The 57,179-nt window shown below is 60.3% G+C and carries 55 protein-coding genes and 1 pseudogene; 43 read left to right on the top strand and 13 right to left on the bottom strand.

Annotated elements, in window-relative coordinates; translation table 11 throughout:
• Positions 1 to 952: 952 nt before the first annotated feature.
• Positions 953 to 2,161, top strand: a complete 1,209-nt coding sequence (locus FSO04_RS27640) for a ParA family protein (RefSeq protein ID WP_154564496.1) — start codon at positions 953 to 955, stop codon at positions 2,159 to 2,161.
• The gene (locus tag FSO04_RS27635) at positions 2,158 to 3,135 is read left to right on the top strand and encodes a ParB/RepB/Spo0J family partition protein (RefSeq protein ID WP_233465000.1); all 978 of its coding nucleotides are present in this window, start codon (positions 2,158 to 2,160) and stop codon (positions 3,133 to 3,135) included. Before FSO04_RS27640 ends, FSO04_RS27635 begins: the two co-directional genes overlap by 4 nt.
• Before the next feature lie 665 nt (positions 3,136 to 3,800).
• Here FSO04_RS27635 and FSO04_RS27630 read toward each other — a convergent pair.
• Both FSO04_RS27630 and FSO04_RS27625 read right to left on the bottom strand, forming a co-directional pair.
• Positions 3,801 to 5,729 (bottom strand): phage integrase family protein, encoded by a 1,929-nt coding sequence (locus FSO04_RS27630; protein ID WP_154564494.1) that lies wholly within the window; start codon positions 5,727 to 5,729, stop codon positions 3,801 to 3,803.
• Positions 5,726 to 6,496, bottom strand: a complete 771-nt coding sequence (locus FSO04_RS27625; protein ID WP_154564492.1) for a hypothetical protein — start codon at positions 6,494 to 6,496, stop codon at positions 5,726 to 5,728. Before FSO04_RS27625 ends, FSO04_RS27630 begins: the two co-directional genes overlap by 4 nt.
• A gap of 1,061 nt (positions 6,497 to 7,557) precedes the next feature.
• On the opposite strand from FSO04_RS27625, the gene FSO04_RS27620 reads away from it, so the two are divergent.
• From FSO04_RS27620 to FSO04_RS48795, 4 genes and pseudogenes are all read left to right on the top strand, one after another.
• Positions 7,558 to 8,184 (top strand): deoxynucleoside kinase, encoded by a 627-nt coding sequence (locus FSO04_RS27620; RefSeq protein WP_154564490.1) that lies wholly within the window; start codon positions 7,558 to 7,560, stop codon positions 8,182 to 8,184.
• Positions 8,174 to 10,390: an NAD(P)-binding protein gene (locus FSO04_RS27615; RefSeq protein ID WP_166618260.1), complete on the top strand. Its 2,217-nt coding sequence runs from the start codon at positions 8,174 to 8,176 to the stop codon at positions 10,388 to 10,390. Before FSO04_RS27620 ends, FSO04_RS27615 begins: the two co-directional genes overlap by 11 nt.
• Positions 10,390 to 10,692, top strand: a complete 303-nt coding sequence (locus FSO04_RS48800) for a DUF3850 domain-containing protein (RefSeq protein ID WP_154564486.1) — start codon at positions 10,390 to 10,392, stop codon at positions 10,690 to 10,692. The genes FSO04_RS27615 and FSO04_RS48800 overlap by 1 nt, the downstream gene beginning before the upstream one ends.
• 91 nt (positions 10,693 to 10,783) lie before the next feature.
• Positions 10,784 to 10,900: pseudogene (locus FSO04_RS48795) on the top strand (type I restriction enzyme endonuclease domain-containing protein); the annotation flags it as partial.
• A gap of 53 nt (positions 10,901 to 10,953) precedes the next feature.
• Here FSO04_RS48795 and FSO04_RS27600 read toward each other — a convergent pair.
• From FSO04_RS27600 to FSO04_RS27585, 4 genes are all read right to left on the bottom strand, one after another.
• Positions 10,954 to 11,268, bottom strand: a complete 315-nt coding sequence (locus FSO04_RS27600; RefSeq protein WP_233464998.1) for a DUF3892 domain-containing protein — start codon at positions 11,266 to 11,268, stop codon at positions 10,954 to 10,956.
• Positions 11,269 to 11,512: 244 nt separating this feature from the next.
• Positions 11,513 to 11,974, bottom strand: coding sequence for a ubiquitination-like system serine protease family protein (locus tag FSO04_RS27595; RefSeq protein WP_154564484.1), 462 nt, complete (start codon positions 11,972 to 11,974; stop codon positions 11,513 to 11,515).
• Positions 11,964 to 13,166 (bottom strand): ThiF family adenylyltransferase, encoded by a 1,203-nt coding sequence (locus FSO04_RS27590; protein WP_154564482.1) that lies wholly within the window; start codon positions 13,164 to 13,166, stop codon positions 11,964 to 11,966. The genes FSO04_RS27595 and FSO04_RS27590 overlap by 11 nt, the downstream gene beginning before the upstream one ends.
• Positions 13,141 to 13,398 carry a multiubiquitin domain-containing protein gene (locus tag FSO04_RS27585; RefSeq protein WP_154564480.1) on the bottom strand — a complete coding sequence of 86 codons (258 nt, stop codon included), beginning with the start codon at positions 13,396 to 13,398 and terminating at the stop codon, positions 13,141 to 13,143. Before FSO04_RS27585 ends, FSO04_RS27590 begins: the two co-directional genes overlap by 26 nt.
• Between FSO04_RS27585 and FSO04_RS27580 the strand changes: the two genes are divergently transcribed.
• The 3 genes from FSO04_RS27580 to FSO04_RS27570 are packed head-to-tail and all read left to right on the top strand — an operon-like array spanning position 13,397 to position 15,737.
• A complete protein-coding gene (locus FSO04_RS27580) occupies positions 13,397 to 14,365 on the top strand; it encodes a TIGR04255 family protein (protein WP_166618259.1) in 969 nt (322 codons plus the stop codon). The two genes, FSO04_RS27585 and FSO04_RS27580, sit on opposite strands and share 2 nt — an antisense overlap.
• Entirely contained in the window at positions 14,362 to 15,045 is a 684-nt protein-coding gene (locus FSO04_RS46925) for a helix-turn-helix transcriptional regulator (protein WP_174825316.1), read from the top strand. The genes FSO04_RS27580 and FSO04_RS46925 overlap by 4 nt, the downstream gene beginning before the upstream one ends.
• Positions 15,042 to 15,737: an ATPase gene (locus FSO04_RS27570; RefSeq protein ID WP_233464997.1), complete on the top strand. Its 696-nt coding sequence runs from the start codon at positions 15,042 to 15,044 to the stop codon at positions 15,735 to 15,737. Before FSO04_RS46925 ends, FSO04_RS27570 begins: the two co-directional genes overlap by 4 nt.
• Before the next feature lie 111 nt (positions 15,738 to 15,848).
• Here the strand turns inward: FSO04_RS27570 and FSO04_RS27565 are convergent, their stop codons facing one another.
• The 6 genes from FSO04_RS27565 to imuA all read right to left on the bottom strand — a co-directional run bounded on the left by FSO04_RS27565 (position 15,849) and on the right by imuA (position 25,573).
• Entirely contained in the window at positions 15,849 to 17,492 is a 1,644-nt protein-coding gene (locus FSO04_RS27565; RefSeq protein WP_154564476.1) for a hypothetical protein, read from the bottom strand.
• Between the two features lie 273 nt (positions 17,493 to 17,765).
• Positions 17,766 to 18,809, bottom strand: coding sequence for a Swt1 family HEPN domain-containing protein (locus FSO04_RS27560; RefSeq protein WP_166618258.1), 1,044 nt, complete (start codon positions 18,807 to 18,809; stop codon positions 17,766 to 17,768).
• Positions 18,810 to 19,310: 501 nt separating this feature from the next.
• Entirely contained in the window at positions 19,311 to 20,270 is a 960-nt protein-coding gene (locus FSO04_RS27555; protein ID WP_154564516.1) for an SOS response-associated peptidase family protein, read from the bottom strand.
• 46 nt (positions 20,271 to 20,316) lie between these two features.
• Entirely contained in the window at positions 20,317 to 23,460 is a 3,144-nt protein-coding gene (locus FSO04_RS27550; RefSeq protein ID WP_154564474.1) for an error-prone DNA polymerase, read from the bottom strand.
• A 6-nt stretch (positions 23,461 to 23,466) separates the two neighbouring features.
• Positions 23,467 to 24,936, bottom strand: a complete 1,470-nt coding sequence (locus FSO04_RS27545) for a Y-family DNA polymerase (RefSeq protein WP_154564472.1) — start codon at positions 24,934 to 24,936, stop codon at positions 23,467 to 23,469.
• Positions 24,857 to 25,573, bottom strand: coding sequence for a translesion DNA synthesis-associated protein ImuA (gene imuA, locus FSO04_RS27540; RefSeq protein ID WP_154564470.1), 717 nt, complete (start codon positions 25,571 to 25,573; stop codon positions 24,857 to 24,859). Before imuA ends, FSO04_RS27545 begins: the two co-directional genes overlap by 80 nt.
• Before the next feature lie 87 nt (positions 25,574 to 25,660).
• On the opposite strand from imuA, the gene FSO04_RS27535 reads away from it, so the two are divergent.
• From FSO04_RS27535 to FSO04_RS27520, 4 genes are all read left to right on the top strand, one after another.
• Entirely contained in the window at positions 25,661 to 25,945 is a 285-nt protein-coding gene (locus FSO04_RS27535; RefSeq protein ID WP_154564468.1) for a hypothetical protein, read from the top strand.
• 26 nt (positions 25,946 to 25,971) lie between these two features.
• A complete protein-coding gene (locus FSO04_RS27530; protein ID WP_154564466.1) occupies positions 25,972 to 26,319 on the top strand; it encodes a hypothetical protein in 348 nt (115 codons plus the stop codon).
• Positions 26,320 to 27,043: 724 nt separating this feature from the next.
• Entirely contained in the window at positions 27,044 to 29,011 is a 1,968-nt protein-coding gene (locus FSO04_RS27525) for a diguanylate cyclase domain-containing protein (RefSeq protein WP_154564464.1), read from the top strand.
• A gap of 12 nt (positions 29,012 to 29,023) precedes the next feature.
• A complete protein-coding gene (locus tag FSO04_RS27520; protein ID WP_154564462.1) occupies positions 29,024 to 30,046 on the top strand; it encodes a helix-turn-helix transcriptional regulator in 1,023 nt (340 codons plus the stop codon).
• A gap of 166 nt (positions 30,047 to 30,212) precedes the next feature.
• On the opposite strand, the gene FSO04_RS27515 is transcribed toward FSO04_RS27520, so the two are convergent.
• On the bottom strand, positions 30,213 to 30,611 hold the full coding sequence (locus tag FSO04_RS27515) for a helix-turn-helix domain-containing protein (RefSeq protein WP_007731404.1): 399 nt from the start codon (positions 30,609 to 30,611) through the stop codon (positions 30,213 to 30,215).
• Positions 30,612 to 30,699: 88 nt separating this feature from the next.
• On the opposite strand from FSO04_RS27515, the gene FSO04_RS27510 reads away from it, so the two are divergent.
• The 30 genes from FSO04_RS27510 to FSO04_RS27365 form a co-directional block, all read left to right on the top strand.
• A complete protein-coding gene (locus FSO04_RS27510; RefSeq protein ID WP_154564460.1) occupies positions 30,700 to 30,960 on the top strand; it encodes a helix-turn-helix domain-containing protein in 261 nt (86 codons plus the stop codon).
• A complete protein-coding gene (locus tag FSO04_RS27505; RefSeq protein ID WP_325063537.1) occupies positions 30,918 to 31,754 on the top strand; it encodes a lytic transglycosylase domain-containing protein in 837 nt (278 codons plus the stop codon). Before FSO04_RS27510 ends, FSO04_RS27505 begins: the two co-directional genes overlap by 43 nt.
• A gap of 50 nt (positions 31,755 to 31,804) precedes the next feature.
• Positions 31,805 to 32,170, top strand: a complete 366-nt coding sequence (locus FSO04_RS27500) for a hypothetical protein (RefSeq protein WP_154564456.1) — start codon at positions 31,805 to 31,807, stop codon at positions 32,168 to 32,170.
• Between the two features lie 7 nt (positions 32,171 to 32,177).
• A complete protein-coding gene (locus tag FSO04_RS27495; protein ID WP_154564454.1) occupies positions 32,178 to 32,615 on the top strand; it encodes a VirB3 family type IV secretion system protein in 438 nt (145 codons plus the stop codon).
• A complete protein-coding gene (locus tag FSO04_RS27490; RefSeq protein ID WP_154564452.1) occupies positions 32,615 to 35,185 on the top strand; it encodes a VirB4 family type IV secretion system protein in 2,571 nt (856 codons plus the stop codon). Before FSO04_RS27495 ends, FSO04_RS27490 begins: the two co-directional genes overlap by 1 nt.
• Positions 35,186 to 35,210: 25 nt before the next feature.
• A complete protein-coding gene (locus FSO04_RS27485) occupies positions 35,211 to 35,984 on the top strand; it encodes a TrbJ/VirB5 family protein (RefSeq protein WP_154564450.1) in 774 nt (257 codons plus the stop codon).
• Entirely contained in the window at positions 35,974 to 36,219 is a 246-nt protein-coding gene (locus FSO04_RS27480) for a hypothetical protein (RefSeq protein WP_097397545.1), read from the top strand. The genes FSO04_RS27485 and FSO04_RS27480 overlap by 11 nt, the downstream gene beginning before the upstream one ends.
• A gap of 69 nt (positions 36,220 to 36,288) precedes the next feature.
• Positions 36,289 to 37,161: a TrbL/VirB6 family protein gene (locus tag FSO04_RS27475; RefSeq protein WP_154564514.1), complete on the top strand. Its 873-nt coding sequence runs from the start codon at positions 36,289 to 36,291 to the stop codon at positions 37,159 to 37,161.
• 301 nt (positions 37,162 to 37,462) lie between these two features.
• Positions 37,463 to 38,305, top strand: coding sequence for a VirB8 family type IV secretion system protein (locus FSO04_RS27470; protein ID WP_154564448.1), 843 nt, complete (start codon positions 37,463 to 37,465; stop codon positions 38,303 to 38,305).
• A gap of 17 nt (positions 38,306 to 38,322) precedes the next feature.
• Positions 38,323 to 39,213: a TrbG/VirB9 family P-type conjugative transfer protein gene (locus tag FSO04_RS27465; RefSeq protein WP_325063538.1), complete on the top strand. Its 891-nt coding sequence runs from the start codon at positions 38,323 to 38,325 to the stop codon at positions 39,211 to 39,213.
• A gap of 18 nt (positions 39,214 to 39,231) precedes the next feature.
• The gene (locus tag FSO04_RS27460) at positions 39,232 to 40,584 is read left to right on the top strand and encodes a TrbI/VirB10 family protein (protein ID WP_154564444.1); all 1,353 of its coding nucleotides are present in this window, start codon (positions 39,232 to 39,234) and stop codon (positions 40,582 to 40,584) included.
• Positions 40,585 to 40,595: 11 nt separating this feature from the next.
• Entirely contained in the window at positions 40,596 to 41,255 is a 660-nt protein-coding gene (locus FSO04_RS27455) for a hypothetical protein (RefSeq protein WP_154564442.1), read from the top strand.
• Between the two features lie 54 nt (positions 41,256 to 41,309).
• On the top strand, positions 41,310 to 42,347 hold the full coding sequence (gene virB11, locus FSO04_RS27450; RefSeq protein ID WP_154564440.1) for a P-type DNA transfer ATPase VirB11: 1,038 nt from the start codon (positions 41,310 to 41,312) through the stop codon (positions 42,345 to 42,347).
• Positions 42,344 to 42,607, top strand: coding sequence for a hypothetical protein (locus FSO04_RS27445; protein WP_154564438.1), 264 nt, complete (start codon positions 42,344 to 42,346; stop codon positions 42,605 to 42,607). Before virB11 ends, FSO04_RS27445 begins: the two co-directional genes overlap by 4 nt.
• The gene (locus FSO04_RS27440) at positions 42,604 to 42,831 is read left to right on the top strand and encodes a DUF3717 domain-containing protein (RefSeq protein ID WP_154564436.1); all 228 of its coding nucleotides are present in this window, start codon (positions 42,604 to 42,606) and stop codon (positions 42,829 to 42,831) included. The genes FSO04_RS27445 and FSO04_RS27440 overlap by 4 nt, the downstream gene beginning before the upstream one ends.
• A complete protein-coding gene (locus FSO04_RS27435) occupies positions 42,828 to 43,118 on the top strand; it encodes a hypothetical protein (protein ID WP_154564434.1) in 291 nt (96 codons plus the stop codon). The genes FSO04_RS27440 and FSO04_RS27435 overlap by 4 nt, the downstream gene beginning before the upstream one ends.
• Positions 43,115 to 43,675: a hypothetical protein gene (locus tag FSO04_RS27430; RefSeq protein WP_154564432.1), complete on the top strand. Its 561-nt coding sequence runs from the start codon at positions 43,115 to 43,117 to the stop codon at positions 43,673 to 43,675. The genes FSO04_RS27435 and FSO04_RS27430 overlap by 4 nt, the downstream gene beginning before the upstream one ends.
• 9 nt (positions 43,676 to 43,684) lie before the next feature.
• Positions 43,685 to 44,041 carry a hypothetical protein gene (locus tag FSO04_RS27425; RefSeq protein ID WP_154564430.1) on the top strand — a complete coding sequence of 119 codons (357 nt, stop codon included), beginning with the start codon at positions 43,685 to 43,687 and terminating at the stop codon, positions 44,039 to 44,041.
• A 2-nt stretch (positions 44,042 to 44,043) separates the two neighbouring features.
• The gene (locus FSO04_RS27420) at positions 44,044 to 45,825 is read left to right on the top strand and encodes a type IV secretory system conjugative DNA transfer family protein (protein ID WP_154564428.1); all 1,782 of its coding nucleotides are present in this window, start codon (positions 44,044 to 44,046) and stop codon (positions 45,823 to 45,825) included.
• Positions 45,822 to 47,495, top strand: a complete 1,674-nt coding sequence (locus FSO04_RS27415) for an LPD7 domain-containing protein (RefSeq protein WP_154564426.1) — start codon at positions 45,822 to 45,824, stop codon at positions 47,493 to 47,495. The genes FSO04_RS27420 and FSO04_RS27415 overlap by 4 nt, the downstream gene beginning before the upstream one ends.
• 76 nt (positions 47,496 to 47,571) lie before the next feature.
• Complete coding sequence (stbB, locus tag FSO04_RS27410; RefSeq protein WP_154564424.1) at positions 47,572 to 48,285, top strand: StbB family protein; 714 nt, start codon at positions 47,572 to 47,574, stop codon at positions 48,283 to 48,285.
• Entirely contained in the window at positions 48,285 to 48,737 is a 453-nt protein-coding gene (locus FSO04_RS27405) for a hypothetical protein (RefSeq protein WP_154564422.1), read from the top strand. Before stbB ends, FSO04_RS27405 begins: the two co-directional genes overlap by 1 nt.
• An 11-nt stretch (positions 48,738 to 48,748) precedes the next feature.
• A complete protein-coding gene (locus tag FSO04_RS27400; RefSeq protein WP_154564420.1) occupies positions 48,749 to 49,063 on the top strand; it encodes a TrbM/KikA/MpfK family conjugal transfer protein in 315 nt (104 codons plus the stop codon).
• 782 nt (positions 49,064 to 49,845) lie between these two features.
• Complete coding sequence (locus tag FSO04_RS27395) at positions 49,846 to 51,141, top strand: flavin-containing monooxygenase (RefSeq protein ID WP_154564418.1); 1,296 nt, start codon at positions 49,846 to 49,848, stop codon at positions 51,139 to 51,141.
• A 281-nt stretch (positions 51,142 to 51,422) separates the two neighbouring features.
• Positions 51,423 to 52,775, top strand: a complete 1,353-nt coding sequence (locus tag FSO04_RS27390; RefSeq protein WP_154564416.1) for an MFS transporter — start codon at positions 51,423 to 51,425, stop codon at positions 52,773 to 52,775.
• Between the two features lie 113 nt (positions 52,776 to 52,888).
• Positions 52,889 to 53,683 carry an aspartate/glutamate racemase family protein gene (locus tag FSO04_RS27385; RefSeq protein WP_154564414.1) on the top strand — a complete coding sequence of 265 codons (795 nt, stop codon included), beginning with the start codon at positions 52,889 to 52,891 and terminating at the stop codon, positions 53,681 to 53,683.
• A 461-nt stretch (positions 53,684 to 54,144) separates the two neighbouring features.
• A complete protein-coding gene (locus FSO04_RS27380; RefSeq protein ID WP_154564412.1) occupies positions 54,145 to 55,440 on the top strand; it encodes a flavin-containing monooxygenase in 1,296 nt (431 codons plus the stop codon).
• Positions 55,441 to 55,459: 19 nt separating this feature from the next.
• Positions 55,460 to 56,185: an SDR family NAD(P)-dependent oxidoreductase gene (locus tag FSO04_RS27375; protein ID WP_154564410.1), complete on the top strand. Its 726-nt coding sequence runs from the start codon at positions 55,460 to 55,462 to the stop codon at positions 56,183 to 56,185.
• A gap of 139 nt (positions 56,186 to 56,324) precedes the next feature.
• Positions 56,325 to 56,717: a Rid family hydrolase gene (locus FSO04_RS27370; RefSeq protein WP_154564408.1), complete on the top strand. Its 393-nt coding sequence runs from the start codon at positions 56,325 to 56,327 to the stop codon at positions 56,715 to 56,717.
• Positions 56,718 to 56,864: 147 nt separating this feature from the next.
• Positions 56,865 to 57,179: porin (locus FSO04_RS27365; RefSeq protein ID WP_414693471.1), on the top strand; the 315-nt coding region annotated here is incomplete at its 3' end.

Genomic DNA, 57,179 nt, shown 5'->3' with positions numbered 1-57,179 from the left:
TCGAGTTGTTTGTTTTGTGTTTTTTAAAGTCTTAGAAAAAACAAACTTACCAACTTACAGGGCCTATCAAACTCGAACAAATACAACGAATTAGCCCTACAAAGGTGAGTGATTTTGTTTAAAAGGTGAGGCCTTTTGTAGGCAAAGGTGGATGAAATTCCTCTATGAAAGTGAAGTGTTTACCCGTTCAGGGTGAGATCTTCTCCTGCGGGCGGGACGATGGTGAGATGAATTGTTGAAGATCGTCTGATCTGCCGACAAAGCCTGATGTTGCGGGGGCTCCTGCGACCTAACCCGCGACGGTGGTGAGGCTTTTTGTTGGCGACGGTGAACAAATTTGTATTGGCCAGCGCTATCTACGGCGAAACGAGGAGAAGGAAAAAAGCGTTATGGCCTCGCTAGTTAGGGAGTATCCAGGCAGAACCCGACTTTGCCGGCGCGATGGTGAGGAGAATTGTGGCGGGTGCCGAGTTGCACTCCCGTGATCGCATGGTGAGAAGTTTTGTTGGATCGCTGTCGACGCTGCTCACTCATGGTGAGCGGGCTTGGGAGGGCGGACCGACAAAGCGAGCGATGATGGTGAGGAATATTGTGGGGCGCCCGGTTTTGCGCAGTGATTCTCTGCAAGACGGATCGCGCCCGTTTCAAATTGAACCCGCTCGCCTCTTCTCGGTATGTATTCAACAAAACTTCTCACCCACCTTCGTGACCGAGCCGTCACTAATCCAACAATTTCCCTCACCATGACCTTTCAAAATTCATTCGGAAAAACATGTGTAGAACGCCTAACGGGGCCGGCGTTATTCCATATTATGAAATTAGCACGCGTTTTTGGTTGCGGAATAGCCACTTAACGTCGGTTTCTAGGAAACGGGGCTAAGTCACGGGCACATTTTTGTATTTTTCTAGTATTCTACGCTTCGTATCGATTTCGGGCTAAACCTTAAAAACCATGTCCAAAGCAGAATTCCCGGCAATTACGCGAAGAGTGACCTTGGGTGAACTTGCGGGTTTCGCGGAGACGCTCAACACGCTCACGGAAGACTTGCGTAATAGTATCCTCACGCCGAAACCGCGAAAATCGGCTCCGTCATTTACTACGGCGGAAGTCGCCGAACTTTGCGGAATGGACCGTACGAAGATTCATTACCAGGCCACAAGGGAAGGAAGCACGCTGCCTGCGGGTGAGGCATCGGGTACTGGTCGTAGCCGCCATTTCACACTGGCCGAGGCGCGGACGTATGTGCAGCAGCTATCCGAAATATATCAGTCGCCGCTAGTCACCGGGTCGCGCGGTGCGGACGGGAAGGTCATCCTCGTCGCCAACTTCAAAGGCGGTTCGACCAAAACGACGACATCAATGTGTCTCGCGCAAGGATTGTCGCTCCGCGGTCGGCGAGTGCTCGCCATCGACTTGGACCCGCAGGCATCACTTTCCGAGCTTTGCGGCCTGTATGCAGAGAAGGAGGTTGATGAAGATTCAACTGTTTTGCCGTTCATCTATGACCAGACGATCGAAGGCGGACTGTCATCATTCATCAAGCAGACCTACTGGGACGGTCTGGACGTCATCGCAGCCCACCCCTCCTTGTTCAGCGCGGAGTTCTACATCCCGTCGATGCTCAAGGCTAAGCCCAGTTTTCAATTCTGGGCAATCCTCCGGGAAGGTCTCGCGTCGCTACGCAGCCAGTACGACTACATCATCCTCGATACGGCGCCTTCATTGTCCTACCTGACGCTCAATGCGTTGATGGCTGCGGATTCGATGGTCATGCCGCTGGTTCCGGAAAGTCTCGACTTCATCAGTTCTGTGTCGTTCTGGGGGCTGTTCTCCGACATCGCGAGTAACTTCATGGAGAGGGAGGCCAACAAGGCGTACGACTTCATTTCGATCATCCTTTCAAAGGTCGATAACAGCCCTACTTCGTCGGCTTCTGTGGTTCGTCCATGGACACAACGGGCCTATGGCGACTGGCTTACGACAACCGAAATTCCGGCAAGCTCGGCAATGAGTAGCGGCGCGCTTGCATTGTCGACGGTGTTTGACCTGAGCAAGAAGGACGCGAGTTCGAAAACTGTCGAGCGGGTTCGTCAGCCGCTCAGGGAATACTGCAAGTGGATTGACGATATGTATGTCGAACAGTGGAGACTCGGCAAATGAATATCCGTGCTCGAATGGCCGAGCAGACTGCCAATCTGCGCGCTGCTTCAGATATCCCGAAAGACGAAGTTACAGCCTCTAGACAAACGAACGATAAGCCGAAGACCGGGCCGGGGATGGCTGCTGCCCTGGCTGCGGCCAATATCAAAATTCAGGAACTGGAAACGCGCGGCGCGCAATCAGTGCTGCCCGTGTCAGAGATAGTGCCGAACCCTTGGCAGCCCCGGAGGGTCTTCAACGAGGCGAAGTTAGCTGAACTCGCGGAGTCGATTCGCGAGGTTGGGCTGTTACAACCGATCGTCGTTCGTCGAGCGGAGTCTGCCTATCAGATCGTTGCTGGCGAGCGGCGTTGGCGCGCACACAAACTGGTCGGATCTGAGGAGATCAAAGTCCTCGTCGTTGATTGTACGGACCAGGATATGGCGGTGCTGGCGCTGGTGGAAAACATCGGCCGGGATGACCTGGCCGACTATGAGATTTCCATCTCCATTCGCCGCACCGAAAAGGAATTTCCAAATCGCACGCGTTTGGCCGAAGCTGTCGGCATGAGTCGGCGCGGGCTGTATAGATACCTTGCATTCGACAGCCTACCCGCGTTCATCACCAGCGACCTCGATATCAATCCGACGCTTATTGGTGGCAATGCCGCCGATGCGATTGCGAACGTGATCAAGAAGCATGGTGAGAAAGCGGTGGCCGCTGCCCTCGAACTTTGGCCGGACGTCGTATCGGGAAACCTAGACCAAGGTAAGTACGCGCCGGCGATTGCTGCCCTGGTCGGTCGTCGCGCATCTAGCAAGACGGCTCGCGAGCGCTCAATTGAAAAATTTTTTGCGGGGAAAAATCACGCAGGCAGCATTACCAAGGACGTGAACAGCTTCACCGTAAAAATCAAAACGGGTGTCCTGTCAGATGCACAGGAGACCCGGATCCGCCAGGTCATAAGCGAGTTGTTTAACGGCGACCCCTCTTGAGTGGAGGCATTGCCATTAGGTGTGGAGCCCGCCTCCGGTGCGGGCTTTTTTTCGGCTGCAAGATTCAGGGTGCTTATACAACTGCCGGCGCACGCGATGCCGATGTGCGCTCACCCGCGTGGTTCCTCGGTGGCAGGCGCGGTTCGCCGTCCACCGGAGGCGCAGGGTGACGAACGGAAGTGTGCTACTAGGCACACTTTTTGGACGAGCCCCGCTTCCGAGGCGACTCACCCGAGTCGAATGAATAGCCGTGAAATCCTTGGGGCCGTACGGCTGGAGTTAGCCCACCCCCGACGGCGCCTCCTTAGCGGCGGGGCGTAGGAAGAGTGTGCTACTAGGCACACTCGCCGGAGGAGGCCCTGCTTGCGAGGGGCCCCGAGTCATGTACCGCGGCGAAAATGCTCCGCGGCCGCATGCCATGGGTGGAGTGTCGCGATCCGAACGCTATTCGGAACGGATTATGGCTGCTACCGCGAGTGCCGATTGGACGTGGCAGCACAGGCCACTTGGGGCCGCATATGGGGCCGAGATGTGCCGACAACTGCCCCAGAAGTGTCCACGGATCCGCTGGTCAGCTACGCCCCGCCTCGGACCTTACGACAGCGCACGCGGCCAGTCATGTAGATTTCTCAAAGTTCGAGCCTGCTGGCCAGAATTCGGCCGGATCAGACTGGCGACGCGGCGGCAGCATCCTCCAGCGCCGCATCAAAAAACCGTTCCACCGCGCGGTACTGCCGGGCCGCGTCGCCTTTGGTGTAAAGGGTCGTCGTGCCGAGACTGGCGTGGCCCAGGCCCGTCTGCACGTCCCGCAGGTCACTGCCGGCGTCGAGCGCGTGATTCGCATGCGTGTGGCGCAGCCAGTGTGTGCTGGCCCGTTTCAGATCCGCCGCGGCACCGGGGTATGTGGACGCGAGTGCGTCCGCGGCCCGCTTGAAGATGGCTTTGTACAGCCGGGCCAGCGCATCGGGCGACAGGGGCTTGCCGGTTTTCAGGTGAGCGATCAGCGGCGTGCCGGCGGGCGCGGTCTCGAACGTGCAGGCCGTCGGCCGCAGCAGCAGCGACGCCGCGAGCGCCTCCATCAGCCGGTGCGGCATCGGCACCTGCCGCTCCCGCCGGCCCTTGCCCATAACCCGCAGGGTCCAGGCGTCCTCGAGGGCCGCATCCAGTGCCTTGCGCGATAGCGCGCCGGTGGTGGCGGTGGCCAGCTCGGCCCGGCGCAGGCCCGTCGCATACGCCAGCAGCAGCGCGAAATAGTCGCGCTGGTCGGCGGGCGAGCCGCCGGGCAGGTTCAGCGGCCGGCTGACGGTCTGCAGCACAAACCGCCACTGGGCGTGCGTGAGCGTGCGCCCGGTCACGTCGACCAGCGGCTTCGCACTGTCCACCTTCTGCAGCCCGTGAAACGGGTTGACCAGCAGGTACTGTTCCTCAACCAGCCAGCTGCACAGGGCCGACAGGATCTTGCGGGCAGTCTCCCGGCTTGCCGGCGGCAGTTTCTTCGCGAACGGCCGCCAGGCCGGGTCGAACCGCTCGGCCTTGCCGTTGCCGATCCACCGCTCGGCCGGCTGCGGGTCGGCCAGAAAGCCGTTGATGTACTCGCGGCAGTCCAGCGTGTTGAGCGACGACAGCGGTTTGCGCCGCACGATGATCGCCCACAGCAGCAGCCGCTCGGCTTCGCGCCGGTAGGCGCGGGCGGTGTGCGCGCTGCGCTCGCCGCGGATCGCGATCCACGCGTTGACGGCGTCCAGGTCGGTGGCGAGTTCCGCCTGGTGGGCGGGCACGGGCGCCCGGTTCAGGCCCTGCGATCCATCCAGTTCGGGCGGCACGCGCAGCGACTCCAGTGGCGCCACGTCAGCGCTGACGGCCGGTCGCGTGAGCACCGGATGGCCCACCGCGAACTGCCTGCGCGGCGTGGTCGCAAGCGGGGAGAGGATGCAGTGCAGCGAACGCGCGTGCAGATCCAGCCAGTCGGTGATGCGCTGCGCGCCCTTCGGACCGAGCCGGGGCACGGCGGTGTACCAGCGCTGCCGGCGGCGCTGGATCAGCGCGAGCAGGTCGGCGAGGGTGGTCAGCCCCGCAGCGGCGAGGCGCGCCGCGACCGCCGGCTCGAACCAGCCGTCGAGCGGGTGCTCTGGCGCAGGGTCTTGAACCAGCGCGCGTTCCATGCGCTCGAGCGCTGCGGCCTGGCGGGCGCGCAGCCGCGCATTGCGGGCGATTTTCCGGTCAAGGGTGGGCGAAGGCGGCGGCGGAAAATCCCCCCGGTAGAGCTCGATGAGCTCCGCTTCGCCGTAGACCCCGTCCGGATCGACCTGCGCGCGGTAGTCCTCGAGCGTCGGCACGTCGTCGCGGCCGTGCAGTTCAACGAGGGGGATGCTGCCGGGCTTCAGGCGCAGCAGGTGGGCCGCCTCGATGTCGCGCGCGCGACGGGCCGCCACGGCCAGCGCGTCTCGCATCGTGGTGATGAGCCGGCGCGTGAGGCGCACGTCACTGCCCGCCTCACCGTAGGCCGAGTGCAGCCCCTCGATCGCGGCGCCTTCCAACCAGCCGCGATACAGCGCGAAGTGCTGACGCGTGAGCCGGCGCGCAGCGGGCTTCATGCCGGCTCCGCTGGCTGTGCCGCCGCGAGCGGGCGACCGGCCGGCCGCGGCATCGTGGCAAGCAGGCGGTCCATGAACGGCGGCAGCACGCGACACAGGCCGATCCGCTCATTCATCTCGACGCGATATGCGTCCAGTTTCGCGGGATCGAAGTGGCCGCCGACGTAGACCATCCCGGGCACGTCGAGCGCGACCCGGCTCGCGATCGTCAGCGTGCCGCAGTGGCTGAACGTGTTGTAGTGATTCCTGGCGTGACGCAGACGTGCGACCCCGTCGCCGTTCAGCTTCAGTGTGGCGGCGTTCCAGTCCAGCTGCGTGACTGCGAGGTGTCCCTGTGTCCGGCTGTCGCCGCTCCAGACCTTCTCCCAATAGCGCGCCCGGACGGGCGTTTGTTTCTTCTTCATTTCGACCACCAGCAGTTCGTCCGTCGAGCAGAGCATGGACATGGCGATGCCTTCGACCGCTTGACGCATGACATTGCCTGCGGCAGGCGCCTTGCCGGACAGCATGAGTTTGGTAGAGATCACGAGGTCGTCCAGCACGCCGAACGCGAAGCCGGCGACGAGCGCACTGCGTTGCGTCTGAAGCCGGTTGGCCGCCTCGTTGATCGCGGGCAGCAGGCGAAAGCAGGCGGCCAGGACCTCGGCAAGCTCGTTCAGCTCGCCGTCGAGGTGCCGCGCGAATTCGTCTTTGACGGCACGGTCGTCGTCGAGCAGTTCGCGCCTGACGGCGTCGGGCTGCGTCAGGTCGATTTCGGGCTGCGTCATCGGGCGGTCTCCGGGTTAAGTCGCTGTCCAGAAAAAACAGGTTCCGGCAAAGCCTTGCCGGGCGGGCCTTCCAGCGAAGTATGGCGGAGCACGCAAAATCTGCCAAGCAAATTCGCCACTCGTGATAACTCCAGTTATCAGATGTAGCGATTTTGCTGCATAGCGCGTTCCGGTCGTCGCCGGCGACCCGGGATCTTGCAGGCAAGAGCAGGCAGGGCGCTGGCGTCGGCCAGCGCGGGGTTCGCCTCGGGTTTGTCTGTGAGCCGTGCGATGCGGTTGCGGACCAGCGACCGCCTCAGCCTGCTGACCAGTTGTTTCGACGACTGTGACCCATCAGAGAATCTGGGGCGTGAACAGGGTGACTGGTTCGGCAGGCGCCACCGCCGGCTTGATGGATCCGAATCCAGAAGAAATTGCGCTGCTTATATGGGCCAAGGCAAGAATGTTAGATTGGTAGCGCAGCGTCATCAGCAGTCGTCGCCCGGCTGCTGTCGTCGTCAACTCAGCTCTCTAACACTTTCTTGACGCGATGGCGAGCGTAGTCGACCGGACAACTTCGGACGCTTGAAGGTTAGGGCTGTCGACGCTGGTGCTGAACGGCTCCCGCTTGTATTTCGCTTCACTGAGGGCCGTTCATCGAAGCGGAATTAACACACCATATCCGGACTATCCCCGAGGCATCCTACGTCCGCGCCGCGGCGGACGGCCTCATCGCCAGACAAACCAATCGTTCGGCGCCGCCGCGCAACGAAGTCGCGGCCTACATCCACAGAGTCAACCGTTTGCTCGAGCAACCGACAGTCAAACTATGGGCTCGCGGCCTCTCGACGGTAAAACATCAGGCGGCCCATTGAAAACGCGCGGTTTGAGCTGGGTGCCATTGGAAAACCCGCCGGATCATCTCGGCACCGCCTTGGGGTTGGTGATCTATTTGGTACCATGGCACATAGCGTCAGTCAGCCACTAAGGCGGCCTTCAACAGCGGGCTGATTGTCGCGACGGCGTCAACTTAAACGCACCCGCAACTTACTGCGCATGCAGCCTAGAAGGTTCGATCTCAAATGGTGACACTGCTGCGACATCCGCAGAGGCAAGCAATGCTGTGCTCGCGAATCGAAATTCTCGGCGTGTTCGGTTCGGGAAAGACGACCCTCGCACAGCACTTATCTAATGGCCGCGAGCCGCTGATGCTAGAGCGGCACGAGCATAACGTCTACTGGAATACTCCTGGGGCAAACGCTGCCACGGGCTTTTTGGCGTACGACTTGTCGTTCTTGCTACAGCACCACTATTTGGCAGCATCGTGCCCTTCGGCTTCGCACAATGGCGTCGCCTTATGCGATTGGTCATTTGCGTCTGATGACCTCTGGGCATCTATGCGTCTAAATGACGATGACCTTGACGCTTATCGAACGGTGCACAGCGCGTTGTTGAAGTCGGTCGGGCCTCCGCTTGGATACATCCATTTGCGGCCGCCAGAGCGCACGATCGCGGAGCGACTCCGACTGCGCAATCGAGCGGGCGAAAATATTTCAACAGCTGAAATAAGCGATGCAGCCGATCGCTTGGACGAGCTTGTACAGCAACTACCCAGTGCAAAGGTAATGCGCGTGGAAGACGACGCAGACCTTGTGAACATTCGGAATTTGTTTGAACACTGGCTTCGCGGGAGGACCAGTGAGCGTTAAAAATTCTACTTCCAAAGAGTTGCTTGCGCGCTACAAGGTTCCGGGTCACCAGATTTATGTTCTCGGTACGTTCGATGCGGGCGTGACGGTGTTGGACCAGCAGGCGAGGGCGTTGAATTTAATATGGTCTCTTGTTGAAGAGCGTACGGTCCTCTCGCGAGTCGCACCACGCAAGGATTTGGCGAAGCCACGTGCGGAACGAATTGCCATCATCGGCGGCGGCTTCGCTGGCCTTACTGCTGCTGCAGGTCTTCTTCGAAAGGATGTTGAAGCGGACATAACTATTTTTGAGCAGCGCGATACGTTGCTACCGCTACAGCAAGGCAGTGATTCGCGATGGCTGCATCCACACATCTACGATTGGCCTGCAGTTGGCAGCCTATCGGGTGCAGCTCTGCTCCCAGTGCTTAACTGGACTGCGGCGCGCGCCTCCGATGTGGTCGTTCAGATCCTCGGTGAGTGGAAAAAGGCATATCACGACTGGCATGAGCAGTCGAAGCGTAAGTTGCGTTTGTACTGCAATGCGCGGCACGTCCAAGTGCATGAAATCGGTAGCGACAGGGACGGCCTACGCATTGAATGGGTCGGCGAGCAACGCGATCCGCAAGATGGCATTGCGGCCTACGCTCCTGACGCGAGACACGGCGTCCCTAGGCATCAATCGGTCAACACTGGCAGCTCAGAGTCATTCGACATCGTCATTCTCGCCGTTGGTTTTGGTACCGAGCGTGACACGCCACAGTCCTACTGGCGAAACGAGACTTACGCTCAACCCAGTCTAGATAGCCAACGACATACATTTGTCGTTTCCGGGCAAGGCGATGGCGCCATGATGGATCTGTTGCGCCTCCGTGTTTCCCAGTTTCGCCAGGATCGCATCTTGGGCGAGCTCTTTTCTGGCGAGCGTGCGTTGATCGATGAACTCAGAAGAGTTCAGAGCGAGCATACTGGCCCCGATGCCAAACAGGGCTTATTCGATGCGCTCGAAACTGTCAGTTCTAGCCACCGAGTCGCGTTTGAGGCGGTGCGCGCGCGCATGTCGCAGCGATTGAGGCGAGACACAGAGGTAATTTTAAGCTTGCAGGTAAAGAAATTCTCCGAGCTTTTTGACCCGGCGACCCGAAGAATCTCATTCCAAAACCGGGTGCTTGTGTACCTCCTTTATAAATGCGGCGGCTTCTTCCCGTCATCGCGCGGCACCGATTGCCTCGAGAAAGAGAACGAGGTCAGCGAAGAACGTGTGGTGCGTCGCCATGGGACCCGGCGAGACGAAGTTCTGAAAAGCGTCTTGTCACCGCACCTGTATGACGTAATAGAACAAATGCAGGCGAAGCATGATGGAGGGTATTTCCTTCAACCGCACATACCAAATTGGACCGGAGGCTATTTCGGCTTTCCGGGTCGGGCTGACGACGCCAAGCGGCTGCCTGAAGGCACCAAATCCGCTTGGAAAAAGGAATACTTGCCGGGCCCAACCGCTCTTATGGCAACGGCATTTTGCGCGAGTCTTGCGGGCGCGTTGCGTCACGGTCACAACCCAAGCCGGCGGCTACGAGTGACATTGCATCGAGTTGCGTCGTTTGGCGGCCAGGAAGTTTTACAGCAAGCGTGTAACTATCAGGGTGTCGCCTTAGAGAGGAAAGACGAGTCTGGGATTGGAAGAACCTTCCCCATCCATATGGGGACCATTGGCTTAGCGTTTTATACTAGGCGAGTTATCCGCTCCTTGCCGTCTGTTGACCCTGGGAAGCTCCACGCCTATATGTCTTCGCCGTCAAGACGGCTAAGGGAGTCAACACGCTTGATGTCGACGAAGGTCAGATTCGTCATTGCGATTCCAATTCTTGAGCCCACGGATCCCGGGCTACACAGCCCCCCAAGCGCGGTCGCAGGCGTGATCTATATCGATAGCGAAGCGGACGATTTTTTTATAGATGATGGAAGCCTTAAGGGCATCGTGTGGATGGCGAAGGGCTTCTTGGATGGTCTTCAGGCACTCGGAAAAACACCGCTTGAACGTTTAAGCAACTTGGCGCCACCTGTCCGATCCTCCAGCCAGGTGGAGACTTCATCTATCGAGCGCGACCCCTTCGACGCCGCCGCCCGTGAGGTCCTTGAGGAGGTTGGTACGGTGGAGCCTCCCGTCACAGCCGGTCCGTTTCAACTGAATTTTGATTACTCCGAATTCGTCGTTCAGGAAGACTGATGTCGAAAACAACACACGTCCTTAAGAGTTGGCCTCGTTTCTTTGATGCTATTCGACTCGGCACGCGGACCCACGAATTGCGCCGAAATGATCGCGATTTTCAGGTCGGGGATCTGCTTGAACTGCGGGAGTACGAGTTTTCGATGTCGAGGTATACCGGCCGCACCTGTATAGCGGAGATCACTTCTATTACGTCAACACGGGAGCCATGTGCTGTGTCCGATGAGGCGCTCCACAGGGACTTCTGCATCCTGAGCGTGCGCCTCATCACTTCTGTTACTGGCAACGAAGCTGCTGAATAACTTTCGCAGGCAGAAAGCCATGAGCGCATGTCGACTCGGCGTGGCCGTTGTAGAGCGTAATGAAAATGGTACTCCCCCGCATAGGAGCGACGCGGCAAACTTCGTGCTTGGCGAGAGGGATGGCAAGAAGCGCTTCGCCGATCACGCGCTCGCGATGAGCAAGGCATTTTCACTGTGCCGCACGCTCGATGAAGCCAAGGCGGTACGGGCGTGGTGGGCAAGATGCCGGCGCTGCTGATGTCACCCAGACCGCGGGCCTGACTATCGAAGTGGAAGCGAAAGCAGGTTATCGGTCTTACGGCTGTCCGCAACTGTCTGGACGTATTTAATCCGCCCATTGCTATGCGTGTGCACCCAGGCTCCCGTGACGTTCGGATTCCGGTCAGGGCACCAAACCGAGTTGTTACCTTGTGCTTCGATGAATGCCACCATTTGTTCTCGGGTTGAGTGGCCCTGCTCCGTGGTTTCCTTGCCGTCAATTACTTTAATCCACCACAGAAAGGTAATGTGCTCATGGCCCTGTCCCCCTTCCATCCTTCTGGCCACGCATTTGAACGTCGTGTTGCTTGTGCTCATGGATTTTCTTCCCTACTTCCGTATTGCGATGTGGAAAACAAGCTGGGGCAATATGTACTCCAGCTTTTCTAAACAACTCCGCTGTTAAGCGGACGGCCACGACCGGCAATGTTCTCAAACCGTCTCAAGGCGGCCTTGACGGAAGCGGACATACGCACGGACGTGAACAGGCTTCGGAAAATGGCAATTTTTCGCCATCACTGTCAGTTGTCCCGTCGCTAGTTTACGCTGCGTCCCCAAGAGGTCAGCGAGTCAGCCATTGCCAGAACGCTTTCAGCCGTGCGCGCCAACCTGCGTCCGCTCGTTCCCCTCCAGATGGGGAGGGACTTGGAGTACTCTGCTCCACCGTCGGCTGCTCTTGGGTGCCGCGATGCATCGCCTGCAGATCCCGCTGGTCGCGCTCGAAGACAGCCTTGATCTGCCTCTTCGACAGTTGCCCGCTCCAGATCACTCGGTTGTCGCGAATTAAGTAATGCGACTGGCAGGCCATCGACCAATTCCCGATCGAGGGATGTAGCGTAGCGCGCCCCTGCGCCAACTGAATTTGCCATTCTGCAGGGGAGAGGGGTGTCACTACCTTTTCCCCGCATCCGCAACAGCAAAGGTGCACGACCGCACGATATTTCTCACTGATGTAGAGTCGCCCCGGCTGCAACACGCGGGGAGCAAGTTCGACCAGTTCCGGCGTGATCCGGTCAATTCGCATCCGTTCCCTCCGATCTTTCGGCCCTCGCCAGAGCCATCGCACTGATAGCAAATTCGAGGTGATGCCAGTCCCAATTCATCGCATAGAAGCCGAAGTGCTGCTTCCAGCGCATGACGGCGAGGATGGCGTTGAGGGCATTTGCATCGGCGATCTGAATATTCTGTTCATATAGAGCATCGCCAGCATCTTCCATCGTTGGGGCTCGATCGAAGAAATGCTTGCTCTTGGCCGGCGTAGCTATCGTGACCCGACACGTGCCAAAGATCTGCTGTGCGGTGGAAAGCGACATGTCCATGCCACAGTCGATAAAGGGCACGCCCTGGTCGATGAGATGGGAGCAAATCAATCTCCGCGCGGGCCCCTTGTCTACACAGACGAAGACGAAGTCAAACTGCCCGAGCAGTCCGACGTTGACTTCCGTCACGTACGCCGGATGTTCGATGATGCCTGTCCGCATCGGTTCATACAGAGCGGAGAAGTGCGCGACCTTGGTCTTGCCGAAATCAGATTCACTGGCTGCCGCGGGCGCCCGGAAGGCGTTGTGGACCTCGAAGATGTCGCCGTCGAACAGATGGATCTCGCGAACCGGTGTCTTGGCTACTTGGTCGAGCACATAGGACCCGGTCCCGCCTAGTCCCACGATTGCAATGCGGAGATTCGCTAACCGCTCTGAGACCATCACGAAGTTTCCGCGCGCTGAGCAGGCGTCCGGATAGCGGAATGGGTCAGTTCGAGGTGCCACCAGCGACGATCCAGGACCCAAGGCCCGGGTGCAGTTTGGATCAATTACTCGCGCCTGGTCCGTAATGATCCGCCAGTAGTGCATCAGTTGGTCGAAGTGGGTGGCGTAACCCGTCCAGCCGTCATCCTTGTTTGAGAAGAAGAACGTGGCCGGAACGCCAGGAGCCACTATTCCCCCCGCCACGTCCGTGTGTCGCAACTGCTCCATCATGGAACCGTTCGCGAAGCAGGGGAACGGGCCATCGAACCACGCTTGATGGGTCGCCGGTGGTGTCACCTGGCTGTCGGTATAGACGAGCGTGGCGACGAGGGTGCCTAGCCGCAGTTGCCTCTGGTTGTCGACCACGGGCACGTCGTGCAGAAGCAGGTGGGCCCCCTGCACCGTTACTCGCAGCCCCGCCGCAAGGAACGGGGCGAGCGCTGAATCAAGAACGGCCGGTTTTGCGGACATGGCACACCATCCCTTCCTTGACCGGCACCGGCTTATCCCCCCGCGCCAGCGAGAGGCTTTCCCCGTCCGGGTAGGTGATCGTGATTGTGTAGATGAAATCCGATGTATCCGCTGGCGGGTCCTGCGGGTAGGCCAGGTGCACGAGCTGCGCATACGTCAGCTTCTCTTGGTGCACCTCGATCTCGTCGAGATTGAGGACGATTTTCGTCGTGGGTTGCGCGGCATTAGACATGGTGTCGACTCCTATCAACAGATCAACTGTTAGATCTTGTGTAAGATGGAATCAGTGTGTCAGATTTTGTGTAAGGTGTAAAGTCTGGTGTAAAATCTTTTTATGGACAATTGAGAAAGGAGGTTGCTTGACTAGGGATACCGTCCCCCAGAGGGGGCAGTGGGCGCACGCGCCCTTGGTTTTTGTACTCGCCCAGGTTCGATTTCTGCCGAGTGCGACAGCAGCTCCGGAGCATCTGCGCGACGCCATCGTGACGAGACTCGGAGCGCGGTTTCCGACAATTAGTCAGACCAATAGCGTGAGCATTGAGATTAATCTTGACGCCGCTCCTAACGCGCCACGGACTACCCCTGCGGTTGCTTATGACCTTGTCAACAACGACGTCAACGCAATGGTGCGTGTCCAGCAAGGGGCTCTCACGTATGCCGTTACGTCGTACGTCGACTCGTCTCACTTCCGGGAGGCCTGGCTCGACATCAGCGAAGCACTCGCGGATGTGCACGTCACTACCGTAACGCGACTTGGCCTACGCTATGTCGATTTCTTGGTGCCTCCGCATGGCCGGCGGCCAGAGGACTATGTCAACGCACCGTGGAACCTAACCGGCATGCCAACGCTGCCCGGCGCCATGCGTGGACCAGATCTACACGTCTCCATGGTGGATGTCGCTTATCACGTTGGCAGGATGCGCCTGCAATTCATGCGTGGATTCGGCGTGCCCTCGTTGCCGATGGACCTCCAGGGAATGCTGAGTCCTCGCCAACAGTCAGCACAAGCTTCGCCTGGAGAGTGCGGCGTAATCGACAGCGACCGATGGGTAGACGGCGAGCACCGCGCCGATCGTGCGACACTGAGCCAACTGTTCACCCAAATGCACACCGACGTATCGTCGGCGTTTCGCACCATGATTACTCCGCTGGCGCGGCGCGAATGGGATCCCGAAGCAGCAACAGGAGACAACACATGATCTACGCTTCCGAGCGTGATGCGAAGTTGGGCTGGACGATCGGATCAAATGCAATGTGGCGTCAATCCGGAGCCACCAGTGTTCGGCCGGTGACGGCCGAGTCGGTCGACTGTGGCACGGCCGTGCCGACAATAGTGATCGGCCTTAGCGACCTCTGGCAATACCTTGGGACGAGCGTCAACACTGCGGTGCCGCTACCCTTCAAACTCGGTTCGTCGCAGCGTCAGTCCGAACCGAAGCTGACTACGCCAGCAGAGATGGTGGAAGAATTGCGCGAGGCATTCGGACTCAACGTCACGCAGCTCGCACAAGTCTTGCACATCGAGCGCATCACGGTGTACGCATGGTTACGTACCGAACGGATGGAAAAACTCAATCTGTCCAACCGCAACCGCTTGTGGCGCTTGTACCAGTTGGCCAAGCAATGGGGCAGTTACGCGCCGCTTGCCGGGAAATACCTGGTCGAACCCGTCCCAGAGCGAAGCACGACGCTTTTACAGATACTCTGCGCACCGCAGCTGGATCCTGGCGAGTTCGCGCAGGTATATGAGCTGCTGGCGAGAGCCACCAGCCCGACTGCGCGTACCCAACGACATCGCACTGAGCAGCACGTCGCATTGAAGAAGGGCATCGGAAACCTGCGGAAGAACGCGAACAAGTTCGGGATGGATCTGGATTGACAGGTGAGCAGCTTTTCGACGCGTTCCTTGACGAGCTCGGCGCAGGCGCGGGGAACAAATCCCTGATGGTCATGATCGCCGGCCCCAATGGGGCGGGCAAGAGCACGCTATGGCGTCAATTGCTCGAACCGATGCTCGAGGATGCGTTGGGGGCTGAGTACATCAACGCCGACGAGATTGAGCGTGAGCTGAACGAGGCGGCTCAGGAATATCCGGACGCGCCGCAGACTCAGGAGACTGCCCTTCAGGCGCAATCCGAAGCAACGCGTCGTCGTGAACTGATGTTGTCCGCGTCCTCTGGCGCTCAATGTCATTTCGTCTTCGAGACCGTCTTTTCCGACCCCTATGGTTACAAGCTCGCGGAGTTGCAACGTGGAGTGGAAGCAGGCTACTACGTTGTGATGTTGTTCGTTGGGCTCAATGACGTCGATCTTGCCCAAGAGCGCGTCCACGGTCGGGTTGCGTCGGGAGGGCATGATGTGCCCTCCGACGTGCAGCACACTCGGTTCCCGCGCGTCTTTGCCAACGCACAAAAGGCCCTACAGATCGTACCGCTTGCAATGTTCTTCGATAACTCACGGGATCGGGACGACGGGCAGAATACTCATCGTCCCGTAGCCATCGTAAAGAATGGTGCGGTGCTGGCCCAACACGAAAACATGCCGGCGTGGTGGCCGATGATCATTCCATAGGACGCCGACCTTTGCTGCAGGACCCAGAACGACCGATTTTCTGGATTTAGCGGCCGTTCAGTACGAGAAACCGCGACCGTTTCAGAAACACGTGTGCTCAGAAGAAGGTGCTTACCGCGCGGTCGTCTCGATTTCACCCGTGTGATCAACTTTCTTTCCTGGGCCGACCACACTTACACATGCGGGCTCCTGCTGTTCAATCGAGAAGATGCAATCTTTGGTTGGCACAATCTCCAATCGAAGAGATTTCCCCGCTTTGATGTCGTTCGTTCGGACGCCTTTCCTCAAGTAGACTTGAGAGTAATTAAGACGAACTGGATTAACCGCTATAAAGCTCCCCACCAAGTTGAACGCTTCAGGAAATTCCCGGCTAAACGCGGTTGCTAGGGGTTGACCAGCCAACACCGAATTTCGCAAAGCCGTCGCTTCTTCCTCATTTTGAGGCACGATTCGACAATGCACCCGACCAAGTTCCGCGCTCGGTTGTTTCGGGGCTTTGCACAGTAGGGACCAAAGCGCGTAGACGTCGTCAATGTGCGCCGACGAAATCGGCGTGTCATTGAACGGCACGTCGAAGTTCCACAATACGAGGAGCTCTCGCGCACACTTAATGTACGTCAGCATCAAGTGTTCCTCTTTGATGAATTCTGGCGTCGTAAGCCTTGGGCTACTTCCGGTTAGTAGCTCGACTCCCTCCACCTCCAAAGCCCAGGAGACTGTCCATCCCTTATGTAGGGCATCGAAGTATCGATACAGCTTGTCAAAATACGGGAGCCCACGGACCGTTCTCCCTCTCCAACTGTTGTAGCTGAACGTGAAGTCTACGGATTGATCCTGCTGCACAGGTCCGGACGCGTGTTCAAACCGATAGCGCAGACCATATAGACCATCGAATGCGTGCCCTTCGAAGGTAAGCGACTGAGTGCCAGCGACAATTTCGCCTACGAAATCATCCATTACGAACACTGCGTTGGTTGCGGGATCGTGTAACAGCATTTTTTGCACGGCTTTTTTGCGAAGCTGCGTGTCGATCTTGATCGTTCCTGTTCCCTGTGGAATTATGTCCAGCAGCGCCGAACCCTCCAACCGAATGGTTGAAGCATCCATTTCAACTGGCAATCCATGTTCGGCTAATGCCCGCATCTTCGTTCGAAACTCGGTCTGAGCGTCCGGGGCGACCTTGGCCCGAAACTGGACCGGCTCCTTCGCGCTAAAAATTATCTGCGTAGTGTTTCCAAACTTGTTCACCTGGACGGCGAATCTAGGATCCGCCCTTTCCAGCTCCTCCTTCGCCAAACGTGTGATCTCTGCGACAGCGGTTGAAACGGTACGACTCAGCGGCGTCTTGAAAACTGCCGCTTTCATGAGTTCGAATTCCGCTTTGGAGACGGGAGGCTGTCCATGCTCTGCGTCAGCGGCTTCTTCAGCTTGGCGTTTCCACTCTTTCAGCAGCGTAACCGGATAGCGCTCAGGGTCGCGATCGATCTTTGTCGCGCAGTTCTGACAAAGCCAAATTCCGTTATCGATGCTTTTGCGCTCAGCCGATGTCATAGCTGGGTCGTAGCGCGCGGCTCCGGGTCCCGAAGCTGCTGCAGCGATGTGCGCGGCCTGACCAATGTTGTTGACTTTGGTTTTGACTGTCGTCGGACCGGTCGTCGGCTTCCTACACTCTGGATTTGAACAATGGGTGCCTACGCGCAGACATAACGCGTGCTTAGTGGCAAGGGTGAAGTCGTCACGGTTATTTCTTGCCATACTCCGACGATCCTTTAACGACTGGATAACACAAATGATCCAGATGGCTGATTATAGTGAGGCTACGAGTTAATTCTCCCCTCGTCTGATGCGGGCTAAATTTAAAGATGTGGAAGTAGCACGGTGAAAAGCAAAATTCTCGACTGCGATAGGCCGCTTCATGGCGTGAAGCGGCCGGTCGAGCTCCTTCAAAACGGACGTTCAGAACACAAGGCCGCCGAGCGCCTCCATTAAGTCTGCTATCGCCGAACGGTCGCTATGCTGAGCATTCGCTCAAGCGGAAAATAGGCTGACGCCTCGCATCGCGGGATCCATTGCCGCCCAAGGCGTCCCCGCGTGCACACGCGGATCAATATTGGCGAACCGCTTCGCCCATGTGACGGGATCCTCGTCGTAGTGAGTGAAGCGGAGGTTTGCCAGCGCAGAATCGAAGCTTCGGCCGATTACATCGCTGACCTGACTCTGATCTTCAACTGCCGAAAACGAAACCTGAAGACTCGACGGGGAATCGGCGCAAACGAGCATGATGCAGTCCTTATCGTCTTCGATCTCACGCCAGAACTGGTTAAGATCGAAGAAGCGTCCCCCCCGGAAATACCAACAGGCGTGCCACACAAAGCCCGCCCGGGCGCCAAGCTGAGTGTCGTGGGTTGCAGGAGACTGTGCCCATGGACGGGTTGAGACCGCGAGGCGGAAGCTCGTGTCGTACTGTCTAGTCGCATGGTCAATCAGATGCGCGTAGGGGTGGCCTTTGTGCACCCAATCCCGGACCAGGACATCCGACCATGCCACGTTTGGCCGTGATTGATCGTTGAAGGATGACGTTGCTCGGACGGCGCCGCGGTCGAGATCACGCAGTGTCTGCTCCACGCGATCAAGATCGTCGTCGTGGGGCCGTCGACAATGGCCAATACGATTTCTGATCTGTTTGAGCTCCTCGATTCGGCCTGCCCAGATTTTTTGAGCCGGCAAATACAAACCGAACAACTGCCACTGATCGTGTGTCAGTTGCAGAAGCAGCGATGCATCCAAATACGCGAGTTGATCCTGCGCATCGGGCGTTTGCATGTAGTGGTACGCTTCGTCCTGCTGCTGACGATTCGCCGAATTAGACGGCAAAAGGTCCGCCCACTTGGCACCAAGCGCGCTGCGCAATTCCACGTAGATCAGCGAGCGCAGCCACGTTTCCAGCTGCCACCAGCGGCTGTACAGCGCTGAAGCTGAGGCGGGCATTGCGCCAGCATTCCACCCTGCTAACAATGCGTGTTGGATCCGGACGGGCAATTTCTGCCAGTCCGACGCGTCTGATGGTGTCATGGGGGAGCCCCGATCGTGTGTTTTTTGCGTTCCAGGTATTTTAGCTGGGCTGTGCGTCAGGTTGGCAGGTGGCAATCTACAGGAACAGCCCCTGGCTTGATAGGGCGTGTTGGCCACCAAGGCTAGCGGACTGATTTCAGACAATCATGTCAAAACTTCGTTTATCGTATTACCTCGAAAAGCTACCGGACTTCCAGCATGCCCGAAATCGAAAAATGGCATTGTTGACGATTCGAATCGCTACGTCGACAGTCTCCTCCTGGCCGAACCTTGCCGATCGTCGTGCGATCGACTTGTGCCTTGCCACGAACGGCAGCACGCGACCTCATGGGACTTTCGATCCGCCCGATAACGGCCGTTCAAACCGACCGCAGGACGTCGCCGCCGACGTCGGCGATAGGTGCCGCTATCTTTACTTCGCTTGCGACGCAGTCGAAAGTGGGTTGCGACGTTCGCCGTAGATAACGATTTATTTCGGCATTCGGACGCCGGCCCTACGGTTCATGCGGCCATCCGATGCTCGTAGTACGGGCGCTGGCGGTCGTCGAGGATCGCGTACTGTGCCGCAAGATCGCGCGGATCGGGATTGAGCCACGCGTCGATATGCTCCGGCTTGATCGGGATGATGCAGCGATCGTGGCCGGCGGCGGCAACTTCAGGCGGTGGCTCATCAGTGATGGCCGCGAACGAGAGCAGATTGGGCTCGCCAGGGCTTTGCCAGTGCGACCACAGGCAGGCGACGAGCATGTCCTGAGCGGGCTGTGGCTTGAACTCCAGGACCATGTTTTCCTCCAGTTCGCCTTCAGCGAGGTCTCGCCCTTCAAGGCGATGTCGTTTGACGTTTTCATAGAAGGCATTCGCGACGATAAGTCCGTGCGAATACCCAAAAACTCCCTTCCAGAAGCCTTCAAGGTTGTCAAACCTGGCATTGTATAGTCCGGGATATTTCTTGTCGTAGAACGCAGGCTTGCCAGCCGGGCGACAGTGATATCGCATCGGCTTGATGACGCGCTTGCCGTCTTCCATGACCATCACCGGAGCATAGTTACCGGGGAAAATTCGCGAATCGCGATCTTCCAGTTCGGTGCGCCGGAGATCGTCGAGTCCGCGCAGCGCCGACTCGATCTTGCTGGTTGCGATCCGCTTGCTTTCGGTGGCCGCTTTCGTCGTTTTGCTTTGAAGGGTGCGTTCCGCGTCGGCGAGTCGCGCGCGCTGCTTGAACAGTTCCTGCTCCAGCTTTGTGGCCTGGTCGCCGTTGAACCGGTCGATCGCTTCCCTGATCCGGCGTTCCTCATCCGTCTGGGGAACCGAAAACGCGGCGTCCATCGCCTTCGGAATCTTGATGTTGCTGCCCTCGGCGCGTTCCCAGTACAGCTGGGCGAATTCCCGGATGCTCATGTGCGCGCCAAACATCCTGACGTACTTGCGGTAGTCCGCCTGGATCTGGGCTGAATAGCACATGCTCGCTCTCCTTGAAGGACGGTGCGCCAATATGGTACGCCGGTTCCTAGTGGAAATTTCGCGTCGACGTGACGAGCGAGCCGAGCAGCGGGGACACGTCGACCAGTCGGTGCGCGACGAGGTGGCGCACTTCACCCTCACGCTGCCAGACGCCGTACACTGCAAGTAGTGACGAGCCAAGCGCTTCGCGTCGCTGCTTTTCGAGCAGGGACGGCCAGATGATGACGTTGACCTGCCCGGTCTCATCCTCCAGCGTGACAAACATCACACCCTTGGCCGTGCCCGGCCGCTGCCGGACCGTCACGATGCCGCAGGCACGTGCGAGCTGCCCGTTCCGGAATCCGGCCAGCGTCGACGCCGGCAGCAGGCGCTGGGCAAGCAGGCGAGGGCGCAGCAGTTCCAGCGGGTGCCGGCCGAGTGTCAGACCGAGGGTCCGGTAATCACTGGCGATCTGCTGGCCTTCCGTCATCGGCGCGAGGACCGGCGTCGCGTCGTCATCAGTCGCGCCGCGCAGCAGATCCCGGTCAGGTACCGCAGCCACCGCATGCCAGAGTGCCGCGCGCCGGTCGCCGGCGAGCGAGCGTAACGCGTCGGCCGCCGCGAGCGCCTGCAGATCCTTGCGATCGAGCTGCGCGCGTCGTGCAAGATCGGAGACATCGGTAAAGGGTCGCACGGCGCGCGCGAGCTCGATGCGCGCAGCGGCCTCCTCCTTCAGGCCACGCACGAGCGACATGCCGAGGCGTACCGGGGAAGAAGTTGTCTGGCCTTCAACCTCCGAATCCCAGTTGCTCAGCGTCACGTCGACGGGCAGCACCTTTACGCCGTGGCGCTTCGCATCCTGCACGAGCTGTGAGGGTGAATAGAATCCCATCGGCTGGCTGTTGAGCATCGCGACGAGGAACGCGACCGGCTCATGACGCTTCAGCCAAGCACTCGCATAGACCAGCAGCGCGAAGCTGGCCGCGTGGCTCTCCGGAAAGCCGTATTCGCCGAAGCCCTGAATCTGCGCAAAGATGGCCTCGGCAAACTCGCGGTCGTAACCGCGCTCGAGCATCCCGTTCACGATGCGGTCGTAGTAGGCTTCGAGTCCGCCCTTGCGACGCCATGCAGCCATCGCGCGACGCAACTGGTCGGCCTCGCCGGCGGTAAAACCGGCCGCGAGCATCGCGACCTGCATCACCTGCTCCTGGAAGATCGGCACACCGAGTGTGCGCGAGAGCGCCTGCTCCATCTGCGGGCTTGGATAGCTGACGGGCTCCAGTCCCTGCCGCCGGCGCAGGTAGGGATGCACCATGCCGCCCTGTACCGGGCCCGGACGTACGATCGCCACCTCAATCACGAGATCGTAAAAGCAGCGCGGTTGCAGGCGGGGCAGCATGCTCATCTGCGCGCGCGACTCGATCTGGAATACGCCAACGGTATCGGCTCGACAGATCATCTTGTAGGTCTCGGAATCTTCGGCAGGAATGTCCTGCAGTTCGAACGGCTCGCCACGCTTTTCCGAAATGACGTCGAGCGCGCGGCGGATGGCCGACAGCATACCGAGTGCGAGCACGTCGATCTTCAGCAGGCCAAGTGCCTCGATGTCGTCCTTGTCCCACTGGATGATCGAGCGGTCGGCCATCGCGGCGTTCTCGATTGGCACCAGCCTCGACAGCTTGCCGCGACTGATCACGAAGCCACCGCTGTGCTGCGACAGATGTCGTGGAAAGCCCACCAGCAGCGCCGCGAAATTTGCCCACTGCATGATCAGCGGAGACCCGGCGTCGAGCCCCGCCTCGGCGAAGCGGTTGAGCAGATCGCCGCTCGAATCGAACCACTGATAGGCCTTCGCGACGCGATCAACGATTGCCGGATCCACGCCGAGTGCCTTGCCCGATTCGCGAAGCGCGCTGCGTGGGCGGTACGTCGTCACGGCGGCCGTCAGCGCCGCGCGATCGCGCCCGTACTTGCGATAGATGTACTGGACGACTTCCTCGCGGCGCTGATGCTCGAAATCCACGTCGATATCGGGCGGCTCACCGCGCTCCTTGCTGATGAACCGTTCGAACAGCATCGACGAGCGCGCGGGATCCACCTCGGTCACGCCAAGCGCAAAGCAAACGGCCGAGTTGGCCGCCGAGCCGCGCCCCTGGCACAGGATGCCTTCGCTGCGCGCGAACCGGACAATGTCGTAGACCGTCAGAAAGTACGGCTCGTAGCGCAGATCCCCGATCAGCGCGAGCTCGTGTTCGATCTGCAGTTGCACCTGATGCGGGACGCCTTCCGGCCAGCGGCGATGTGCGCCGATGTAGGTCTCCTGTCTCAGGTAGCTGGTCGGCGTATGGCCGGCAGGCACCAGCTCGTCGGGATACTCATAGCGCAGCTCGTCGAGTGAAAACGTGCACAGTCGCGCAATCCGCAGCGTCTCCTCGAGCGTGCGCTGCGAATACAGGTTGGCGAGCCGCAGACGCGATCGCAGGTGCCGCTCAGCGTTGGGCGCGAGATCATAGCCGCATTCGGCGACCGGTCTGCCGACCCGGATCGCCGTCAGCACATCCTGCAGCGGTTTGCGCGAACGCACGTGCATGACGGGCGCACCGGTCGCGACGACGGGAACGCCGTGGCGCGCCGCGACGTGTTCGACGGCGCCGCGGTGAATATCGTCCATTGCACGCGCGTGCAATGTCAGTGCGACCCATGCGCGATCGCCGAAGGTCTGGACGAACCACTCGACCTGCGTATCCAGTCTGTCTTCATCGGCGGGGTAGTCCGGTGACAGGATCGCGACGCATTCGGGCAGTCCCCGCAGGTGTCCAAAGGGCTTCTCCGGGTGTGCGAGATCCAGCGGCGCGAGCCGGTAACTGCCCTTGTGCGCGCGCATGCGGCCGAGCGTAATCAGCTCGGACAGGTTGCCATAGCCTTCGCGCGTCATCGCCAGGGCGGTGAATGACAGGGCCGGCGAGCCGTCGGCACTGCTCAGGTGGAAGTGCGACCCGACGATGAAAGGCAGCCCGGCCTTCTTCGCCTCGACGTGTGCGCGCACGACGCCGGCAAGCGAGCATTCGTCCGTCACGGCCAGCGCGGCATACCCGAGCTGTGCGGCGCGAGCGGCGAGATCCTCGGCGTGCGATGCGCCGTGCAGAAAGGAAAAGTTGGACGCGCACTGCAGCTCCGCATAGTCGGGCAGTGCGCCGTAGGTCGGCGCCATGGGCGATCACCCGAACAGGCCGTGCAGGAACCAGCGCGGCTCGCGTTCCTCGACGGCGCTTACGCGCTCCCGGAAGACCCAGTAGTGCAGCGCGTCTTCGGACTCCGCGACAAAATAGTCTCGCGTCACCGGGTGCCCATCCTGCCAGCCGACCTCGATCCGTTCGCCCGGCGAGACCATGCGCAGCGGCGTGCCGTAGAACGGGCGGTGGCCACGCATGATGAGCTGCACCGGCTTGTCGAGCAGCCACGTGGGCCGCGGAAGGTTCGGCGGCAGCAGCGTGGACCTGACGGTCTCGCCGATGGGAAGCCAGCGTGCGGCGACTTCCGGGCGGTGGTCGGCAACCGGCGCCGCCTTGAGCACGTTCTGCGCGCCGAGCCGGGCGACGAGCAGCTCCATCAGGCGCGCGTGATCCTGCGGCGAGCCGCCGGGCTCCGGAAACAGTGACTCGCTGGGTGCGTCCGCTTCGCGAACGTCCTTTGCATCGAGGCCAACGGCGATGACCGGCGCGGCCAGTTCGACGCGGCCCAGCCGTTCTTTCAGCAGGCGCACGAGGTGTTCCTCGCGTGACGTCGGTTCGCCAAGCGCGATTTCGATTGCCGTCGGCGGCACCGCCGCGCGGCCGCGTTCATGCTCGAGCTCAAGTACAAACCGCGCGATCGCCAGCTGTCGCGCCGACAGCCAGCCGGTCATCTGCAGGATCAGCCGCCGCGCCGCGAACAGCACGGCTTCCGCATGCTCGATCCGGTCGGGCAGCTCGAGCCGCGCGCTGAAGGCGGGGGGCAACTCCAGCCATTCGTACACTTCCGGCGCCGCGCCCGTCGCGCGATCAAGCGCATCCAGCAGGGCCGTGCCGCAGCGTTTCTTGAGGCCTGCGCGGGGTAGTCGCCGGATGTCGTCGACCGTTTCGCATCCCAGTCCGTCGAACCATTCGGCGTAGGGGCGCGCCGGCGGCAGGGCAGGTAACGGCACGCGACGCAGCGTACGGTCGACGGAGCGCAACGTGAGCGCGATGCCAGCCGATGACCGGGCGAAGAGCCACGCGGCCTGCCCCGTAGGGGCAATGGCAAGTGTCGCGGTCACGCCGAACGCGCTCACCGTTTCACCCGCCCGCCGGCGCAGTGCCCGGATGCCGCCGAAGAGGCGCAGGCTCGCCGAGACGTCGGCCAGTACGACCGATTCCTCCGCCAGCACCACGTGGGGGGTGAACTGCAGCAGGGCGAACGCCACGCCACGAACCAGCTCCGCTTCACGGGTGAGATCACGTTCCCGGATGACCGCGTCGGGGACGAGCGTCAATACGCCACCGCGGCGCATGCCGGGCACGATGCCGGCCGAGTGCGCCGTGCGGTCGAGCGCGACAACGCGGTCCTTCTCCAGCACGACAAACCCGGCCTCATGGCGTGGCATCGACCAGCGCGGGAGAAACGACTCGAGGGCGAGGTGCGGCAGATGTACGCCGATCCAGAGTTGCATATCGGCTCAACAGGGCAGGTGAAGGTACGAGAGGAACGAAAACGGGTTCGTCGCGCTGCGGTCCGCGGCGCTTGACGAAGGTCACTTCAATACCGCCCCTGGCGGCTCGCAGCGCAAGCCTCAGCGGCGCTGGCGACGTCGCCTGGGCGGCCGCGAGTGGGCGAAACAGGAACAGCAGCGTGTCCGAGGCCTGTGCGGCCAGATGCAGGCGCCGGAGCGCTTCCTGCCGCACTTCGGCCTGCCAGAAGAGCAGGGCGCCGCAGGTGCCGGCACGCAGGATCTGCTCGGCGGCCCACAGCGCATCAGCCGTGCGTGGTGCGCGCAACACGCAGGCCTGTCCTGCGGGAACGCCCAGCCACGCCAGTCCGGCGGGTTGTAGCCGATGCGGCGGCTGCAGCAGGAGCAAGGGGCGGGATCCGACGGTCGCCAGTGCGGGCTGCAGCAGACGCAGTTCACCGCAGCCAGCCTGCGGCGTGAGTAGTTCGGTGAGCGCGCCCGCGGGCCAGCCGCTGCCCGGCAGTTCGGCGGCCAGCGCGACGTGGCCGCACGACACCACCCGATCGAAGCCGGCGGCCAGCTGCGAAGCGCGCCATAGGGACGGGTGGATTGCTTCCGGAATGGGGGACGGGACGGTCATTGAATTGCGCAAATACCTGTATGGATGTACAGTATCCTACACGGAAATTCGTGGCGACGAACGGACACTTTTTTGGGGAGAGGCTAGATGGATACAGGCGTTCGCAAGGCCGCCAGCCATCCGATGCCGGAAATCGCGGCGTTTGTTGCAGACATGAAAGCAGTGTTCGGCGAGCAGGAAATCGATGAAGCCATCCGCCGCAGCAAGGCGGGGGAACCGACGTTTTACGCGTGCGAAAATGGCCGTACTGTTGGCACCCCTACGCCGACGCAAACCAACGTCTGGCGTGTTGACGGGGCGGTGCGTAACCGTCATTACTGTGCTGGCTGCGACGGTTTATGTGTGGGCACCGCGAAATCGTGCCGGGCGTGAACGGCACCAGAACATACGGAGAGAACATGTTTCGATTTTTGAGCGCGGGGGTAATGCTGCTTGCTGTTGCATCGACCGGAGTCGCAGGCGAACACTACGTTGAAATCTGGAACCCGCCTGAGGCGCGGATGCAGCCGTCCGGAAACGGCAAGCCGAAACTAGGCAAGGTTGCGGTTCTCTCACGTCACACATCCAACGCTACACCGCGCCAGGGCGCAGACCCGGTAGTGAAATCGTTAGCGAACAAGCACGCGGGGAATGGCCTTAAGAAGGTTGCGGTGCCGCGCGCGGCAGACCTTCCCCGAATAATGACGCCCGAAGGCAATGTGCTCCGTGTAAACGACGGGGGAGCGCTGGTCAAGGTAGTTCGATAAAGAAAAAAGTCCGTCTGGGAAGGAACCCAACTCTGAGGTGCCAAGCCGGTCTTCCATTTTCTTTCGCGACAGATGTGGTTACGCATCCGCGATATTCGGCCAAGCCCAGCCGCATCGCAAAGCAGCGTCCACGCCGAATTGGGAATGCCGGCATCCTCGCTAATTCAGCGCCTGATCTGCCGGCCACTTTTGTCTGCCGGTCGAGAGAAAGCGGTGTTGTTCCTTTCCGCAGAGCAAACACCTTCTGGTCGACCGGGGCTCCGATCTCGAGAAGGTCATTGGGTCGCAGGCAATATCGGTGCCGTCGATCATCTCGTATATAATAAGGATTCCAAACAACAGTAGGAGATCTGTAAGCACGTGTCGGAGTTCAAGTCGGGCGAATCATCGACAGCGATCTTGATCGTTATGGTGCTCGGCCCGAAATCAGTCAATGGCGTCGCGGACCTCATGCAGCGATGCGCGAAAAACTCGCCAGCCACTATGTCCCTGCAAATCTCGAACGTTAGCTGTCCGCGATGCGTTCAGAAGCGATCCTTTCTGTAGGAGAGCTTCGGAAAGCATTGCACGTCGGTTCGTTCGGAGACGCATGCCCGCAACGGCGATGAAGCACACATCACCTTTTTCCGCATGCGAGCCGCATAAAAATGATTGCCTAGCATGTAACGTTTTGTAAAAACGTCCTGTCCGATTCGTTAGACGATTTATGGTTCTTCGGATGGACATGTACGAACACGAAGCGATAGATCTGTTCCGGGCAACGTTTGAAACGCTGAGTCCCCGCTGGCAGTTATCTCACGATAGCAATGCCCTCGAACTGAGCCCGATTACCGGGCCGGTCGCCGCAGCTGTGAAGCTGTCATCCGAGCAGGCCACACAGATCCGCACACTTGCCGGTGTCACCTCGAGCGTGACTGTCGACGCGCTGCTGTTTGAAAAGAAGTTTCGTCTTCACCTGGTCGGACGGAAAATCGATCGAACGAGGTGGGCCGGAACGGCCTCTCCGAGCATCAATGCTGAAGCTGTCGCGGGTGATCTGGCGCGCGGGCTGTCATTTGCAGAGACGGTCCTGTCGGAAGTCAATTCACTGGTTGTGATCCTGAATCGCGACGGCTCTATTCAACGGTTCAACCGGTTCGCCGAAGAACTTTCCGGCCTCAGGGAAGCTGACGTAATCGGGAAAAATGCGTGGGACCTGTTCATGTCCCACGAGGACGGAAGTGAGTCCCGTCAGAACATAGAAAGTTTTTTCCTGCGCGGCGAGGCGTACGAGGTGGAACGGACGGTAAAAACGATCAGGGGTCCGCGACTGTTCCAGTTCCGCAACAAGTTCGCCAGAACGGGAGATCGCCCTGACGAGACGTTTCTGATCTGTTCGGGCATCGACATCACAGAAGAACGACAGGCTCGCGATCGCCTGGCCGAGTTGGCGAATACCGATACGTTGACCGGTTTGAGGAATCGGAACTACCTAATGGACCGCCTCGACCATCTGATGGCGAGTCCGAAATGCGTTGGTCGACTCGCGCTTCTCTTTATCGATCTCGACAACTTCAAGCGAATCAATGACTCCCTCGGGCACAGGGACGGGGATCAACTGCTCAAGCAGGTGGCGAAACGCCTGCAGCGCGTCGCCGGAGATGAGCCGCAGGTCATTCGCGTTAGCGGCGACGAATTCGTGATCGTCGTTAGCGGTGACTTTGCCCGCTTCACAGCGCAGGAACTGGCAAACCGCGTCATAGAAGACTTTGATCTCGCCTACGTGCTGCGCGCGAATAGCTATCGGATGCGGGCAAGCATTGGAGTGGTCGAGCACGTGCAGCACGGAGACAACGCATTCGATCTTCTTACACGTGCTGACCTCGCGATGTATGCGGCCAAAGCAGTTGGTAAAGGCAAGGATATCAGCGCGTGCCATCTATATACGCCAGAACTGTCTGAACGCGCTGAGCGCGGACTGGAGTTCTATCAGGCGCTGCAGTATGGATTTCTCAGGAAGGAATTCGCGCTGGACTACCGGGACTGCTATACCGTCGACGGAACGGCACGCGGTTTTCTTGCATTGGTGCAGTGGAATCGCGACGGCGTGGCCCCCGTGGAGGGACGCGAGCTTTTCTCAATGGTCGAGTCGTCCGGCTTCGGCGTCCAACTCGGCGAGTTCCAGTTGACCGAGGCGTGCCGCCAGTTGCAAGAGTGGCGTGCCGCTGGGCAGATTGTTCAGCACGTTACCTTGAATGTGCCGTATGCGCAGCTCGTTGACGGTGACCTTGCCGGCTGCGTATCCGAATGTTTGCGTGAGCACGCGATGGAGCCGTCGTCCCTGCGGCTGATTGTCCAGAACCGCCTGGATCAAACCGCAGCACATGTTCTCGACAAGCTGGAGACGATACGTTCCACAGGCGTGCAGATTCTTGCTGCGCTTACGACCGACTCGGCATTTCCGAATTTGGCGAAGCTGCAAGTTGACGGCCTTTGCATCCACGAAGAGCTTGTGGGGCGCGTACCTTCTGAGCCGGTTTCCCGGGCACTCGTTAAAGGCATAGTCGGCGTCTGTAACGAGATGGAATTGAGCGTGCTCGTTCATGGTGTGGACAGCAAGGAGCAGTTCACGTGGCTCACGCAATTCCCCGAAGCTGAGGTTCAAGGTCGGTTTGTTACTGATGCCTTCTCCGCGACGAGTTCATCGATGTAGAGGCGTACGTCGATGCAGGAGAAAGTGATCGAGCCGACTACACCCGCGCCACTGCATGAAGATGCATACCGCATTTTCAATGAGTGCGTGGAATTGAGTCTGTCGCAGGACTCCATCCTGACGCGCAGGTTAATCCGGAGCGACGGCGCGTCATTCAGCCAGCTTGTCGCGATAGATAGCTTGGACGATCTGTCGGACTTTGCCACAGCTGATCCATATGAGACCCACCTGCAGGGGAGTTACGATCGTATTCGGCAGAAGTGCGCCGCAGCCGTGGGGGGTGATCGCCCGCGGCAGGTAGAAACGGGCGACCCGGTAAGACTAATTGGCGAGCTTTCAATGTGCGCGACGGAAGGCGCGCTGCTGTCCAAGGTGCGCACCATCATCGCGGGTCTGGGCGGAATGCAGTTCACTTACCAATGGATCCGTTTTAACGGTGCGAATCCTGCCACTGGCGATTCCGTGGAGACACGTTACCTTGTTGGTTGCAGACCTGCCTGGACACAACAGTACATAGCAAGGCTGTGGTACATGAACGATCCCTACGTGACATACGCTAGAGCGAATGTTGCGCCTGCGCTTGCGTCGCACGTAAATGTGCATCGGGTCGATCACTGGCTGGTGACAGAGGCGCGCATGCACGGCTTTGCGAGTGGGATCGTTGCCCCGGCACATATCCATGGCCATGGTCTGGTCGGGCTACTACATGTGAGCAATTCAATCCGGGCGCCTGCTGGCGAGGGTGTGCTGTGGGACAACCGGGTGCTATTTCGCGCCATCTCGTCGGAACTCCTAGACTGGCGCGTGTCGCAAGTACGCCAGAATGCGCTGGCGAAGTATGAGCTCAGCGAACAGGAGACACAGATCCTGCGGATGCTGCGCGATGGCGCAAGCGCATCCCATGTCGCCGATCAACTGGGAATGTCAAAGCATACTGTCTATAAAACAATCTACCAACGGATCACCAGAAAAACGGGCGCAACGAGAATTACAGATGCCGTCGAAAAAGCGGCCGCCCACGGCCTGCTTGACTGAATCTGCTGCCGTACCCCGCAGTATTCATGCCACAACAAAATAATTAGGATAACGTAGTCTCAGGCTTGTGCATACTAATTCGGTGGCTTGAATTCGCCATTGCCGCTGCGTCATAGTGTCACTACCGTTCTAATGCGATAGCGCGGATTACTGCGTAATTAAATAGTCAGGAAAGAAGGTCGATTGCTTTCTGCGCGACAAGCGGATCCACCTGACCAGTTTCGGATGCGGTCTGATAAACGAGTGCGAACAGCTTGGCTTTCTTTTCAATGTCCATGGAATGCCCAGCGGCGGAGATACTTGTTTCGATAATGGCGAAAACGCTTCGTATCAATTGCTCATCAACGGCGCCGTAACGCGGAGCTCGTTTCCCGGTCAGCAAGTACGACACGTCAAAGCCGTGCTCAAGCAGTGTCATGAGATAGCCAGCGTCCGGATAGCGCTGTTCTTTTTCGTAGGCAGACTGTGTCTTGCGGTTGATGCCGGTCCATTCGGAGATGTTTCCCTGAGTAAGTCCGAGCCGGTCACGCTCCTCGGCTAGGCGCAAACCAAACGTAGATGGCATATAAATTGGTCTTTTGTGTTGCGAATGGAACAAAAATGTCCCATACTGGTAGCAATTTGTCTTAGCCGATCAGTATACGGGCCACCGCATGGCACTGAAAACATTGGAAGAGGTACGCGCAGAGTTCGACCGGTGTGGAGTCTCGGTTTCGAGCTGGGCCGCAAGACACGGAATCCCTCGCAACATCGTTAACGGCGTGTTGCAGGGAAGACTGAAGGGCAAGCGCGGCCACGCGCACAACGCGGCGGTCTTGCTGGGACTGAAAGACGGCGTTGTAAATCGTGAGGATGCGCACGAGCCAGATCTTTGCGAGGTACTGCCAGCCAGGGAAGGGCAGGTGAGGGAGTAGGAGCGGTCGGCGTCGATGTAGCGAGCATCGGCGCCGACCTGACCAGTTGTTGGAACCTGAGAGGTCGACAATGGCTAAAGCCATTATATCGTTCGGGCACAGCCGGCGACATAACGTGGGCGAGGGGGGAAGTCATGCTTGATTTCATCCCGTTAGCCCAGCAATGCGCGCCGAACGTCCACCCCACGACGCTTCAGGCGGTCGTGAGGACTGAGTCCGGCTTCAATCCGTACGCGATCGGAGTCGTTGGTGGCCGCCTTGTTCGGCAGCCGCGTGATCGTGAAGAGGCCGTAGCGACGGCGAAGGCACTCGAAGCGCAAGGCATCAATTTCAGCATGGGGCTTGGACAGGTCAACAAGGCCAATCTTGCCCGCTACGGACTGACCTACGAAACCGCCTTCGACCCGTGCGAAAACCTGCGCGCGGGCAGCGCCATCCTGCACGACTGCTATCAGCGGGCGGTCGCAGCAATGGGGCAGGGCACACCGGCATTGCGTGCTGCTATCAGCTGTTACTACAGCGGTAATTTCACGCGCGGCGAGGCAGCCGACGCCGGCGGCACCAGTTACGTACAGCGCGTTGTTGCCAACGCCCAGATCGCGGCAGGTTCAACCAATGTCGTTCCTGCGATTCCTGTTGTGATGAACAGTCAGTCCGACAGACCAGCACGCGCAGCAGCGCCCGATGCCAAAACATCTTCCGCGCGCCGCAGTGGCCCAAAACAACGGCAGGACGCACCGCACCCGTCATGGGATGCATTCGGCGATTCCGCTTGTGACAACGACTGCAACTGACCTGAGCCGCGACGACGCGGCCTGATCTCAACCACGTGAAAGGAGAAGACATGAATCGCAATGCGAAGCTCGCGACCATGAAATTAGTACCACTGAAAGGTTATTCATATCGCATATCAATGCGGCGAATCGCAACCCGTATGCGCCAGACGATGGCCCTCGGCATCGCAATCGGTCCGGAACTTGCATTCGCGGGTGGTGGGCTCGATTCGGCGACGCAGGGCGCGACCACCTTCAAGATCTGGCTCTATTCGTTCCTTGGCGTCGTCGCGGCCTGCGTGCTGATGTGGAAAGGGGCGGAGTGCTGGGCCGATCGCGCGCACTGGAGCGAGTTTGTGACGATGTGCGGCAAGGTGGCGGCGGTGGGCTCGGTGGTCGGCGTGCTCGCGCCGTATCTGTGGAACATGTTCAGCTGAGCACGCCATGTCGGACGAAAAAACCCGCTATCCCGGATTCAACGGCCTTGGCCGCACGGCGGCCATCTGGGGCGTTCCCTATATGGCGATGCTGGTTGTCGTCGTCGCGTCGATGTTTGTCGGCGTGCTGATTTCCTTCTTCGTCGGACCGGGCGGTCTGCTGTTCGTTTTCCTGGGCTTTCCGGTGCTGCTGTATTTCAAGCACATCTGCGAAACCGACGACCAGGGCCTGCGGATCATGTGGCTGGAATTGCGATGCCGCTTTTACTTCTGGCAGCTGCGGGTCCGCGCGCGGCTAAATGCCGGGCGAGCGGCCCCGCGCTTCGGCAACACCGCCACGCTCGCGCCGCTGCGATACGGACGGCAACGCCGCGTCTACCGCGATTTCCTCAAACCGTTGTCCAAGGGTGAGCGCCGACTGCGTGAGCTCGATCCGGAGGCCTGATGCAGAGCAGACCCGCCGTCACCAGCGACATCCTCGGCGCGATCGGCGCCGTGGAAGACTGGATTCCGAAGTACGGGCATCCGGTCACAAAACACGTACAGCACCTGGAGGGCAACCGGTTCATGGTGACGCTGGCCATGCGCGGCGTGCCGTTCGAAGTGCACGAGAACCTCGCGATGGAGCGCATGTTCGATCGCGATACGGAAGCGTACAGCAAGCTGGGTCGCGACCTGGGTGGCCGCTTTGGCTATCACGCAACGTTTGTGCGACAGCGCGTGAGTTTTGATCGCGTGTACCGGCTCAAACAGCGCTTCATGCAGTGGTTCGTACGCGAGTACATCGGACGACGTTTCGGAGAAGAAAAGTTCTTCGAGAACCGCTATTACCTGTCGCTGATCCTGAAATACGAGGACTTCGATGACGGGCTGAAGGAAATCGAATCCCTTGCGAAACAGGCGCTGCTGCAGTTCGGCGAGTATGAAGCCGAGTTGCTTGAAGTATACGAGCGCAAGCACATGAACGGCACGAAGATGCTGTTCTCGCCTTTGTATGGGCTCGTCAGCTATCTCGTCAATGGGAAGACCGGCGATCTGCCGGTCGCGGCGGAGCCCGGCACCGATGTCATCCCATCGAGCCATCTGCACTTTGGGTACAACACGCTCGAGATCGGGGCGAGCGACGTGCCGGCGTACCGGCGCGTTGCAACCTGCCTCGACCTTCGCAGTTGCCCGGAGAAGCCGGGCTGGGGCCAGCTCGACCCGTTGATCACGTTGAACATGGAATTCACGATTACGCATACGTTCAACTGCATGACGGGTTTCGAGTCAAACCGGACCATCGATTCGGCGATCAACAAGCTGGAGTCGGCCGGTGACAAGGCGAAGCACCAGGTCAAGGAACTGCGCGACGCACAGGGTTACGTGAACACGGGTGAACTGTCGTTCGGCGAGTATCACGGCGCGGCGGTTATCTACGGCGAAACAGCGAAAGAAGCGTTGGAGAACGCCGACAGGTTTGCGTCCCGTTCGCGCAACGAGTGTGGAGTTGAATGGTCGCCCGCGACGGGGTCTGCTCCGTTCACGTACTTCTCACAGGTCCCGGGCGCGCGAGTCAAACCGCGACCGAAAGTGCAGTCCTCGCGCAATTTTGCGGCGATGTACACCTGCCATGACTACTCGTCAGGCAAGGCGGAGGGCAACCCGATCGGTGACGGGTCGGCCGTCATTCCGTTTCGCTCGGATTCGGGCGTGTACAACTACAGTTCGCACGCGAGCCGGCTGGGCGATATCAATGTTTCGGAGAAGGTGGCCGGGCATTTTGAAGGGAAAGGCACGACGGGCAGCGGGAAATCTACGGTCGTTGTAGCGATGACAGGCATGCTGTCCCGCTTCGATCCGATGCTGTACGTGCTAGACAAGGGGCGGGGCTGGGAAGTGTTCATTCGTGTGATGGGTGGCGCCTATGTCTATCTGGAGAAAGGCAAGCCGACCGGGTGGGCTCCGTTCGAGCTCGCCGACACGCCAGACAATCGCGAATTCCTCTATGGGCTCGTCGAACTGTGCGGCCGGAAGAACGGCGTCGACCATCAGGGCAAGCCAATCAAGATCGACCTGACGGCCGGCGAGAAGATTCACTGCCGCAACGCCGTCGATGCGGTAATGGGAGTAGATGACGTACGGTTGCGCCGCTTCAGTCTGCTGCTGGACAGCATTCCGGACGAGGGCGACGACGGCCTGCGCGCACGTCTGTCGATCTGGTGCAAGTCGGAGGGCGGCCGGTTCTGGTGGGTCTTCGATAACCCGCCGAATCTCTCGCTGAACATGAGCGAGCAACGCTGGATCGGGTTCGATGTTGAGGCGTTTCTTGTCGAGAACTACGAGCCGTCGGAGCCGGCCTTTGCCTACCTGTTCCATCTCAAAAAACTGATGCGTCGGGAAGGCACCCTGATGCAGACCGTGATCGAGGAGTACTGGCTGCCGCTGCGTTTTCGCACGATCCGCGAGCAGATCGAGGAAACGCTCGCCAGCGGGCGTAAGGAAGGGGAGTTCATGGGGCTCATCACACAGCAGCCGGAACAGGCGCAACGCGCGGCGGACCTGTTTCCTGCGCTCCGCAGTCTGGTCGCGACGAAGATGTGGCTCGCTGACCCGGCGGCCGAAGAAGAAGCGTATCTGCGCGATGGCATGACCCGCAAGGAATTCCGGGAGTTCAAAAAGCTCACGCCACAGTCGCGCCGCTTCCTGATCAAGCAGGGTAACCAGTCGGCGTTTGCCAGTTTCGACCTGTCCGGGCTTGAGGACGCGATTGCGGTGTTCTCTGGCGATCGCGAGAACGTGCTGATCTGCGACGCGGTCCGTGCTGAGGTTGGCGACGATCCGGATGTGTGGTTGCCGGTGTATCTGGAGCGCGTGTTCGAACGCAAGCTGCGCACGCGGCTTGCGGCGAAGCACGGCGCCGATGAGCGGCTGTGGTCCGCCGAACTGCAGCGCGGCCTCGAGCGCAAGCGCGCCGAGCTCGCGCAGATCTATCCGCCGGCGCATCAGCCGGTGGATGACGAAGTTTTTGCCTGATGTGCTGCAACCCAAGGAGGGAACGATGAACAGCACCGATGTCTATCCGGCCGTGCGCCGGCCGGTTGACCCAGCGATCTGGAACCTTCGCGAGGCGCTGCGGGCACGATCAACGCGCGCCGGCATGAGCGCCTTTGCCTATCTGCCGGCGATTACGCTTTGGCCTCGTCGTAGTCTGGTCGCGTTGTTGTGCGCGTGTGCGTTTTCACAGGTTCACGCGCAGGGTGTGCCGACCATCTCTCCGGCGGAGCTCGCGCAACAGATGATGCAGGTCGAGCAGCTGGGGCAGCAGATCCAGAATCAGGAAGACCAGTACCGTGCGCTGACTGGCAACAGCAGTTTCGGCAACATCATGAACGATGCGTCGCTGCGTAACTACCTTCCGGAACAGTGGCAAAACATTTACGACCAGGCGAAGAACGGCAGTCTCTCGGGTATCAGTTCGTCGATGCGGTCGATCGAGCAGCAGGAAAGCATGACCGGCGCCAGCACGCCCGGTCAGCAGCGCTATTACGACACGCTCGCGGCCAACAAGGCGATGAACGAGCAGGCGTACAGCGCGACGATGGCGCGCCTGAACAACATCCAGGCGCTAATGCAGCAGTCCAACATGACGCAGGATCCGGCGCAAAAGGCTGATCTGCAGAACCGGATGGCCGCGGAAGAGGCGATGGTCACAAATGACCAGACGCGCCTGCAGCTCACCGCGCAGTTGCAGAAAACAGAGCTGCAGCTTGCCGAACAGCAGCGCGACCGTGAATTCGACAACGCATTCCTGGGGAAAACCAATGGTCAATAAGACACTTCTAGGCTCAATAATCGCTTTGCTGGTCGCGATCGCCGGCTACCTCGGATACCTCGCGTGGGATCGTCACCAGCACAACCTGCAGGAAGAGCAACAGCAGCAGCAGGATCTGAAGTTCGATGCGGCGTTTCTCGGCACGACGCCCGAGAAGCTTGCCGCTGAGCGTAAGGCGAAGGGTATCAACGCTGCAAGCGACGATGCCGAAGCCCGCGCGGCCGGGCTGAAGTAATCCGGCTCGTCCAACAATCACTGACCGAAGCAGGAGATATCCGTGGCAGACGTCCAGCTTTTCACCTCAATGACCAATTCGTTCGACAAGAACGTTTTGAACACGATCTCGACCGGTTCGAGCAACATCATTGCGCTGATCTCGCCATTGATGGCCACCTGCTTCAGCATCTATGTCCTGTTGATTCTCTGGACGTACTGGCAGGGGCGCAACGACGAGCCGATCAACGATTTCCTGATGCGCATGGCAACGTGGGCGCTCATCCTGACCTGCGGGATGAACATCCAGTTCTACAGTGAGTACGTCGTTCCATTCTTCAATGGTTTTGGCGAACAGATGGCCGGCGCGTTGACCAACGGTAGCAACCCGGTGTCCGGCCTCGACAACCTGCTCAATGCATACATCAACGCAGCGCAGGCGATCTATGCACAGGCGTCCGGCCTGAAGGTTATTGCGGCCATCTGGACGATCGCGCTGATGATCATTTTCGGTGGCCCGTTCATGGCGATAGCCATTGCGTACATCATTCTGGCGAAGTTTGCGCTTGGGCTTCTGCTCGCACTCGGTCCGTTGTTCATCTCAGCGGCGCTCTTCCCGCCGTCGCGACAGTTCTTCTGGAACTGGGTCGGTCAATGCATGAACTACACCCTGCTGGTCGCGCTCTTCGCGGCTGCATGTGCACTCGAAGTCAATTTCGCGATGGGCGTGGTACCGCTGAACGGATCCCCCTCTATCGCGCAGGTCATTGACCTGGACATCATGGGGCTGGCCTTCTGGGTTATTTCGCTTAACCTGCCGGGTTTGGCTTCGTCTCTCGCGGGCGGTGTCGGTATCTCGACGATGGTGGGCAACCTGGGTAGCGTCGCGAGATTTGCTGGCTCGCTTGGAAAAATGGGCGGCGGCGGATCGCCGAAGACCGGCGGTAGCTTGAGTGAGGCGTAAAAAATGATCAGGTTATTCAAGACAATCGCACGTTGGTGGCTTATCGCGGCGGTGGTGGCAACGATCGGCGCGATGGTATCGATCAAGCTGTTTTACTAGATGCCACGCAATACGCCTGTTTTGCTCAATCCAAAGGAGAAACGGAGACCATGAAATCTCCTGTCGCTATTTTACTGATGGCCTTCGCGCTGCAGGCGTGCAGCTCGGCGCCAAAGCCACCCGAGCCGACTGGTCAGTGGGTACCCGTCAATCAACCGTTGGCCCAGCAGTCGGGCCATACGGAACCGAAGTGAGGAACAGGATGGCATCGACTATCAGGCAATGGTTTGCGTCGGGAGCGAACGCGCGGAAACGTAAGGGGATCCCGGCCGGGTCGACCACGCGCGCAGACGCGCCGGTGAGCGGTGTTGAGTCAGGTGAGCGCGATGCGGTCAGCTGGTACCTGAAACAGGCACAGGCCTTCGAAAAGTCGAAGGTCGAAGCAGCGGAAGAGAAGGCCCGTATTGCGGACCGGCGCTCGGTGTTATCGGGCGTTGTCGCTCTCGCCGCTGTTTCTGGCATGGGGGCTTTAGGACTCCTAAAGCGGCCGAACCCGCCGGCTGTGCTGCGCGTGAACGACACGACAGGGAAGGTGGATGTGTTGCCGACGACCGCGAACGGACACGTTACGTTTTCCGAGAAGACCGATCGCGCGGATCTGCACCGTTACGTCGAACTGCGCGAGAGCTACGACTGGGAAACGATTTCGGACACGCACGCCGCGGTGATGTTCATGAGCGACGACCACGAGAAGGAAGCCTATGACGGGTTCGTGCGCGGCCCTGCGGGCCCACTCAAGCTGCTGAAGGATCAGGCGCGGGTCATTGCACACGTCGGCTCGATCACCTTCGTGGGAACGACAGCACAGGTGTTCTGCTCGCGGCAACTGGTTTGGCTCAACGCGGCCGTAAAGCGTCCGGATCCGACGTACTGGATTGCGACGGTCGCATTCGAGCGTGTGAACGTTCCGGAAAAGCAGGACCAGCAGGATCTCAACGCGGACGGTTTTCGCTGCACCAGCTACGAGGTCACGCGCGACTGGACCCGGGCGCCTGCCGATGCTGCGCCGGCGTCGGGCTCTGCGGCAGCCGGAGGTGGAGCATGAAAGGACGAACGATCCGGATGTCAGCAGGCGCAGCGGCGGTCGCACTAAGCTTCGCGTTGGCGCCGATCCACGCGCGAGCGCTCGAAACGCCGCGCAGCTGCGGTTCAGACCCGCACATCCAGTGCGCGACTTACGATCCGGACCAGGCCTATCGTGTGGCGACCATGCCGGGGCGTGCGGTGATGATCCAGTTCGAGCCAGGCGAACACATCATCAACAGCGGCGAGGGCATCGGAGACGGCAAGGCCTGGCACGTGGCCATCAACGACAGTGGCGCGATGCTCAAACCGGGTGCGCCGCAGCCAGAAACCAATCTTCTGCTGGTCACCAACCGGCGCACCTATCCGCTCTCGCTTGTTGACGTGTCGGCCGTACAGCCGGCGACATGGATACTGCGTTTCGATTATCCGGACACGCGTGCCAAGGCGGCGAGCGCGCAGCTGCGCCGGCAGGAAGCGGTTAGCGCAGCGCTGGGCGGTCAGCAGGGCAATGGGCCAGCGGTTCCAGCATCGATCGCGAACAGCGTTGGCGTTGCGAAATCCACGCCTGTGGCGTCGGTTCCTGCGGCCAATATCCAATACATGATGCGTGGCGACCACGCACTCGCACCGACTGCACTTTGGGACGACGGCCGATTCACGTACTTCAAGTACTCAACCGCGCGTGACCTGCCGACGATCTTCACGAAGCTTCCCGACGGTGGCGAGGCGACGGCGAACTTTCATATGGAGGGCGATACGGTCGTCGTGCACGAAGTGTCGAAGTCGTTTGTCATCCGCTACGGTCAGTCGGTGCTGGGTATCCGCAACGACGGCTATTCGCCTGATGGTCATTACAACCGTGCGGGCTCGTCGGTACCGGGCAGCGCGCGCATCGCGCGTGACCATACCGATGCATCGACGAACTGATCAGGGAGCGAACAGGGTATGACTGAACGAAACGAAATGGAACATGCGGCGTCGACCGACGTCGGCCCGCAGCCTTCGCTCGACCTGCCGGGCCGTCGGAAAACGCGTGTGGGCAAGCTGCGTCTGGTGCTGCTCGCGCTCGCCGTTATTGCGCTGGGTGCATCGGGCGTCACGATCTATCTGCAGCGCCTGTTCCAGCAGCATCAGGACGCGAAACAGGCGGCGCTGACAAAACCGAAAGACAGTGGCGCGAGTGACGCCGGTGCGGATCTGGAGACGCAGAAGGAACGTATCAAGCGCGCGGAAGATCAGGCCCGTGCAGCGTCGGAGGCTGCGGCCGCCGCTGCCGCGAATTCCCACCTCGCGACGCCGGCCGGCGCGGCATCGCAGACGAACGGACAGGCGGTGGCCGTGAGCAACCAGCCGCGGCCGCTCACGCCGGCCGAGCGCCGCCTGCAGGGCAGCGTGCTCGTTGCGAGCGGCAATAACGATTCCGGCGAGAGCAACGATGGTCCCGTAGCATCAAATGAAACTCCAGGTGACAGCGGTGGCAACACCGGCGGCGGCAACGCCGGGGCCAGCGGCCATGATGCGTCTGGTCTGGCAGGTCTGGCGAAGTCGATGGGTCTGTCAGCGCTGCGCGGCGGCAGTGCAGGCGGTGCGCCCAGCTCAACCAGCAAGGCGGACGCGGGCGACGGCAAGGGCTCCGCGATCGACCAGTCCTTGCAGCCGTCAAAGCTGCAGCCGATGCAGGCCTCGTTCCGACCGAACCGGCATTACCTGCTCGGTCGCAACACGATGATCCGCTGTGGTCAGTCGACGGCGATGCGTACCGACCGGCCGGGCCTGATCGGGTGCCCGATCGCGCAGGACGTGTGGTCCGACGATGGCACAACGCTGCTCGTTCGCAAGGGTGCGATGGCGAAGGGCGAGCAGCGCGATGCGGTGATCCAGGGGCAGGGCGTGATCGGCGCGATCTGGGACGAGATCGACGACGGCGACGTACACATTCCACTGAACTCGCCGGCTACCGATCCGTTGGGTGCCGCGGGTATTCCAGCCTATGTTGACGAGCACTTCTGGCTGCGGTTCAAGGGCGCGCTGATGGTCAGCCTGATTGGCGACTTCGGCCAGGCGCTGGCGAACAAGGCAACCGGGTCTGGCCAGCAGATCACGTTCTCCAACAGTTCGAACGCCACGCAGGATGTGGCCGCGGAGACGCTGCGTAACACCATCAACATCCCGCCGACGGCTTATTCAAACCAGGGTTCTGTAATCAATATCTTTGTGGCGCGCGACATTGACCTGACCGGCGTGTACGAGAACGTCGACGCGCAGGGCAACCCTATTGGCCAGAACGGGCAGCAATGAGGAGCGGACCCATGAACCTGAAGATCACCTACCCGAACGACTTCCCGTTGCATGGTCTCGATCGCGACATGTTCGAGACCAAACTACGCAACGCACTGCGTTTCTGTTTCTACGGCAACACGGTCCGACAGCTGGCCGACCGAGTCGATGCACGGCGTGCGCGTGTTGTTCCCGATGCCTTGCCACTTCGGCAGATTGCCGACGAGCACGCGTTCGAGGATTGCATGACCCTCGACGGGTGCCGGATCGACGACATGTCAGCGCCGCTCCGGCGCAACCTGTTGCGCATTGTAGGGGCGCGTATCGGGCTGACGATCTCGGAGTGGGGCGACAGCGCGTTGCCGTCGCTCGATGAGCCAGCCAATCACGCGGTCGGTAACGCAACGGAATCATACGCAACTAACCGTCAATCGGCCGAACCCGCACCGATTCCCCAACGCCTTGCGCCACGCACATCACGAATCCTGCTTGCAACGGGGCTCTGCGCAGCGGCGATTGGCGGTGCTGCCTGGAGATTGACCCGGCCGGCCGCGCCTCTGAGCGCAACCGTGGTTTCCACGTCGCCGGCGCAAACGCTCCGCGAGCTGGCCAGCAGCGTGCCGGATGATCGCCGCCCGTATCGCGTGTCAGTGCAGATCGAGCCGCAGGATACGGGCACCACGCCTCGTTGATTCTGCGCGGCACCATGTTGAACGGATGTGACCCTGAACCAGAAAGGAGTGCGAATGAGCGCAGTCGTAATCGATGTGATCGAGAAGGGCACGATCGCCCGCAGCTTTCTCAAACAGATGGGCATCTCGAACTTCTTCGACGGGAGCCTCACCGAAGTTGCGATCAACCGTCCCGGTGAGATCTGGACACAGGGCAGTGCCGGATGGCGACGGCACGATGCACCGGCCTGCTCGCTCGATGCGTGCTTCAAGCTCGCCAACGCGCTGACGGTGATGAAGGGCGGCAAGTTCTCGACAAAGGAGCCGATTCATCCGGTGGTCCTGCCCGAGGGCCAACGTGGACACGTGCTGATGCAGCCGGCCTGCGAGCAGGACACGATATCCATAACGATCCGGATCCCGTCAGACGTGCGCTTCTCGGTCGCCGAGTACGAGCGCAACGGCTGGTTCGAGGGCTATCGGGACGTGTCGCCGCGCCGCGACATGTCCCAGTCGCTGGACCTGCAGCCGTTCGAGCTCGAGATGCTCGAGGCGAAAGGTCAGCGCAACGTCACGCGCATGCTCGAGCTTGCGGTTGCCAACCGGTTGAACATTGTGCTCGCCGGCGGCACCGGCTCCGGCAAGACCACGCTGAACAAGGCGCTCTCAGACCTCGTCTCGTCCGACGAGCGGATCGGCACGATCGAGGACACGCCGGAGCTGTCGCTGCCGAACCACACGAACCGCGTGCATATGTTTTTCAGCGACACGCTGCCGGCGAAGGAACTGGTGCGCTCCACGCTGCGCATGAAGTTTGACCGCGTGTTCCTTGCCGAGCTGCGCGGCGACGAGACGTGGGACTACATGACGCTGCTCAATACGGGCACGCCCGGCGGCATCACGACCGTGCATTGCAACGATGCGCGCTCGGCACCGTCGCGCATCGCGACGCTGGTCAAGCAGAGCGCCGTCGGCCAGACGCTCGACTGGCAATTCATCATGGAACAGGTGCGCGTAACGGTTGATCTGGTTCTCTTCATGCGCAACAAGCGGCTCACCGAGCTCTGGTACGACCCGATCGGCAAGGCGCAGCTGCTGGGTTGTGTCTCATGAGCGCCGATGCCGCAGCGCAGATGATCGAACAGATCGCGATCAGCCTGTGCGGTGCGCTCGCCGTGTTTCTGTCGCAGGACCGGCGTGCGCACTGGCGACGCTGGGCCTGCATCTTCGGGCTGGCCGCGCAGCCGTTCTGGTTCGACATGGCGTGGCGAGCGCATCAGTACGGCGTGCTCGCGCTGTGCTTTGTCTATACGGCGTCGTGGGCGCGCGGTTTCACGGCGCACTGGCTCGTCCGCAGGGAGGACCGTGTATGAACTTCGCGATCAGCGATATCGAGGCGGCGATCGAGGGATGGCGCATGCGTTCGCCGTCGGACGAAGCATTTGCTGCCAGCACAGAGGCCCGAGCGCTGGCGCGGCTCTACGGCGCCGTGATCGTGCACGGCCGCGAGGGTATCACCGATGCCGGGCTGGACGACGCGCAGCGCGACGCCCTGCGGATCCTGTCCGCCGATCCACCCGGAGAGTTCCCGCAATGAAGGCAGATCTTCCGGTTCCCGCGATTGTCGATGCCGCGGACGCGACCGATGACAGTCAGTGCAAATGGCGACCGTCCGGCGACTTTGGGCTGGTCCACCCGTCGGGCTGGACGATCGCGCGGTACTCAGTCTATGACGAGTGGCGCTACCTGCTGTGGGAGCCGATCGATCGCTGTACGGCGGCCAACAGCAACCAGTTCCACGGACCCTTCGATAACGTGCGCGACGCGATGCGCCTGCATCGCGACCTCACCGCGCATCTGCAACAACAGGAGATGGCCGCATGACAACGCATCTGAAATTCCGCATTGGCGAAAAGTGGATCTGCATCGAGGACGGCAACGGTTATGCGCCGGATCACCCGGATCACGTGACGTTCGCGGTGCGCGACGTTAAGGCGAGTGGCAAACCGGGCGGCCGTGTCGCCGCTAACTTTTCGGTCCGTCGACGCACGGTGCTGGAAATCGGGCTGCGGCTGCTCGAGCTCGCCGAGCGCATGACGCCGGAAACAACCTGGCAGAACAGCCAGACGGTGGGCGAGACCGGCCAGCCGCCGCTGACGTTCACCTTCGGAGAGGACGATCGCGCGGTGCTGGACCGGCTCCTTGCTGACAGACCGCTCAATTTCGCACGCCATGCCTATGCGAGCGCCGAGCGCCTTCGTGCCCGCATGCCGGTCCTTCGCGCCGCGCAGCGCGTACTCGAACACTGCGACGACGAGACGGCCGCAGGCCTGCATGTGCTGATCGCGGCCGCCGATCAGGCCGGCGGGTTCCCTGCGAAGCCGATCGTCGGATTTGACGCGGCCGAATTTGAGGTCGATAGCGATGCAGCCACCCACTGAGGACCGACCATGCCGAAGCCGTTTCGAATTCTGATCCCCATGGCGGTCTTCCTGCTGATCCTGTGCGGCTTCGCGTTCCTCGGCCAGTTCGCAGGCGGCCAGCTTTTCACGAAGATGCAGAAGCTGCCGGAGGGCAGCGCGGGCGTGTTCACGCTGTACGACTACTGGCATGCCTACGGTGACGTGCCTGCGGTGGTGCGCGCGCTCAAGGTGTGCACGCTGCTGTCGGTGGTCATCACCGGCCTGCCAGTGGTCGTGATCACGATGGCGCTCGTGTCGGGCCGCAAGCGCCTCGCCCAGTTTGGCGAGGCCCGGTTCGCAACCCGTAACGACATTGTGAAAGCAGGCCTGCTGGAGAGGAAATAACCATGACCATTTCACAACATCTGTATCCGCCGTTCATTGTCGGCAAGTACAAGGGTGAATACCTGAAGTATTACGGCCAGGATTTTCTGATGGCTGCCGCCGGCACCCGCTCCGGCAAGGGCACGTCGCTCGTGATCCCGAATCTTCTCACCTATCCCGATTCGGCCGTGGTCGAGGACATCAAGGAAGAGAACTACCACTATACGTCCGGCTACCGGCGGGCATGCGGCCACGAAACCTACCTGTGGGCGCCTTTCTCGGAAGACGGCCGCTCGCACGCTTACAACCCGCTCGAATACATCGCCAGCCGACCCGCCTATGCGCGCGTTGGCGACGTGATGACGATCGGCGAACACCTGTATCCGTCCAACGTCGATGCACGGCTGAAGTACTGGAACGACAACGCCCGCAACCTGTTCATCGGGATCGTGCTGTATCTGCTGGAAACGCCCTCGCTGCCATGCACGTTCGGCGAGGTGCTGCGGCAGGCCTCCGGCAAGGGCAGGGCGATCCGTGAACACGTCTCGTCGATCGTCAGCACGCGTGCCGATGCAGCGCATGCGACTGACGGGCTGCCGGCGCTCACCTTCGAATGTCTCGATGCGCTGAACCGCTTCCTGTCGCAGTCGAAGGAAGCGTTCGCGAACATCGTATCGACGATGACCGCGCCGCTGAACGTCTTCAGCAATCCGGTGGTCGACGCGGCAACCAGCCGCTCGGACTTCGATCTGGCCGATGTGCGCAAAAAGCGCATGTCGATCTATGTGGGCATCAAGCCGGGCGACCTGAAGGCCGGCGCGCTGCTGGTCAATCTCTTTTTCTCGCAGCTGATCGACCTGAACACGCGCGAGCTGCCTGCCGAGAATCCTGCGCTCAAATACCAGTGCGCGCTGATCCTGGACGAATTTGCAGCGCCCGGCAAGATCGACATCATCGATACGGCCAACCCGTTCATTGCTGGCTACAACCTCCGGCTGATGCTGATCTTTCAGGGCATGTCCCAGATCGAGGATCCGAAGCTGTACGGCAAGCACGGCGCCGAAACGCTGGCGATCAACTGCAAGATGCGCAGCCTGTATGCGCCGCGTACGGTCAAGGAATCGGAAGAGTACTCGAAGATGCTGGGGACCTTCACGTACATGGCGCGCTCGCGTAACCGCAGTCGCGGGCGGAGTTCGTCGACGAGCACCAATGAGTCGGAGCACGGCAGGGCACTGATGATGCCGCAGGAGCTGCGGGCGCTGAAGCACAACAAACAGATCATCACGATCGAGGGGTGCGAGCCGATCCTGTGCGAGAAGGCGTTTTTCTATGAAGACGCCGAGCTCGTCGACCGGCTCGTGCGGCAGAGCCCTTACCTGCGGGGTGTGATGGCGAAGCTGGAGAAAACCAATCGCCGGCGCGCCTGGTTCGGTTTCGGTCCGAAGTTTCCCAATGAAGTACAGATGAAACACGCCGCGTTCGTCGCGCGCGAACTGTGCGCACCCGTGCCAAAGATCGACGTCGAGCAGTGGTGGCAGACGCAGAACGCGGCCCGCCGCGCGCAGCAGGCCGCGGCGGCCGCAGACGCAGCCACACAGTCGGCCGGTCTGGCGCGTGACGTCCGGGAGCACGAGATCGGCGTACTCGCGCCTGTTCATCTCGCCAACCGTAACAGCATCCGCGCGTCGCTTTTCCAGTTGATGCCTTATCTGCGAGAAGTCCTGCCGGACGCGGCCGCCGCCGTGTCGGCGCAAACCGCAGCATCTCAATCACAGCCTGAACCGCAAGGAGTGACCGTATGAACGAGATCGAATTTCCCGCCGACCGGATCGACTACCGCGAACGCGACGCGGCAAACGCGGACGATGCGTCGACCATCCGCGCGCGCGTCACGCCGCCGGCGAACGAGCCGGACGCGGGCGCCGTGCCCGGCAGTCCGGAAACGCCGGTCGATGACGCAACCGAAGAGCGCCTGAAGAAGATCCGCGCGGCCGATCGGGAGAAGGTCGAGAAGCTTCTCAAACGCGACCCATTGCCCAACGCAGCGACCAGCACAGCCACCGACGAGTCGGTGAAGCCGGCCGCCGGCACCGGCAAGCCACTCGGGAAGAAGGGCGATGGGCCGGAGAACACCATCCGCCCGAAACCGGTTTTCGAGAAGACTGGCTATGACGTGCCGAAGTCGGTCACTAACCAGTATGTCGCGCATGAAGGCAAGTTTCTCGATCGCAAAAGCGAGACGGTGCACTTCGAGGACAAGGGCCGCTCGCTGTCGACGGCCAGCGAGGACCGCGACGTGATCGCACACATGGTCGAAGTCGCGAAGGCGAAGAACTGGGGTGAGCTGCAGCTTAAGGGCAGCGAAGAGTTTCGGCGGCAGGCGTGGATCGCCGCCGAACTCGCTGGCGTGCCGACGCGTGGCTTCAAGCCTGGTGCGCAGGATCGGGCAGTACTGACCGCTGCGCGCGAGGCGATGCGCATCGGGGCCGGTGACAAATCCAATGATACGGACAAGGCGCGCACGAATAAGATGGAGGCAGCAGACGCAGTGGGGCAAAAACCCGCCGCGCCGGAGTCGGCGAAACCGGCCACTCCGGGACGTGAAAACACCGCGCCCAGAGGCAACCCGACGCCCGCCACGCAACCGTCTGCAGCTGCGCCGGCGAGCCCCGTTCAGACCGCGCCAACGCTGGCCGGTGTCACGGCGGGGGTGCTGGTGGCGCACGGTCCCGCCCCGTTCAACCACGATGAAAAGCAGAACGACAGCTACTACGCGACGGTGCGGACAGAGGATGGCGAGCACACCGTCTGGGGACTGGACATCGAGCGCGCGATCGGCGAAAGCGGTGTGCAGCCCGGTCAGCGGATCGAGCTGGAAAAGGGCGGCAGCAAGACGGTAACAGCGCAGCAGCGCCAGTTCGACGAGAAGGGTACCGAACTCGCGTCAAAGTCAGTCGAGAGCCGACGTAACGAATGGCTGGTGTTCTCGCCCGATGTGCCGGGCCTGCCCACGCGCGAGCAGCGCGAAGCGCTGGCCAGCGCGCGCCGCGACGCCGATGAGCGCCGACAGATTAATGAGGCACGCGAGCGGTTCCTGAACGGAGACTGGAAATACTCGAAGGAACAGCGGAAGACGCTCGATGAGGCACGCGAGCGCATCAAGGCGCAGGCCGCGCGCGAGGTGCTGCGTGACGAGATCAAGGGTCTGCCGGAGCAGCAGCAGGAGAAGCTGATGGGGGAGTTCGAAAGCGCCGTGGCCGAGGCGCGCGCAACTAACCGGCCACTGGACGTGCCTATGCCTCAAGTAAGCGAAGCAACGATCGAGGCCGTGCGCGAGCAGATCGAGCGGGAGCAGCGAGGCCAGGCTCACGCAGCACAGCAGGGCACCCAACAGGCGACGCCGGAGCGCGGACAGGACCTGCAGTCGCAGACCGCCGAACACGACGGGCCGACGCTCGAAATGGAACCATAAGGCGGGGGAGAACAACGGGCGGCCGCGATCACCTCGCGACCGTCATCGTCAAATCGAACAACAGGAGCAAACCATCATGAAGATCGCTGTAATCAACTTCTCAGGCAATGTTGGAAAGAGTACCGTTGCACATCACCTTCTCGCGCCACGGCTGGAAGGTGCCCAGGTGATTCCTGTCGAGTCGATCAACTCAGACGACAGCGAAAAAGGATCGGCGATGCGTGGGAAGGAATTTGGGGAACTGCAGGACAAACTCATGACCTTGCGGCATGCCGTGGTCGATATCGGGGCATCGAATGTCGAAGACTTTGTCTCGCTGATGCGTGACTATCACGGTTCTCACGAAGACTTCGATGCCTTCGTCGTACCGACCGTTCCTGCGCTTAAACAACAGGTCGATACAATTTCGACGTTGCGCGCACTCACCGGAGAAATCGGTGTGCCGGCAAACCGCATTCGCGTTGTGTTTAACACGGTCACCCCGAAAGATGACGTGTCAAAGATTTTCTCGAAAATTTTCGACTACTACGCGGAAAACCGCAATTTCGTCTTGAATCGCGATGCGGTGATGTATGAGAACCCTATCTACGAAAAGATCAAGGCTTTCGATCGCTCCATCATCGATATTCGCAACGATCCGACCGACTATGTCGCGATGAACGCCGAAGCAATGGAGAGCGGAGAGCCCGAGGAACATCTTGCACAGATTCGCCAACTGGTTGCAATCAAACGTCTGGCCGCACGGGTAACCACCGAACTGGACGCAGTCTTCGAACTCGTGGTGCATTGATGGGCGCATCGGACGATTCGATCCGCGAGGAACTGATCGGCGCAGTACTGGGTGAGCTATCGCTGTTGCGACGGGACGTGAAGGGTCTGTCCCAGCTGCTCGATACCACGGGCAAGCAGTTCAAGGACGACGGTGAACTTACGCTGCTGCGCTTCACGTCCCGCTACGAGCAATTCCTCAACCAGTTCGCTGCATCGAGCACCGATGTGCTGGCCGAAGCGGGACGGTTTTCGGAGGCCCGCGATCAACTGCTTGGCGAGATATCGCTCAGGCAGTACGACGAAGCCAACGGACGAAGCCGCGATCTGCTGCGCGAGGTCTTGCGCGAAGAGCGCGGCCGCGGTCGTCGTATCGGCCGAATCGAATTGGCCGCATGGACCGTGTGCGCCACGCTTGGCTCCGCGGCGCTCACAGTCGGAGCCCTTGCGGCACTGCGCCTTCTGACCACCTGACAGGAGATCTCATGAAACGACTGATCGCAATATTAATCTGCGGCGCGGTCGCCACCCAGACAGTGGCGCTGGCCGACGACGACAACCCGTCCGCCTGCGGTGCCGTCTTGTGTCTTGCCGGTCTAATCGCCGGCGGCAGTGCCGGCGGGGACTGTAAAAACTATATGACAGGTTACTTTTCCATCGTGAAATTCCACCACGGTCACTTCGATGAGACAGGCACTTCGAATGCCCGTAGCGATTTCACGGACCAGTGCCGTAGCGTTGGACCGGATACGAAGAAAGGTGTGAACGACCGGTACGGAAACGTTCAATCTGGTCCGTGACGCGTAGCCGCTCTCTCAGGTCCTGCCAATATTTTGCCCTCGGAAGTCAGGACTTTTTACGGTGCCGGCTACGGCCCGCAGTCGACAGCACGCGGTAGCAGGCTTCCGGGTTCGGCCACAAACCGCCGTTCGAATGGGTCGTCAGTCGGACATTCAGGCGTCGGGTCCGCTCCCTAAGCGGTCATCTGATTATCAAAGACGAACGCTCCTTCATCGGCTTTTGCTGCCGTTGGAGTATCTGCTGCGGTGAGGCGATTCATAGGCACATTGCCGCCGTTCGCGCTGTAGTTGGTTCAGAAGTCAGATGTCGTTGCGAGAGAACGAGTACTGCGATCCGCTCACTTATAGCGACCGCGCCAGCGCGACGGCCGCTCGCAGAGCACTGACATTTTGCACAGTTTCGGGGCGCGGACGCGGGACGAAACGACGATTGAGCAGATACCCGGCAGGTGACCTTTTCCGGCGAAAACCGCTGCGTTTGCTGCCTGCCTGGAGCCCAGCTTTTCGGCTCAGGAGAGCGGTAACGCTACGCGCCTTGAATCCTCACGCGCAGAACGGAGATGTCGCTCCCCCGTTGCGGTGTCATACTCAGACCAGTTTTTTACGATGTGACTTCGCCGTCTGATCGAATCAGGTCTACCGCTCTCCCATAGCATGCGTCTATGGGACGCACCAGCGCGGGGATACTTCACTAGTCTTTTTGGCGTTCCGATACTGGCTTCAACTTGATGCGGATCAGTACGAGGCATACCGCCTCGTGATCGGAAAGACGGAGATAGACGATGTCGAAACAGGCGCGTTATTGCGTAATTGGAGCGGGTGCTGCGGGCCTGGCAGCGCTGAAGACATTGACCGACGAAGGCTTCGCGGTGGACTGTTTTGAAAAGGGCGAGCAGGTCGGCGGCCACTGGCATCACGACTACGATGCGCTGCATTTGATCACGCCGAAGAGCAGTTCGTTTTTCGACGGCTTCCCGTTGCCGGCTTCGTACCCGATGTATCCGAGCCGTGAGCTGATCGCAGCCTACATGTGCAGCTACGCCGAGACCTTCGGCCTGAACCGGATGATCACGTTCCGGACCGCCGTCGAGCGCATCGAGCCGCTGGGCGAGCGTGGCCGCGACGGCTGGCGCGTGACGCTGTCGGACGGCGCGGTGCGTGACTACACCGGCGTGATCGTCGCGAACGGGCACTTGTGGGACCAGAACATCCCTGCGGTGGGCAAAGGCTATACGGGCCGGTCGATCCATTCGGGCTCGTACCGCAACACCAGCGAGATCGAAGGACGGGTGCTGGTGGTGGGCTTCGGCAACTCGGGTTGCGATCTCGCGGTGGATGCCGCGCAAAGCCGCATGGACGTGACGATCGCGATGCGCTGCGGTCAGGTGTTCCAGCCGAAAACGTTCTTCGGCGTGCCGCGTGGAGAAGTGGCCGCGCTCAACGCGCTGCCGCCGGAGTTGGCGAACATGGCGACGATGTCGCTGATCAACACGGTATTCGGCACGCACGAGAATTACCCCGGCATGCCCGCACCGGAAACCTACGATCTCGAGAAGCAGCCACCGGTCGTCAACTCGCTGCTGCTTTACTGGATTCAGCACGGGCGTATCAAGGTCGCGCCAGGTCTGCGCGCAATCGACGGCAAGCGGGTGACGTTCACGGACGGCACGGAAGGCGAGTTCGACACGATCCTGTGGGCCACAGGCTTCAAGACGACGCTGCCGTTCCTCGACACATCGCTGTTGGAGTGGCGCGACGGGGTGCCGTTGCGCACGGCGGCGATGACGTTGCCGACGACGCTCGAATCGCTGTACTTCGTGGGCCTTACCGCGCCACGCGGCGCGCAATGGCCGGTGTACTGCACGCAAAGCCGCCTGATTGCACGCTTCATGAAGCAGCGCGAGCAGGGCACCGACGATCTGGCCGAGCGCTTTGCAGGTCTGCAGACGGCGGACTCGCGCATCGACATCGTGCGGCGTGTGTGGCAACAGAACCTCGATGAGACTACCCGGCAACTCGACGCCATTGCGCAGCAACCCGCCATTGCGGTCGAGACCGAATCCGATTTCGTGGTCTGACAACGCGCCGGAATAAGGGCGTGATAAAAAGTTGGAGACACTCAACCAACGGGTCGCCGTATAGAAGAGCGTGCAATTGACGGACGCCAGTTTTTGAAAGGGGCGCGCTACCGCGTCGGACGTCGGGAAGGATGGCGGGCAGGTTTGTTGCGGCGAACGTGAGAGCCGCCCATTGCCGCAATCCTGAACGACACTGCCGTGGTCGCCGACATTTGCCGGCAGGCGCGTGAGATGCGCGCCTCTCCGACCCTACCTGTGGACAGAAGTTGAGAGAGGTTCAAATGGTTACGAAAAGCTTGTCGACTAACGACATTCATGGTTTCAACGCATCGCCGCAAGGCGCGCACACGGACACGTCCTCGTTGCGACGCGCCGTGATCGGCGTGACCTGCGGCAACATGATCGAGTGGTTCGACTTCGCGCTGTACTCTTCGCTGGCGACCATCATCGGCCACGTGTTCTTCAGAAACCAGGATCATGCAACGCAGTTGCTGTCGATCTACGCCACGTTTGCTGCCGGCTTTCTGATCCGCCCAATCGGCAGTCTGGTATTCGGTCCGATCGGCGACCGTTACGGACGTAGAACCGCGCTCACGCTCAGCATCACGCTGATGTCGGTCGCGACGTTCTGTATCGCTTTTCTGCCGGGCTACGACAGGATCGGCATCGCGGCTCCCATTCTTCTGCTGTGCATCCGGATGCTGCAAGGTTTGTCGACGGGCGGTGAATATGGCGGTTCGTGTACGTTCATTGCCGAGCATGCTCCTGACGCGAAGCGTTCTTTCATGACGAGCTGGCTCGAATTCGGCAACATCTCCGGCTTTCTGATTGGCGGCGCAGTCGTGAATGTGCTGACTTTCTCGTTGGGCACCGAGAGCATGGCTGCATGGGGATGGCGCATTCCGTTCGTGATTGCGGGCTTCGCCGGGCTGGTTGCGCTCTATCTGCGGCTGAATGTCGATGAATCGCCGGTGTTCCGTCAAATGCAGGAGAACGAGTCGCATCAGAAAGGGCTCGCGCAGAAGCGCAGTCTCGTGCAACTGCTGATCGCGGAGTGGCCGCAGCTTCTCAAATGCGCGGGGCTGACGGCAGTCTTCAACATTACCTACTATGTCGCGCTCGGCTACCTGCCTGGCTATCTGTCGGATGTCGCGGGGCATCCCGTCGAATTCGGCAATCTGCTGGCAATGGTCGCCACGCTGGTGATGCTGGCTCTGATACCGTTTGCGGGAATGCTGTCCGATCGCTTCGGTGGCGTGAAGATGATTCGCTTCGGATGCCTCCTGATTATCGTCGGTGCTATTCCGGCCTTCATGTTGATGAAAAGCTCCAGCGTGATGGTGATTTTCGGTGCGCTGATGACACTGGTGCTGGCGCAATTGATGTTCGAAGGCGCGATGCCGGCGACACTGACTTCTCTCTTCAGAGCCCCGGTTCGATACAGTGGCCTCGCTATCAGCTACAACGTATCGGTTTCGCTTCTCGGCGGCACGGCACCCCTCATCAATACATGGTTGATTCACAGAACCGGCAATCCGCTGATTCCTGCGTGGTACATGATTGGTGGCGCCGTACTCGGCCTCGTCGCGCTGAAGTTCGTCAAGGACTTGACCGGCAAACCTTTGCCAATGTGATCGCAAAGCCGTAAACCGAAGCTTTGCTTCTTCATCACGGTATCAAAAGGACCTGTGCGGCGGCTAGCGAATGGTCGCCGTGCCATAAGCAACGCTCAAACAAGGATATTGAGATGCGAATTTGCTGGGTTCACCCGACGACCAGAACGTCTGCACTGACTCCGTTGTGGACGACGATCGAACAGACCATAGCGCCGATCGTGTCGCCGGGGACCGAAATCGAATATCGGTTTTCGACGGGCAGTGCGAATTTCACCCGATCTTCTTACGCCGAGCATCTGAATTCGGTGCTCATGCTCGATCAGGCTATCCAGGCAGAGAAGGACGGCTTCGACGGCGTGTTTCTCGGCTGCTGGAATGACGCGCTTTGGGAAGCCAGAGAGGTTCTCAAGATTCCGGTTGGATCGGTCGGTGAACAGTCGATGCTCGCGGCACTCGCAATGGGGCGACGCTTTGCCATCGTCACGGTGTCGCAGAAAACGGCGGTCGCCATCGAGCGTGATCTTCTCGCGTATGGCCTGCGCGAGCGCGCAATTGCCCGGCCGGTCAGATCGATTTCACCCGAGTCCGATGGAGATTTGCTGCTTGGCGCCGTCACCGATCCGAACAGTGGCTTCATCGCGCGATTCGAAGCGGTGGCGCGCGAGTGCATTGCGGAGGGCGCCGATGTGATCCTGGTCGGTTGCGCTTACTACGGTCCGTTGGTTCGTCGCGCGGGCTACACCCATGTGTCCGGCACTGGTATTCCCGTCGTGGACTCGACGACCGTCGCTATCAAATATCTCGAAGCGATGATCGGCGTATCGAAGGCGACTGGCTTCACGAAATCAATGGGGCCGACGTTCCAGAATCCGGACGCGGACAAGATCGAAAAGGCGCGTATTGCACTCGGGCCGTTGGCGGCCTGAGTCATTAACGAGGTTGTCTCTGCAATGGAGATAAGGGGGCAATTGCGTCGCTAACCAACTGGCAATAGCCTGCACGTTTTCAGACTCTCCGACTTCAATTCACTTTAATCGAACAGCAATGGCGCTCAGTTTCATCGAGCGCCATTGTTTTTTTTCAAGGCGCTTCACGTCGAAAAACAAGCCGCGCGACGCGACTACGGGTAATCCATACATCGAACAAAGCGATGTAACGCAGCGCTTTGTTCATCCTACGTTGCGCTGTTATTCGCCTCGGCCCACGTGCAGGGGGCTTGTCGTTCCATCTGTCCCAGCAAACTCAAATTCATCCATAGGACATTGCTATGGGAAACATCGGTTTGGGGATACTTCACTAGTCTTTTTGGCGTTCCGATACTGGCCTCAACTTGATGCGGATCAGTACGAGGCATACCGCCTCGTGATCGGAAAGACGGAGATAGACGATGTCGAAACAGGCGCGTTATTGCGTAATTGGAGCGGGTGCTGCGGGCCTGGCAGCGCTGAAGACATTGACCGACGAAGGCTTCGCGGTGGACTGTTTTGAAAAGGGCGAGCAGGTCGGCGGCCACTGGCATCACGACTACGATGCGCTGCATTTGATCACGCCGAAGAGCAGTTCGTTTTTCGACGGCTTCCCGTTGCCGGCTTCGTACCCGATGTATCCGAGCCGTGAGCTGATCGCAGCCTACATGTGCAGCTACGCCGAGACCTTCGGCCTGAACCGGATGATCACGTTCCGGACCGCCGTCGAGCGCATCGAGCCGCTGGGCGAGCGTGGCCGCGACGGCTGGCGCGTGACGCTGTCGGACGGCGCGGTGCGTGACTACACCGGCGTGATCGTCGCGAACGGGCACTTGTGGGACCAGAACATCCCTGCGGTGGGCAAAGGCTATACGGGCCGGTCGATCCATTCGGGCTCGTACCGCAACACCAGCGAGATCGAAGGACGGGTGCTGGTGGTGGGCTTCGGCAACTCGGGTTGCGATCTCGCGGTGGATGCCGCGCAAAGCCGCATGGACGTGACGATCGCGATGCGCTGCGGTCAGGTGTTCCAGCCGAAAACGTTCTTCGGCGTGCCGCGTGGAGAAGTGGCCGCGCTCAACGCGCTGCCGCCGGAGTTGGCGAACATGGCGACGATGTCGCTGATCAACACGGTATTCGGCACGCACGAGAATTACCCCGGCATGCCCGCACCGGAAACCTACGATCTCGAGAAGCAGCCACCGGTCGTCAACTCGCTGCTGCTTTACTGGATTCAGCACGGGCGTATCAAGGTCGCGCCAGGTCTGCGCGCAATCGACGGCAAGCGGGTGACGTTCACGGACGGCACGGAAGGCGAGTTCGACACGATCCTGTGGGCCACAGGCTTCAAGACGACGCTGCCGTTCCTCGACACATCGCTGTTGGAGTGGCGCGACGGGGTGCCGTTGCGCACGGCGGCGATGACGTTGCCGACGACGCTCGAATCGCTGTACTTCGTGGGCCTTACCGCGCCACGCGGCGCGCAATGGCCGGTGTACTGCACGCAAAGCCGCCTGATTGCACGCTTCATGAAGCAGCGCGAGCAGGGCACCGACGATCTGGCCGAGCGCTTTGCAGGTCTGCAGACGGCGGACTCGCGCATCGACATCGTGCGGCGTGTGTGGCAACAGAACCTCGATGAGACTACCCGGCAACTCGACGCCATTGCGCAGCAACCCGCCATTGCGGTCGAGACCGAATCCGATATCACCACCTGAGCTTTAAACGAGAAAGAACATGCAAACACCCAATCAACAGGCAGCCTCCAGAAGCGTACTGGTCACCGGTGCTAATTCCGGTATGGGACGCGCAACCGCGCTGCGCTTCGCTGCTGAAGGCTGGCACGTGGTCGCAGTCGATGTCACTGAGTCGACCCATGGCGTGGAGCAGAACCTCACGTCGGTCGTCGCCGACATCACTGACGAAGCTTCGTTGGCCGCAGGCGTTGCGCAAGCTCTCGACGGCAAGCCCCGGCTCGCAGCCGTGGTCAACGCGGCGGGCATCTTCCCGACGTCGTCGCTCGATAGCTACGACGTCGCCCTTTACCGCCGCATTTTCGACGTCAACGTGCTGGGCACGCTCAACGCCGCCCGCGTTGGTGCAAAGCATATCGGCGCGGACGAAGGTGGCGCGATGGTGTTCTTCGCTTCGGTGGACGCCTTCGCGGTGTCGCGCAACCAGTTGTTGTACAGCGCGTCGAAAGCGGCCGTCGTGGCGATGACCCGCTCTCTCGCGATTGAACTGGCCGAAAGCCGCATCACGGTCAACGCGATCGCGCCGGGCTGGGTGGATACCGAAGGTACGCGGCGCGGTGGCCGCATCGAGGCCGCGATCCCCAGTATTCCGCTCAAACGCGCGGCGTCTGTCGATGAAATTGCGACGTGGGCGTGGAATCTTGCAGGCAACCCGTCGTATATCACCGGCGAGACCGTGTGTATCGCGGGCGGAATCTTCATGCGCTAACCCGCGTCGGTCACGCGTTGGTCACGTCCCGGTCGCGCCGCTCGCTCGATGTGACGAGCTGTGACGGCGGGTTGCCGATCCGTCAGGCCATTCCATTTTTCAATTCTGTACCGGCTTTCTTTTTAACTGGAGTTCATTCATGAGTTCGACCCTCGCAGCCCGCCAAAAAATCCCGTCGGGTGGTCCTTACGAAAATGTGTTCGGCTACTCCCGCGCCGTCAAGGTAGGCGCACACCTGCACATTTCCGGCACCTGCGCACCGGCTGTTCACGAAAAGAGCGATGCCTATACTCAGGCGCGCGCGATCATGGCCGTGATCGAAAAAGTGCTGGGCGAAGCTCAGATGAGCGTCGCGGACGTAGTTCGCACGGTCGTATATGTCCGCGATATCAACGACGCGGAAGCGGTCGCCAAAGCCCATCTGGAAACTTTCGATGCAGTGCGGCCGGCGAGCACGCTGGTCCAGGTCGACTCCATGTTGCGTCCGTGGCAGAAGGTCGAAGTCGAAACCTACGCAATCGCGGACGAGTAACGGGATGCTCCGGGCACCGCCCGGAGTCTCACGCAGGCGGCAAAACAGTCGATCGTTTTATTTGCCGATGTAGAAAAAATAGTTCGGTATCCGATGCATATAGAAGTTACCTATAACCAGCGCAGTTCGACAGGTTTGGAGAGTGATGTGAATTACAAACGCAAGCTGATCGTGGTCGCGGCAGCAGTTGTTGCATCCGGCGCTGCGCATGCGCAGTCGTCGTCCGTGACACTGTATGGCGTCATTGACGTAGGTCTCGATTTCACCAACAACAGTGGCGGAAAGCAGCTCTTCAAGATGCAGGACGGCACGTATGACGGAATGTATGGCAGCCGCTGGGGCCTGAAAGGAGAGGAAGATCTGGGCGGCGGTCTCAAAGCAGTCTTCAAACTGGAGAACGGCTTTAACCTGAACAACGGAACGCTGGGCCAGGGTGGGCGGGAATTTGGGCGGGAGGGGGGG

Origin of the sequence: Paraburkholderia madseniana (assembly GCF_009690905.1) — a bacterium.
Taxonomy (GTDB): Bacteria; Pseudomonadota; Gammaproteobacteria; order Burkholderiales; family Burkholderiaceae; genus Paraburkholderia; species Paraburkholderia madseniana.
Note: the sequence above shows the minus strand (reverse complement) of the source record. Positions and strands in the feature narration are given on the sequence as shown.

Coding starts and splice junctions, on each gene's coding strand:
- FSO04_RS27555 (WP_154564516.1), bottom strand. CDS start 20,270: ATGTGCTATTCAGCCCAGATCCAGGCGGACTACCGCAAGTACGTCAGG.
- FSO04_RS27500 (WP_154564456.1), top strand. CDS start 31,805: ATGAATCGCAATGCGAAGCTCGCGACCATGAAATTAGTACCACTGAAA.
- FSO04_RS27515 (WP_007731404.1), bottom strand. CDS start 30,611: ATGCCATCTACGTTTGGTTTGCGCCTAGCCGAGGAGCGTGACCGGCTC.
- FSO04_RS27455 (WP_154564442.1), top strand. CDS start 40,596: ATGAACCTGAAGATCACCTACCCGAACGACTTCCCGTTGCATGGTCTC.
- FSO04_RS27400 (WP_154564420.1), top strand. CDS start 48,749: ATGAAACGACTGATCGCAATATTAATCTGCGGCGCGGTCGCCACCCAG.
- FSO04_RS27420 (WP_154564428.1), top strand. CDS start 44,044: ATGACCATTTCACAACATCTGTATCCGCCGTTCATTGTCGGCAAGTAC.
- FSO04_RS27520 (WP_154564462.1), top strand. CDS start 29,024: ATGCAGGAGAAAGTGATCGAGCCGACTACACCCGCGCCACTGCATGAA.
- FSO04_RS27460 (WP_154564444.1), top strand. CDS start 39,232: ATGACTGAACGAAACGAAATGGAACATGCGGCGTCGACCGACGTCGGC.
- FSO04_RS27425 (WP_154564430.1), top strand. CDS start 43,685: ATGCCGAAGCCGTTTCGAATTCTGATCCCCATGGCGGTCTTCCTGCTG.
- FSO04_RS27600 (WP_233464998.1), bottom strand. CDS start 11,268: ATGAGCACAAGCAACACGACGTTCAAATGCGTGGCCAGAAGGATGGAA.
- FSO04_RS27625 (WP_154564492.1), bottom strand. CDS start 6,496: ATGACGCAGCCCGAAATCGACCTGACGCAGCCCGACGCCGTCAGGCGC.
- stbB (WP_154564424.1), top strand. CDS start 47,572: ATGAAGATCGCTGTAATCAACTTCTCAGGCAATGTTGGAAAGAGTACC.
- FSO04_RS27510 (WP_154564460.1), top strand. CDS start 30,700: ATGGCACTGAAAACATTGGAAGAGGTACGCGCAGAGTTCGACCGGTGT.
- FSO04_RS27385 (WP_154564414.1), top strand. CDS start 52,889: ATGCGAATTTGCTGGGTTCACCCGACGACCAGAACGTCTGCACTGACT.
- FSO04_RS27430 (WP_154564432.1), top strand. CDS start 43,115: ATGACAACGCATCTGAAATTCCGCATTGGCGAAAAGTGGATCTGCATC.
- FSO04_RS27440 (WP_154564436.1), top strand. CDS start 42,604: ATGAACTTCGCGATCAGCGATATCGAGGCGGCGATCGAGGGATGGCGC.
- FSO04_RS27590 (WP_154564482.1), bottom strand. CDS start 13,166: ATGTCCGCAAAACCGGCCGTTCTTGATTCAGCGCTCGCCCCGTTCCTT.
- FSO04_RS27640 (WP_154564496.1), top strand. CDS start 953: ATGTCCAAAGCAGAATTCCCGGCAATTACGCGAAGAGTGACCTTGGGT.
- FSO04_RS27565 (WP_154564476.1), bottom strand. CDS start 17,492: ATGGCAAGAAATAACCGTGACGACTTCACCCTTGCCACTAAGCACGCG.
- FSO04_RS27465 (WP_325063538.1), top strand. CDS start 38,323: ATGTCAGCAGGCGCAGCGGCGGTCGCACTAAGCTTCGCGTTGGCGCCG.
- FSO04_RS27415 (WP_154564426.1), top strand. CDS start 45,822: ATGAACGAGATCGAATTTCCCGCCGACCGGATCGACTACCGCGAACGC.
- FSO04_RS27445 (WP_154564438.1), top strand. CDS start 42,344: ATGAGCGCCGATGCCGCAGCGCAGATGATCGAACAGATCGCGATCAGC.
- FSO04_RS27545 (WP_154564472.1), bottom strand. CDS start 24,936: ATGCAACTCTGGATCGGCGTACATCTGCCGCACCTCGCCCTCGAGTCG.
- FSO04_RS27560 (WP_166618258.1), bottom strand. CDS start 18,809: ATGACACCATCAGACGCGTCGGACTGGCAGAAATTGCCCGTCCGGATC.
- FSO04_RS27595 (WP_154564484.1), bottom strand. CDS start 11,974: ATGCGAATTGACCGGATCACGCCGGAACTGGTCGAACTTGCTCCCCGC.
- FSO04_RS27375 (WP_154564410.1), top strand. CDS start 55,460: ATGCAAACACCCAATCAACAGGCAGCCTCCAGAAGCGTACTGGTCACC.
- FSO04_RS27480 (WP_097397545.1), top strand. CDS start 35,974: ATGGTCAATAAGACACTTCTAGGCTCAATAATCGCTTTGCTGGTCGCG.
- FSO04_RS48800 (WP_154564486.1), top strand. CDS start 10,390: ATGTCGAAAACAACACACGTCCTTAAGAGTTGGCCTCGTTTCTTTGAT.
- FSO04_RS27635 (WP_233465000.1), top strand. CDS start 2,158: ATGAATATCCGTGCTCGAATGGCCGAGCAGACTGCCAATCTGCGCGCT.
- FSO04_RS27475 (WP_154564514.1), top strand. CDS start 36,289: ATGACCAATTCGTTCGACAAGAACGTTTTGAACACGATCTCGACCGGT.
- FSO04_RS27405 (WP_154564422.1), top strand. CDS start 48,285: ATGGGCGCATCGGACGATTCGATCCGCGAGGAACTGATCGGCGCAGTA.
- FSO04_RS27580 (WP_166618259.1), top strand. CDS start 13,397: ATGGTGTCGACTCCTATCAACAGATCAACTGTTAGATCTTGTGTAAGA.
- FSO04_RS27435 (WP_154564434.1), top strand. CDS start 42,828: ATGAAGGCAGATCTTCCGGTTCCCGCGATTGTCGATGCCGCGGACGCG.
- FSO04_RS27525 (WP_154564464.1), top strand. CDS start 27,044: ATGTACGAACACGAAGCGATAGATCTGTTCCGGGCAACGTTTGAAACG.
- FSO04_RS27495 (WP_154564454.1), top strand. CDS start 32,178: ATGTCGGACGAAAAAACCCGCTATCCCGGATTCAACGGCCTTGGCCGC.
- FSO04_RS27485 (WP_154564450.1), top strand. CDS start 35,211: ATGAACAGCACCGATGTCTATCCGGCCGTGCGCCGGCCGGTTGACCCA.
- FSO04_RS27395 (WP_154564418.1), top strand. CDS start 49,846: ATGTCGAAACAGGCGCGTTATTGCGTAATTGGAGCGGGTGCTGCGGGC.
- FSO04_RS27370 (WP_154564408.1), top strand. CDS start 56,325: ATGAGTTCGACCCTCGCAGCCCGCCAAAAAATCCCGTCGGGTGGTCCT.
- virB11 (WP_154564440.1), top strand. CDS start 41,310: ATGAGCGCAGTCGTAATCGATGTGATCGAGAAGGGCACGATCGCCCGC.
- FSO04_RS27630 (WP_154564494.1), bottom strand. CDS start 5,729: ATGAAGCCCGCTGCGCGCCGGCTCACGCGTCAGCACTTCGCGCTGTAT.
- FSO04_RS27550 (WP_154564474.1), bottom strand. CDS start 23,460: ATGGCGCCGACCTACGGCGCACTGCCCGACTATGCGGAGCTGCAGTGC.
- FSO04_RS27535 (WP_154564468.1), top strand. CDS start 25,661: ATGGATACAGGCGTTCGCAAGGCCGCCAGCCATCCGATGCCGGAAATC.
- imuA (WP_154564470.1), bottom strand. CDS start 25,573: ATGACCGTCCCGTCCCCCATTCCGGAAGCAATCCACCCGTCCCTATGG.
- FSO04_RS46925 (WP_174825316.1), top strand. CDS start 14,362: ATGATCTACGCTTCCGAGCGTGATGCGAAGTTGGGCTGGACGATCGGA.
- FSO04_RS27620 (WP_154564490.1), top strand. CDS start 7,558: ATGGTGACACTGCTGCGACATCCGCAGAGGCAAGCAATGCTGTGCTCG.
- FSO04_RS27490 (WP_154564452.1), top strand. CDS start 32,615: ATGCAGAGCAGACCCGCCGTCACCAGCGACATCCTCGGCGCGATCGGC.
- FSO04_RS27390 (WP_154564416.1), top strand. CDS start 51,423: ATGGTTACGAAAAGCTTGTCGACTAACGACATTCATGGTTTCAACGCA.
- FSO04_RS27380 (WP_154564412.1), top strand. CDS start 54,145: ATGTCGAAACAGGCGCGTTATTGCGTAATTGGAGCGGGTGCTGCGGGC.
- FSO04_RS27470 (WP_154564448.1), top strand. CDS start 37,463: ATGGCATCGACTATCAGGCAATGGTTTGCGTCGGGAGCGAACGCGCGG.
- FSO04_RS27585 (WP_154564480.1), bottom strand. CDS start 13,398: ATGTCTAATGCCGCGCAACCCACGACGAAAATCGTCCTCAATCTCGAC.
- FSO04_RS27530 (WP_154564466.1), top strand. CDS start 25,972: ATGTTTCGATTTTTGAGCGCGGGGGTAATGCTGCTTGCTGTTGCATCG.